This window comes from Ruegeria sp. BB10 (assembly GCF_056535725.1).
Genome location: NZ_JBQFIW010000002.1, coordinates 171272 through 228942, shown reverse-complemented (window position 1 = coordinate 228942; position 57671 = coordinate 171272). Strand labels below are relative to the sequence as shown.

Sequence of the window (57671 nt, the reverse complement as noted above, 5' to 3'; positions counted from 1 at the left end):
CCCACGTCTTTCCAGTTCTGAGCGATCAGTTCCACCAGTTGAGCAGAGGCTGACTGCGTCGAGAACTGCCAGTCCAGCACAAGCGGGTCACCATTTGGCAGATCACGGAAACCATCGCCGTTCTGGTCAACAAGGCCGACCTCATCCAGCAGAGCATTGGCGCGGTCCTGATCAAAACCAGCCTCGTACTCTGACCATTTGGCATCAATGAAGTCCGGGCGCGGTGAGAACCCGATATACTGTGTCGGCTCACCCAGTCCAAAAGCGGTAACTTCGTTCAGCTGATTGCGGTCCATCGCAACCGACATGGCCGTTCTGAAACGGATGTCGTTGAAGAGCGCGCGTTTGGCCTCATCCTCGGCGGTCACGTTGAACGTCAGAACCGGATAGCCGATCGCGGGTTTCACTTCCAACGTGTAGTTGCCGCTTTCCTGACCCTCCAAAAGAACCGGAGCAGATGTCAGGTTCACACCCTGAGATTTGTAATCCACCTCGCCGTTCAACAGCTTGAGGTTACGAACCTCTTCATCCGGTACATATGTTTCATCCATTTCCGAGATATAAGGCAGTTGGTTACCCTGTGTGTCGACCTGGAAGAAATAAGGGTTGGCGACATAGTGGCGCCCTTCGGTGCTTTCCTTCACAAGAATATGGCTTTCAAGGGTCGGCATAGCATCCTTGGGCAGACCCGCCAGCTTGTCACCTGCCGTCAGCATTGGCGACGGCGTATCCATCCAGTCCGAGTTACCGTAGTAGGCCTTGATCAGTTCATAACCGTTTTCATACCCAAGCGCTTGTGCGTTGGCGTCCGCATTTTCATCCAACGCCGGGTGGAACTTTTCGAAGAAATGTTTGGGCTGGTATGGCTGCACATAGGTGAACGAAAACGTCTCGGTCAGGCCCGGTTTGGGTGCGACCAGGGTGAACTGCACCGTGGTATCATCCAGCGCCTCGACCTTCATGGGTTCACCGCCTGCCAAAGCATAATCCTTGGCTTCCGCGATGACATTGGTGTCCATCATCAGGTTGTCATACCAGAACACGACATCCGCCGCGGTGAACGGCGCCCCATCCGACCACTTGTGACCTTCGCGCAGATGCACGGTCAGTTGAGTGAAATCATCGTTCCATTCCCAGGACTTGGCCACATTGGGCACCAAGGTCTGAAGATCGTCGGAATACCGGAACAGGTTCACGTGACGTACAGACAGGAAGTCTGACGTGCCGCTTTCGGTGGCGTTGGACAGCGCATCCAGAACCCCACCATACTGACCGATCGAGTCATATGGCACGATGACCAAAGGCTCGGTCGGCAGACGATCCGCCACCGCAGGCAGGTCGCCATTGCCGCGGATTTTACTATTTAGATCTGCAATCGCTGGGTTTTCTGCAAAGCTCAGCGTACAGCCCGCGGCCGACTGAAACTCTGCCAGATCAAATTGCTGCGGATAAGCACCATCAGATAGGCCCTGCATATCTGCAACTGTCGCTGCCGGACAGTTCGCCCAGGCAGTTCCCCCCAGAGTGACCAAGGCCACACCTGACATCAGAAGCTGTTTCATGTTTTCTCCCTACGGTAACGTCAGTTTCGTTTTTTATTTGCTTGTGAAACCGATTAGTTGACTGCAGCAACGTCGGTTCTCTTCTTCTTTTTCTTTTTTTTGCCACGCAGCGCAGCGACATGGACTGTAACCCCCGCATCCTTCAAAGCTGTGGCGAAAGTTTCAGACGGGGGTATGTCGGTCACCAAATCGGTCACCTGGTCAAATCGGCAGGATACATTGGTCGCTTTTTCCCCGAATTTCGTGTGATCGGTTGCGACAATCATGCGCCGCGTATTTTTAAGCAACGCGCGCGTCAACTCAGCCTCCAGCGGGTTCGAAGCCAACACGCCGCCGGAAAGCGATATGGCATCCGCACCGCAAATCACCGCATCATAACTGTATTGGCATGCCAGTTCCTCGGCCGCACGACCAAAACTGCCGCGTTCGGATCGAATAACCTCTCCACCGGCAAGGATTGCTCGCGTTCCGTTGTGATCAGCCAGTGAGGCGACAACCGATAGCGAGTTGCTGACCACGGTTAGGTTCTTCAGATCGCGCAGCTGCTCGGCAACATGGGTGGTCGTTGAGCCCACCGTAATGAACAGCACCATGCCGTCTTCGATCATTTGGCTGACCTTGTTGGCAATAAGCGTCTTTTCTTCGGCGTTTTGCTCCAACGCCCCGGAAAACATCGGCGTGTCCTGCGCCCGGGAAAGATAGGTACCCCCATGCACCCTCTCAACCATGTTTTTTTGCGCCAGCGCTTTGACCAGTCGACGAACAGTTTCCTCAGAAACGTCCATAACCTGCGCAATCTGGGTATTGCGCGCCGAGCCCCCCAACCTTGCCAGGACATCTAGAAGTTCACGGCCCCGATGAGGGATATTATCGCTATCGTGATCCATTTTTTAAGCCCAACATAGTTTCACTTAAAAATCCACAAAAATTGTGAATGTTTTGTGACAATATTTGAATTGCGGGGAATTATTTATATTTTCCAATAAATCCGGTCATCGGCTGAAAAGCGTCTGGTCTACCAATATATGTACACTTGACTGCTTTTGTCCGGTAAGACCTACCGGCTTCACCCTGTGGAACACCACTGGTGATTATAAATTCTGGCCCCGGCAGAGTGTCTGCCGAGGCCCTTGCTTTCATAACGCTGCTTCGAACAGTGTTTTTAGATTTCTTTCAGTCAGCTCAACGGGATTCCCACCGCATGATGGGTCGATGATTGCGCCTTGGACCAGTTCAGGAATTGCGGCCTCGGTCACACCCAGGTCAGACAGTTTGCGCGGAATACCCAAATCGTCGTTGAAGGTCTGCACAAAGGCGCGGAAGCCGTCAAAGCCGCCCTGGATGCCCAGATAATCGGCTGCCATCTGGAACCGGTCGGCAATGGCACGGGCGTTAAACTCCAGCACGCCGGGCATGCAGACCGCGTTGGTAGTGCCGTGATGGGTGTTGAACACCGCCCCGATGGGGTGGCTCATGGCGTGGATCGCGCCCAGACCTTTCTGGAAACCGGTGGCGCCCATCGAGGCTGCGCTCATCATATGTGCGCGGGCCTCGAGATCGGTGCCATCAGCATAGGCGCGCGGCAGATACTCTTTGACCAACCGCATGCCTTCCAGCGCGATGCCCTGGCTCATCGGATGGTAATGCGGGCTTGAGAATGCCTCGACACAGTGGGCAAAGGCATCCAGACCGGTGCCTGCGGTGAAAAATTTGGGCATGCCCACGGTCAGCTCCGGGTCGCAGATCACCACGCTCGGCAGAACCTTGGGGTGGAAGATGATCTTTTTGGCATGCGTCTCAGAGTTGGTGATGACGCTGGCGCGCCCAACCTCAGACCCTGTTCCGGCGGTGGTTGGCACCGCGATGATCGGGGCGATAACATCTGCATCGGCGCGGGTCCACCAGTCGCCGATGTCTTCAAAATCCCAGACCGGACGCGTCTGACCGGCCATGAAGGCCACCATCTTGCCCAGATCCAGCCCTGAGCCACCACCGAAGGCAATCACCCCGTCATGACCACCAGCGTTATAGGCGGCAGCCCCGGCTTCAAGGTTCTTTTCATTCGGGTTCGGGTCAACGTCGCTGAACAGACCCCGGCCTAGACCGCTGGCCTCCATGATGTCCAACGTCGCCGTGGTGATCGGCAGGTCGGCCAGCCCTTTGTCGGTGACCAGCAAGGGCTTTTTCATCCCCGCTGTGGCACAGGCCTCGGGCAATTCTTTGATGCGCCCAGCACCGAATTTGATCGCGGTCGGGTAAGACCAGTTTCCAACAAGGCTCATGATGTCACCTTCTTCAGATGGTAGGATTTGGGGCGCGTCAGGTTGTGATAGCCGATGACCGAAAGGCCGCCGCCGCGCCCGGTGTTCTTGCAGCCGGTCCAGCACAGGCCGGGGTCCAAATAATCGGCCCGGTTCATGAACACGGTGCCGGTCTCGATCTGGTCGCCAACACGGGCCGCGCGATCCACGTCGCGGGTCCACAGGCTGGCGGTCAGGCCAAATTCGCTGTCATTCATCAGCGCAATCGCTTCTTCGTCGGATGAGACCTTCATGATGCCCACCACCGGACCAAAGCTTTCATCCCGCATCACCCGCATGTCATGGGTCACATTGGTCAGAATCTGCGGGGTCAGATAAGCACCACCGTCATCCTCAGCGAAGGTGTCGATATGGGCCACCGCGCCATCGGCGACCGCCTCGGCGATCTGCGCGCGCACCTCATCAGCAAAGCGCACATTGGCCATCGGACCAATCGTCGTCTCGCTGTCCAGCGGATTGCCCAGCTTGTAACCCTTCACGATTTCCACCGCCTTGGCGACAAAGTCGTCATAGAGGGCTTCATGCACGTAAATCCGCTCGATCCCGCAGCAACACTGTCCGGCGTTGAACATCGCCCCGTCGATCAGCGTATCCACGGCGGCATCCAGATCGGCATCCTCCATCACATAGCCGGGGTCCTTGCCGCCCAGTTCGGTGCCCACACCGGTAAAGGTGCCCGCCGCCGCGCGCTCCATCGCCTGACCACCGCCGACCGAGCCGGTGAAGTTCACAAAGTCGAACGCATTGCCCGCGATCAGGTCATTTGTCACGTCATGGCTGAGGAACACGTTCTGGAACACATCTGTCGGCACGCCAGCTGCATGGAAGGCCTGTGCCATCCGCTCACCCACCAACAGGGTCTGGGTGGCGTGTTTCAGGATCACCGTGTTGCCCGCGATCAGCGCCGGGGCCACCGTATTGATTGCCGTCATGTAAGGGTAATTCCAGGGCGCCACCACAAACACCACCCCATGCGGGAGGCGCTTGATATAGCGTTTGAAGGTCTCATCCTCGCCCACCGCGATATCCGCCAGCGACGCCTCGGCGATCCCGGCCATATGGCTGGCGCGCTCGTTAAAGCCACCAAACTCACCGCCATAGCGCACCGGGCGGCCCATCATGTGAGCCAGCTCGGGCACGATCACATCATTCATCGCACCAACAGCCGCCACGCCCGCCATCACACGATCGATACGCTCTTGCAACGGCCGCGCCGCCCAGTTCGCCTGCGCGGCACGTGCGCGCTCAGCCGCCGCAAAGGCGGCGTCCCGCGACAGAACCTCGCGTTCCGCAAAAACCGATCCATCAATCGGTGAGACACATTTCAACATCTGTCCCATAACCACTCCATTTCGAAAGACGGCAGGATCCCCTGCTTCATCTGGCCAAAAAAACCTCGGGGGTCTGGGGGCAGAGCCCCCAGCCTGGCCCAAGCTCACGCCCGCTCGAACCCGCGGGCAACTTCCCAATCGGTTACCACGCGCTCGAATTCCTCGATCTCGACCTCTGCCGCGCGGGTATAGTGATCAACCACCTCATCCCCCATCGCCGCGCGCAACATCTCTGACCCATGCAGCGCATCCCGCGCCGCGCGCAGGTTGCCGGGGATCATGCCGGTGTCGCCCTGATAGACATCGCCTTGGGTGGGCGGCTGCAGCTCCAGCCCTTCCTCGATCCCTGCAATTCCGGCGGCCAGCATCCCGGCCATCGCCAGATACGGGTTCATGTCCGAGCCCGGAATGCGGCATTCGACCCGCACCGCCTTGGTGCGATCGCCACACAAACGGTATCCGGCCGTGCGATTGTCCACCGACCAAATGATCCGTGTGGGCGCAAAGGTGCCCTTCATGAAACGCTTGTAGCTGTTGATGTAGGGTGCCATGAAATAGGTGTAGTCCGGCGCGTATTTCAGCAGCCCCGCCATGTAGCTTTTCATCAGCGCCGACATGCCTAACACATCCGACTTATCGAAAAATGCCGGCTGACCGTCTGCCCACAGCGACTGATGCACGTGGGACGAACTGCCCACCTTGTCATGATGCCATTTCGGCAGGAAGGTCGCCGCATGACCATGCTGCCAGGCGATCTCTTTCACCGCGTTCTTGGCGATCGAGTGGTACTCCGCCGTCTCCATTGCCGCCGCGTATTTGATGTTCAGTTCTTCCTGACCGGTCTCGGCCTCACCCTTCGAGTTCTCGACCGGGATGCCCGCATTCCACAGATGGTTGCGGATCGGCCGCATCACATGCTCTTCCTTGGTGGTCTGCAGGATGTGGTAATCCTCGTTATAGCCCGATATCGGTTCCAGATCGCGGAAGCCCTCCTTACGGATTTGGTCAAAGCTTTTCTCGAACAGGAAAAACTCCAGCTCGGTGGCGCACATCGCGTCATAGCCCATGGCCTTCAAACGATTGACCTGTTTCTTAAGGCTCGAGCGTGGCGCATGTGGCACTTCTTCGTGGGTATGGTGATCCAGCACATCGCACATCACCATCACAGTGCCTTCCAGCCACGGAACAGGGCGCAGCGTGCTGAGGTCCGGCTTCATGACGTAGTCGCCATAGCCCCGCTCCCAACTTGTCGAGGCATAGCCATCCGGCGTACCCATCTCCAAATCTGTCGCCAGCAGATAGTTGCAGCAATGCGTTTCTTCCCATGCACCCGCAACAAAGTGACCCGCATGAAAGCGTTTGCCCATCAAACGTCCCTGCATGTCAACAAAACATACCAAAACCGTGTCAACTTCGCCCGCAGTCACACGTGCCTTCAGTTCGTCGAGGTTGAAAGTTCCGCTCACGATTTATCCTCCTTAATCGCGATGTCGTTCAGTGCCGGTAACAGCAGGGTCAATACCTCTTCTGCTGCGACAGCAATCTCTTCATCGGTACGCAGTAGGTCGTTGCGCACTTCCAGCATTACATTTGGCAAATTTCGGCTAAGCGCATGCAGGCGTAGCGAATGGGTGACCCCATCAGTTGGGCCATAAGGCTCATTTCGCTCGGTTCGGCGGTTCGGAATACGATCCACATAATTCAGCATCGCGTCCACAAGCCGACTGTCTTCATCATGCAACAAACCCAGCTCAACCGCACGCGGTTGGCCGAAATAGACCGGGGTAAATGAATGCACAGTCACGATCACCGTATCAGCCCGGCGCTTGTTCAAAACCTCGGAGACAGCGGCGCAGAACGGATCGTAAACCGCAGCCGTACGCGCATCGCGCTGCGCTTGCGTCAGGCCTGTATTCCCCGGGACCATGATCTGTTCAGATTTCTCAGGCATTGCGCTTGCGGCTTCCGGGGGGCGGTTGCAATCATAAACCAAGCGCGACACGGTCGAGGCCACGACCGGCGCATCCAAAGCCTGCGAAAGCTTTAACGCCAGGCTTCGCGCACCCGGGTCCCAGACTGCGTGGCTTAGCCGGTCAGCTTCGGACAGACCCAGATCACTGTAGTCTGATGGAATCCGATGGCTCGCGTGTTCGCACAATAAGACCACTTTGCCCTGGCCCTCTTCGTTCAGTACCTCTACGGGCGCAATCATCCTTTCACCTCTGTATCTGAATCTTTTTGCGTCCGGGGCATTTCTTCGATCAGGCGTGTTTCCAGCAACTGACCATTCCGATAGAGGATCGGATAAGCCACCGCTGCGATGTGACTGTTGAATTCACGCAGCGCGCGCAACGTCTCAAGATGGATATCGCTGGTCTCAAAACTTTCCGTACTGCCATGCTGAAGCCGTTTGAGATGACGCTTGCGGCTGTCACGCTCGGCCCGTTTGATTTCGGTCTTTTCAAGGCTCAGTAGGCGGGCACTTTCCAAATCATCCGAGATCAGCACGTTCGAGGCCAGTTTGAGATTGGCTAAAATACCCTCGTGCATTTCGACCAATTCTGCCCAACCTTCTTTCGAGAATGATGCACCTTTTTTGCGCATGCTGGTTGCCAACACAGTCAAACGTTTGGCGACAACGTCGCCTGCGGTTTCAAGGCGAATGGCGTACTCCATCAAGTCGCGCGCCACTTTCGCATTCTGCTTTCCAAAATCCGCTGCCGGAATGGCTGCCACGAATTTTCGGACGCCAGACAGGCACTCGTTCACCTCGACATCAATGTCCCTGACGGCACGGATCTGTTCCTTGTCTCCGCTGCGGTACAGTTCCAGCGATGGGCGGAACATCGATTCAACCAGATCGCTCATCCGCAGCAGTTCCCGCTTGAGGCTCGATAGGGCCTGGCTGGGGCTGCCGATATTGCGCATGTCCAACGCGCTAGCGGGACGACCCGGCTGCACCGCAGCCTCTGATGTTTTCGGGTCTGGCAACAGCCGCTCGAACGGGGCACTTAGGCGTCCACAGAATGGCAGCGCCAGAACCAGCAAAGAGGCATTAAAGGCCAGATGCGCGTTCACCAGCATTTGCCCGCCTTGCAGATCGCCCAGAACGCCCGCCCTCAGGGCTGTGGTGGCCGCGAAAAGGGTAACAACGGCCCAACTGCCACGTAGGGCCAGATTGGCAAAGGGGATGCGCCGGGCTGATAAATCCATCCCCCGCGTCAACCAAACCGGGATAAAGGCCGAGCCGAAGTTAGCCCCCAACACCAGCGACAACCCGGCGGCAAAAGGAATTGCGCCGATTTGCACAAGCGTCACGCACATCAAGATCGCCGCGACCGAGGAATGCATGACAAAGGCCAGCGCACCACCCACCAAAAACGCGGTGATATAGTCGCGGGCCAGATAGTCGGCGATGGCGGGCAGAAAAGCACTGTCGCGGATCGGGTCCATTGCCTCACGCAAAAAGCGCAATGAGATCAGGATGAATGCGATGCCCATCAGAATGCGGCCCAATTGCCGCGGTTTCTTGGACTCGGTTTTGACGAACAGATACCCGCCAATTGCCAACAGAAGCGGCACCAGCCAATCCAGCTTGAACGACAGAATCTGAATAATCAGCGCAGACCCCAGATCGCCACCCAGTACCATTGCAAGGCCCGCAGGAAATGCCAGCATCCCACCAGCGGCAAAGCCCGAGGTCAACAATGCCACCGCCGCCGAGCTTTGCAGCACAATAGCCATCGAAAGCCCCACCATCGACGCCTGCAAATAACTGCGCTGGCCCGTCATAACGCGCTGGAACGAGGCCCCATAGCTGCGCTCAATCCCTGTGCGCACCATGCGCACGGCAAAAAGCAACAACATTGTCGCTCCGGCCAAGTTGATGAGAAAGCTTACAATCGCCATGAGCCTAACCGTTCACCTTATCCAGCATTTCCGCATGCAGTTCAGGCGTTGCGGCCGAGATCACCCGACCATCCGATTTCAGGTCGAGGGGCTTGCCATTCCAGTCGGTCATCACTCCACCTGCGGCCTCAACAACGGCCAGAACAGGCAAGAAGTCATAAGGCTGCAAGTCATAATCAATCACTGCATCCACATGCCCAGCCGCCAGCAGGGCATGCGGGTAGCAGTCATAGGCGAACCGGCGGGTCTGCCCGGATTGCATCAGTTTTGCGAATAAAGCGGGATGATCGCGATAGATCTTGTCGCCTTCGTTCACAAACAGGATGGATTGATCCAACTGCGTCTTTTTTGACGTTGCGATGGCATTGCCATTCAGAGTCGCGCCCTGACCGGAAACGCCTACAAACACCTCATTCAAAGCAGGCATACCTATCACTCCGATATCCGGCTTGCCATTAACCAGATGCCCCAGCAAGAAGCCGAACAGCGGATGCCCCGAAAGGAACGATCTTGTGCCATCAATCGGGTCAATGATCCAAACTTCACGACAATTCTGCCCGTCAAACCCGTGCTCTTCGCCAAAGATACCATGATCCGGGAAATGCTGCTCTAGGTAAGTGCGCACCTGGGTTTCAACACCTCTATCGGCCTGTGTAACTGGGCTTTCATCCGACTTGAATTCAACACCCAACCTACCGCGAAAATACCCTCGTGCCGCAGTATTGGCTATGTCGGCAACCGCCATCGCATGCGTTACCAGATCAGCCATTTCGGAATTTTGTGAGCTTGTTGGATTCAACATCCATTTCCGTCCTGTCTAGTGATGGATTGCGGTGCTAGGGCAGCAATAATTGGGAAAGGTCATGCGGGCTCCAGCCGAATTACAATTAAGTTCGATCGCATTTCTTGAATTTGCATCAACGTCCAACATCTGCGCATAGCCGTGCCCCGTGGTGGCGCCCAGCTTCCTTTCGGGCGGTCGAGCTTCACCTTTAGAATCTCGGACATCTCCCGCTATTCCGACGCTCTGATAGCCCTCGGCACACTGCATCACGTTGTGCAAGTCAACAATCCAATCCTGAAGTTCCAGGCTGTCGTCTTCTTGTAACATCAGATTCTGGCTTTTTGACATCATTCTTCCCTATAATTCCACAAAAACATACAATTTCAACCCAATAGTCCTGAAATTATTTGTTTTGTGTGGGTTTTTAAGGGATATTGCACTCACCCTTTTGGCGATCCGGCAAGACTTCGCATGATTATCGGCGTCGCTCTCGTTGGCAATACCTCGAGATATTGATGGCGGTGGCAGACTGTCTGATGTCGCCAACGCGCCAGACGGCCGCCAATCTGCTCGACAATCCTTGGGTTACAGAGACAAAGCTGGCAGACACTTGAATGACCGCTCACACTCTGATCGCACCCCGCGCGCTTTGAAAAACTACAGGACAGACCCATGATCCAGAACAACCCAGCCCTCATCGATGCGATCCGCGACCGGTTTAACCATGTCGAAAGCTGCCCGTTTCAAGGCGAGCGTATTTTTTTCGAAAACGCAGGCGGTGCGTTGACATTGAAAACAGTCACCGAAACCTCGGCTTTTTATGCTGCGATCCCAGACAACCCCGGGCGCATCAACCCGGCGGGGCAGGGGACACAGAATGTGATCAACAAGGCCAAGGGTGACCTAGCGGTATTCATGAACGCCTCGTGCGGGCAGTTCTTTGCCGGTGAAAGCGGGACAGAGTTGCTGTTCCGGATGATCCGCACCGCCTGTCTGGCCGCCCCCAAGAGGTCCAAGGTGATCGGGTCGTCCATAGAACACCCTGCCACCCGCAGCGCTGCGCACCGCTGGGCTGAGATTGCGGGACTGGACTACGTAATTGTGCCGCATAATGACGAAACCGGGCTGGTCACACCCGAGGATTACACTGCGCTGATGACACCCGATGTGGCGGTGGCAACAATCCTGCATGCCTCACCGGTGACAGGCATGGGAATGGATGTGGCTGCGATTTCCTCCGCGATCCGCGCGGTCGCACCGGATTGCATGATCATCGTCGATGGCATTCAGCACGCTGCCCACGGGCAACTGGATCTGGATGCCTACAATGTTGATGGCTATGCGATCTCGCCTTACAAGGTGTTTTCGCGCCATGGCTATGGCATTGCCTGGATTTCTGAAAAGCTAACCAACACCCCGCATGACATGCTGATCGACGCGCCTGCGACGGGCTGGGAATTCGGCACTCGTGACACTGGATCTTATGCGACCGTCTCGGACGTGGTGTCCTATTTCGACTGGCTGGGCGGAGAGGTGTCGGACGAGACCGAGCCGCGCAAACGGATCGAGGCCGCTGGCCGTGCCATCCATGCCTATGAGACCCACCTGACCAACGCCGCCATTAATGGGACCGGAAATCTGCCTGGCCTGCGCGATATGGATCACGTCACCATTCTGGCCGGGGCTGACAATCCCGCGCGCGAAGGGTTGGTTTCAATCGTGGTCAAAGGGCATGCCTCAGAAGATGTGGTGGAGATATTGAATCGGCAGGGCATCCGCACCCACACCCGTAAGGATGACCACTATTCCGGCAACGTCCTAAAGCCACTGGGCCTGGCGGATTGCATCCGCATCTCGTTCTGCCACTACAACACCGAACAGGAAATCGCTCGTCTACTGGGTGCCATAAAGGTGCTGGGTCAGGACAACTAGCGGAGGGTTCAGTCAACCCTGATCAACAAGACTTCGGTCGCTCCACAGATATCAGAAGCCCTGCATCAGCATGTCTATGGCAACGGTGATCCGGTCGGCTTCCTCATTCAGGTTGGCGGTCTGAGATTTGAGAATTCCCACCGGAACCGCGGCCATGAATTGGGTGACCATGACAACCTGTTCGCCATGGATATCGAACACTGGATTAAGCCGGGTCGCGGGCTTTGGGGCCTTGGCCAATGGTATCAACGGGGCGACCACCCGCGTATTCAGGTCCCCAAGCAGATCGGTTTGCACATCCAGAAGATAGCCATCACCCGATGGATTCGGAAAAACATCGTATTTGGGCATCAGAATTGCCGGAAGCTGTCCAGCGGCAGGCCGTGTTGCTCAACAAACGCGTTTGAGCTTTTGAGGGCTTCCGCGTTTTCTGCTTTCCACTGCTCGGCTTTGGCCTCGGCAACCGCTACACGAACACCTTCTTCGGCTGCGCGGGAAAGGTTGACCTTCAAAGCTTTGGCTTCGGACAGCAATGCGCTGTCCAGCGAAAGGTTGGTTGGTCTGCGTGATTGGGCGTTCATCAGATATGCCTCCCTTCACCCTAAGATAGGTCCATTATATATGCGCGTCAATTATGCGCATGATTAATGCTGACAACCTTTGGCGTCCGCTGCTGCCAATCCTATACAAAGGTAGAGTATTGCTACGCGTTGCCTAGGTGGCGAAAGGGCACAGCAGAATACACCGCTTTCTGCGATATCTGTGGTGGTATCTTCCCTTGATCTCGCACTAAAAAGGCCCGAAATACCAAGTTTTTTACAAGGGCAACATTATGCAGAGCGTTCTCATCACCGGGTCAGCCGGTTTTATTGGCTTTCATCTGAGCAAGCTTCTGCTGGCCCAAGGGTACCACGTAGTGGGGTTGGACTCTCTGAACGATTATTATGATGTGTCGTTGAAAAAGGCCCGCCACGACATGCTGGCGCGCGAACCCAATGGTAAGAATTTTTCGCCCGTCATTGGCAAGGTCGAAACCCCCGGCCTGATGATGGAGCTGTTCGGGGAACATGGTTTTGACTATGTCATTCACCTCGCTGCCCAAGCTGGGGTGCGCTATTCGATCGAGAATCCGCGCTCGTATCTGGAAAGCAATGTGATAGGGACTTTCGAAATTCTGGAAGCGGCGCGGGCGCATCCGCCCAAACATATGCTGTTGGCTTCGACTTCTTCGGCCTTTGGCGCCAATACCGAGATGCCCTATAAGGAAACCCAACGCGCCGATCATCAGATGTCGTTCTACGCGGCCACCAAGAAATCGACCGAAAGCATGGCCCATTCCTATGCGCATCTGTTCGATTTGCCGATTACCATGTTCCGGTTTTTCACCGTCTATGGCCCTTGGGGTCGCCCGGACATGGCGCTGTTCAAATTCACCAAAGCGATCCTCGAGGGCAATGCGATCGACGTCTATAATCACGGTGATATGAAACGTGACTTTACCTATGTCGAAGATTTGGTTGAGGCGATCCGCCTGCTGATGGACGCCGTCCCTGTGCGCCCCGCAGACGGCAATATTCCAGAAGGGGACAGTTTGTCACCGGTCGCACCCCATCGAGTGGTGAATATCGGCAACAATGATGCGGTACAGCTGACCGCGTTTATTGAAGCCATCGAAACGGCCACGGGCATCAAGGCGGATAAAAACATGATGCCGATGCAGCCCGGTGACGTACCCGCAACTTGGGCCGATGCATCGCTGCTCAGGGAATTGACCGGTTATCAACCAAGGACTTCGGTCGAAGATGGTGTGGCTGAGTTTGTTAAGTGGTACCGCGACTTTTATCGTCCCAACGCGGCTGGGACCGAAAGGTAAGATGGTTAGCCTTCAGGCCTAAAAGATTGGTGGCCGTCCTCTCAGTTTTGAGGTTCGGCCTCTGAAATTCTCAAGGCTAAAAACGCAAACCGTTCCGGTACCCGGAACGTAGTTCAAAACCTTTCCTACGGTGATTGTTCCACAGGGCGATTATGTTGTGCATCTCTCAGTCCAACTGAACGGATGCCAATTTGAGCATCCAAAAAACACTTTAACCCGGTTGTCTTTTCGTCCGTTCCAACCTACTGACAACCTCACCTCGGGGTGCGTGGCCTGCCGCGCTGAGATGCCTTTGGCGAACCCGTAGAACCTGAACCGGCTAGAACCGGCGGAGGGAAAGGTAACGGTTTCATCCACCCTTGCCCTCTCGCCGCAATGGAGGATGACATGAAACATCTGATGATTGCTGCGGGACTTCTGAGCGCAACAGCGGCTGTCGCGGCCGACAAACCTCAGCTGACCGTTTACACCTATGACAGCTTTGTCTCGGACTGGGGTCCGGGCCCGAAAGTAGAAGAAGCTTTCGAAGCAGTATGCAACTGTGATCTGAACCTTGTGGGCGTCGAAGACGGCGCGGCGCTGTTGTCGCGTCTTCGGCTAGAGGGTGAAAACACGGACGCCGATGTGGTGCTTGGGCTGGACACCGGCCTGATCGCAGCGGCCAAGGAAACTGGCTTGTTTGCTCCCAATTCGGTCAGCGCCGATTATACCCTGCCGATTGAATGGTCAGATGACGTGTTCGCGCCTTATGACTGGGGCTATTTTGCTTTTGTCCATAACGCAGATGCGGCGGCACCTGCCAATTTCCGTGAACTGGCCGAGGGTGAAACAAAGATCATTATTCAAGACCCGCGCTCGTCCACTCCGGGTCTGGGGCTGCTGTTGTGGGTCAAAGCGTCTTATGGAGACGAAGCCCCCGAAATCTGGGCCGGGCTTGCCGACAATATCGTGACCGTGACCAAAGGTTGGTCCGAGGCGTATGGCCTGTTTCTTGAGGGTGAGGCGGACATGGTGCTCAGCTACACCACATCGCCTGCTTATCACTTGATCGCCGAGGATGACGCCAGCAAAGCAGCGGCCGCCTTTGACGAAGGGCACTACATGCAGGTTGAAGTTGCGGCGAAGCTGGCCGGTACCGATCAGCCCGAACTGGCGGATCAATTTCTGGAATTCATGGTCTCGGACACCTTCCAGCAGATCATCCCGACCACCAACTGGATGTATCCGGCAGTGACCCCTGCGGCTGGCCTGCCCGAAGGGTTTGACACGTTGATCACGCCTGAGAAATCCCTGCTGTATACCCCGGATGAAGCCGCCGCCGTGCGGGATCAGGCGCTTGCGGAATGGCTGGGCGCGCTCAGCCAGTAAGCCCTTGGCCGGGTGTTGGCGCAGCGGCACTGGTTGCTGCGCTGATATTGGGCACATTGGCCGCGGTAGCCCTACGCGCTGATACAGCGGGTGGGTTGGGTCCGGCCGATTGGGCGGCGCTGCGCTTTACGCTGGTTCAGGCTGTGTTGTCTGCGCTGTTCAGTGCCGGGCTGGCTATTCCGGTCGCCCGGGCACTGGCGCGGCGTCGGTTTCGTGGACGGTCTGCCCTGATCGCCCTATTGGGCGCCCCCTTTATCCTGCCGGTCATCGTCGCGATCCTTGGGTTGTTGCAGGTTTTCGGACGTGCAGGCTGGATTTCAGATTTTTTAGGTCTGTTTGGTTTGCCGCCGCTGCGCATCTATGGGTTGCACGGGGTGGTTCTAGCCCATGTATTTTTCAACCTACCACTTGCCACGCGGCTAATCCTGCAGGCGTGGCAGGAAATTCCGGCAGAAAGATTTCGGTTGGCCGCGCAATTGGAGTGCGACGGCTTTGCCATGTTCCGTCTGATCGAACTGCCAATGTTAAGGCGCATTCTGCCGGGTGTTCTGGCCGTGATCTTTGCGATTTGCCTGACTAGCTTTGCCGTCGCGTTGACTCTTGGCGGAGGGCCCCGCGCAACGACACTTGAACTCGCGATCTATCAATCCTTTACCTACGATTTCGACCTTGGCCGTGCAGCGTTGCTTTCTGCGGTGCAACTGGCCTTGACCGCTGCTGCCGCGCTAGCTGCTTTGAATTTTTCGCGTGGTGACGGGTTCGGCGCTGGGTTGGATCGCGCGATACAACGATGGGATGGCGGCGCGCCCGCAGTTGACGCGTGCTGGATCGGGCTCGCGGCAGCATTTCTGCTTCTTCCTTTGGCTGCCGTGGCGATCTCTGGCCTATCTGGGTTGCTCGAAATGCCTGCCTTGGTGTTTCGTGCGGCGGTGATATCGGTTCTGGTTGCCACTGCCAGTACGATTGTTTTGTTGATGCTTGCACTGCCGATGGCCATGGCCGTTGCAACCGGTCGTCACGGGATTGTCGAGCTTAGCGGTATTCTGGGGCTGGCGGCTTCACCGTTGGTGATTGGTACCGGGCTGTTCATTCTGATCCGCCCCATCGCTAATCCAGTAACACTGGCATTGCCGGTAACCGCGCTGGTGAATGCCGTCATGGCCTTGCCCTTCGCGCTACGCATTCTGGTGCCGGCGGCCCGCGACGTCGTGGCGCGACACGGACGGCTTGCCCTGTCGCTGGACATGGACAAGAAAACATTCTTTGCCCGCGTCCTGTTGCCGCGCATGCGCCCACAGATCCGCTTTGCCACGGGTTTGTCAGCCGCGCTATCGATTGGAGATCTGGGAGTTATTGCCCTGTTCGCCGATCCACAGATCGCGACCTTGCCCTTGCAGATCTATCGGTTGATGGGGGCGTATCAGATGCAAGCAGCGGCCGGGGCAGCTCTGTTGCTGTTGTTGCTGTCGATGGGGGCATTCTGGCTATTGGATCGCGGAGGGCGGCTGCATGCTGAAACTTGAAGGCTGTGTAATCGAGAACGGAAAATTTTCGTTGCGTGCTGATTTTGCCGTCGAGACCGGTGCCAGTGTAGCCATTATTGGGCCGTCTGGCGCGGGAAAGTCGACACTGCTTGAGGCGATTGCCGGGTTTCGTGACCTCAAACAGGGAAAGATATTCTGGGACGGAGGCCTAATATCCAACCGTGCCCCTGGCAAGCGCCCTTTGGCGATGCTGTTTCAGGATGGCAATCTATTCCCACATCTGACGGTCGAACAGAATATCGCTTTGGGCTTGCGCCCGAACGGGCGGTTGACGGTAGATGAGCAATCTCAGGTCCAAACCGCACTAGATCGGGTTGCCCTGCCGGGTCTGGGTGATCGCAAGCCAGCCGAACTGTCTGGAGGTCAGCAAAGCCGGGTCGCATTAGCCCGGGTTCTTGTGCAGCGCCGTCAGATGTTGCTGCTGGACGAACCGTTTGCGGCGCTGGGGCCGGCACTGAAGGCTGAAATGCTTGATCTTGTGGCTGGGTTGCTGGCGGAAACCGGAACGACCCTGCTTATGGTCAGCCACGACCCGCAGGACGCGCGCCGCATTGCCGGCCAGACGGTTCTTGTGTCTAACGAGCAGGCACATCCTCCTGCGCCGACCCGGGACCTTTTGGATAATCCACCGCCCAGCCTGCGCGACTATTTGGGGTAGGGACATTGGATGGAAACCTGCGAAAGGAAACTCGCAGCCCGGCGCGTAGTTGAAAGGTTTCTGCACGCCGGACTGACAGGGAGGGACCTTATTTCCGGTTGTGGAAAATGAACCCGAGGAAGTTCAGCAGCAATTGCGCCGCAAGAATCTGTGTACTTTCGGTCTGGTCATAGGCGGGGGCGACCTCAACCAGATCAATGCCAACCACATTACCGCGTTTACTGAGTCCCTGAACGATTTCCAGGACATCATAGTACTGGAACCCGCCATGGCTGGGTGTCCCTGTTCCGGGCGCAATCGACGGGCAGAACGCGTCGATATCTATGGTGACGTAATAACGCGCACCTTCGGGGATACGATCCAAAACGCCCTCTGTTCCCAGTTTACGCACCTGTCGTACGGATAGGATATCTGAACCCCGCGCCCGCGCGTCGTCGTAACCTTCTTTCGCGGTTGAGGACACGTTGCGGATGCCCAGTTGGGTCATGCCCGAGACATGTTCTTTTTCGATTGCCCGACGCATCGGGTTGCCGTGACCATCGGTGACGCCTTTGCGTTCGTCGACAAAGTCCAGATGCGCATCGATCTGGATCACATGGATTGGTCCGTTCTTTGCGCAATCTTCTTCAAAGGCGCGGATGCACGGAATGTTGATCGAGTGATCTCCACCGATAGTCACCGGCAGAGCGCCCGCATCGAGGATTTTCTTCACACCGTATTCGATGTTGGCGTGGCTTTCCTCGGTCTTGGTATGGATGATGTCGGCATCGCCTAGATCGACGATGCGCACATCGCTGGCTAGATAGGTTGCGTCATCCTCGTGGTCATAGGCACCGGCGTGGCCAAAGCTGAACAGGGTTGACGCTTCGCGAACAGCGCGCGGCCCAAACCGGGCACCGGATCGAAACTGACACCCGAAATCGAAAGGTGCACCAAGGACGGCGACATCAGCGTCGATCTTATCCCAATTCTCGACATAAGGTTTCTTGCCAAAGGTCGCGATGCCGACAAAAGGCAGGTTCAGACGACCAGATTCATAGCCATGACCCGACATGATTTCTCCGTTTCTTATGGGTTATCGGTACGCCAATTCCGGCAGGAACAGCGCGATTTGAGGGAAAGCCATCAGCAGCCCGGTGACAACCAAAAGGATGATTAGAAAGGGCGGCACGCCGCGGACCACCTCGACAAAGGGGCGGCGGAATACGGCGATGGCGGTGAACAGGTTGCAGCCAAAGGGTGGTGTGGCGGCTCCGATGGCAACTTGCAGTGTGATCAGAACGCCAACCAGTACCGGGTCCAACCCACTGGCCTTGATCATCGGCGCAAAGATCGGAACTAGGATCAGGATCACCACGATCGAGTCAACGAACATGCAGCCGAGGAAGAAGGCCACGTTGATCGCCAGCAACACCATAAGAGGGCTGGCTTGTTCCAGCCCCAGCGCTGCGATGATAGTCTGCGGCACTTGGGCAAAGCTAAGTGTCCAGCTAAAGGCGGCTCCGGCGGCAATCAGGATAAACACGACCGACGTGATGGCCCCTGTGGACAGGGCAATATCGAACAGGTCTCCAACCTTGATCGAGCGAAAGATCACAACCTCGAGGATCACAGCATAAAGCACGCAGATTGCCGCTGCTTCGGTGGGTGAGAACACGCCGCCATAGATGCCTCCGACGATGATCGCCGGAAATCCCATCGGCCACAGGGCTTTGCGCAACGCGGTAAAGCGCTGTCCCCACCCCTCGCGAGGCAGAACTGGGATATCGTGACGGTAAGCGTACACCATGCAATAGGCCGAGAATAACACTACGATCAGCAACCCGGGCAAGATGCCCGCGATGAAAAGCTGCGAAATCGACGTCCCCGAGACCACGCCATAGATGATCATGCCGATGGATGGCGGGATCAGATAGGCCAGATCAGCGGCATTTACGATCAACCCGATCGAAAAGCTGTCGCTATAGCCAGATTTCAGCATCCGCGGCCGCATCGCACCGCCAATGGCCACCACCGTCGCCTGGGTCGACCCACACACAGCTCCGAACAAGGCGCAGGCCGAGGTGACGGAAATTGCCAGGCCGCCTTTGATATGGCCCATGAAACTCATCACAAGATCGATAAGCCGATTGGCGGAATGTCCTCGCGTGATGATATCAGCGGCCAAAATGAACATCGGCACCGCGATCAGCGCAGCCGGCTTCACGCCCCCGATCATCTGCTGGATCAGGATTTGCATGTTCATTTCAGGGAAGTAGACGAGAAACCCCAGCACAGCCGCCGAAATCAAGGGCATTTTCATTGGAAAGCCTGCCAGCAGCAGGATGATCATTACAACCAGCATCAACTCGGTCATTTGTCTGCCTCCGCTGTGTCCTGGAATTTCTTGATGGCAGACGCGGTTTCCGGATCTTCATAGCTGTCAATTTCGAGGTACGAGACATAGACGTCCTCGTCAGCGAAGTTCAGGTTCCGGATCGCAGTCAGCAGGTATTGGAACGAGGCCAGTGCCAATCCGATCACCACCCAGACATAGGTCAGGTACAGCGGCAGCTGCAGCGCCGGGGTGATCCGCCCGCGCGAGGCGACTTTCTGCACATATTCAAACGCGTACCAGGCCAGCACACCCATCACGATGGCTGTGGTGGTGGCGATCACAACCATCAGGCCTTTGCGCAGTTTGACTGGCAGGGCGTCATAGATGGCTGACATTCGGATGTGGATGCCCTTGCGAGTGGCGTAGCCCAGTCCCATGAAGGTGACGATCACAATTAGAAACTCGTTCAGCTCTTCCGAAAAATAGATGGATTGGTTGAACACATATCGCCCAAAGACATTGGCGATGGTGTTCACGGCCATCAGAGTGATCCCCCAGCCCAGGATCCAGATTTCGATCCGTCCGATGACGGCGTCGATCTTTCCCAACAAGCCGAAGGGAGTGGCAGTATTGCTTTGCATGGTTTCCCCCCTTTGAAAGCCCCCACGCGCAAGGCGCGTGAGGTAGTTTTGAGTGAGTGAGTGGGTGGGGAGGGATCAGTTGCCCGACAGTTCCGCCTGCAGCGCGTCCAGCAGTTCCTGACCACGGTCGCCTACCGTGTTGACATAGGCGGCAGAGGTGCCCGTGCTACGCTCACGGAAGGCGTCACGCTCGTCCTCGGTCAGAACGACCAGGCCAATGTCAGGTTTGGCTTCTTTGATGATATCCAGACGTTTCTGGTTAAAATCAGTGACGACGCCATCAATGAACCCGGTCATGTCGGCCATGGTGTCGCGCACAAGTTGCTGGCGGTCGGGGTTGAGGGTTTCAAACCAGTCCGAACCGGCAACGACGGTGGTGACAAGCTCTTGCTCACCGGCCCAGATCAGGTGGCTGGTGACCTCGTAGAACTTCATCTCTTCGATGGTCGGGATCGGATTGACCTGACCGTCAACTGCGCCGAGTTGCAGCGCGCCGAACACTTCGCCAAACGGCAGCGGGGTCGGGCTGGCACCCATGTTTTTATAGGTCTCCAGCAGGATCGGCGACACCATCACCCGCATCTTGAAGTTGTCAAAGTCTTCGGGCGTGCGGATTTCGCGGTTGGTGGTCCAGACCTGCGGCCCTTCGGAATACATGGTCATAACTTCCAGACCACGCTGGCGGAAATCATCGTTCAGCGGACCGTAGATGGTTTCCGAGTTGCTGAGGATGTTCGAAATCGCGGCCGGATCGGATGGTAGCAAGTAGGGGAGAAGGAAAACCTGGCTTTCTGGCACCACGGTGCCAAGATTGCCAATCGATACGTTGGTGAACTGGATGACACCGTCGGCGGCCTGTTCAACCGTTTCGGTCGGTGTGCCCAGCGTGCCCATCGGATAGACGGTCACGGTCACTTCACCATCGGTGGCGGCTTCGATGCGCGATTTGAACTCCTGCGCGTAGGCATCCATGATCGAGCCCGGAATCTCTTCGATTGCGAACTTCCAATCCTCGGCCAAGGCGGCGAGAGGGGTCAGGCCCAGCAATGCTGCTGCGGCAGTTATCTTGAGGGGACGAGAGGTCAAGGTCATGTTGGTTTCTTCCCTGTTGCCTTATTGGGTTTGGTCTTCAGGGATCAGGACAGCATAGAAAATTACACAAAAAAATATCATCTTGTTTATGTTCACATGAGGTATTTTTATGTAAATAACACCACGACTCCCGAAAGGCGGATAAGCGTTGAAACTGCTCAGAAATACTCTGCTTGAAACCTTCGTGACCGTGGTCGAATGCGGTGGATTTACGGATGCGCAATACGCATTGGGCATTACGCAATCGGCGATCAGCATCCGAATCCGAGATCTGGAAACCGCGCTTGGTTATCGGATTTGCGAACGCGGCCGCGGCGGGTTTCGCCTGACCGAACGGGGCGAAATCGCCTATCGCAAAGCCGGAGACATTTTGCGCAGTGCCCGTGATTTCGACGCTGAATTGCTGGAATTGCGTGGGACCACTACTGGAGATCTGCGGATTGGCACCATTGATGCGGTCAATACACTGGCAGAGCTTAATCTGGCGCAGGTCCTTAAGCGGTTTCTCGACCGTCCCAACGAAGTGCAGCTAGAGGTGGTCGTCGCATCACCAACTGAGTTAACACAGAAGCTGATTACCGGTGATTTGCATGTTGCAATCGCCCCCTTCCGCAATCAGGTCCCAGAGCTGACATACACCGAACTGTGCCGGGAAGAGCATCGTTTGTACTGTGGGCAGGATCATCCCTTGTTTGACTTACCCGACGATCAGATTGATCTGGATGTAATCTCACAGCACCAAATTTGTCAGCGCTCCTACAACATTCTGGTGTCACCGGTGCTTCAGACTGCGCAGCCAAAAGCCACCGTGGCAAATATGGAAGCAATGGCGATGATGATTGAAACCGGTCACTTTTTGGGTCCGCTGCCGGTACACTTTATCAAAAACTGGGCCCACCGCGATCGACTCAGAGAGCTTGCGCCGGACAAGCTGAACTGGAACTCAACCTTTTACCTCGCAACACGGCCATCACTGGCCCATAGGAGGGCGGTTGAAATTCTGGTGCAAGACATCGTTAAATCCTGCAAGCGTGGTCAAGGGTCATAGCCGCTTAGGCATCGTCATCCACAAAGTAGATTTCGGCGAACGCTTTGGCGACGGCCTCAGTCGTCTCTTCTCGGCGGCGTTCGATGTGTTTTCGAATGGTATCGACTGCGATGCCTTCATCGCGGTCTGCAATATTTTGCATGATCATCAGGTGGCTGGGAATTTGGCTATTCGTCGTTTCAGCCCCACCATTCAAATACGCATTCTTTAGGTCGATCAGGCGAACGAACCGGATGCGCGCATTGAGGTTCTCAAGAATACGCACAAGTTCCTGATTTTTGGACCCCTTGGCAATGTCCACATGGAATTGCTCATCCAACTCCAACAACCGCCGGGGGTCTTCGCACTGGTCATATTCCCTCAAAACCCCACGCAATGTTTCCACCAATGCGGCCAGCTGACTATCCGAGGATTTGCGAATAGCCAGCCTCACAGCTTCCGTCTCAACCGCGATCCGGGCCTCATACAAGGAAAGAATCTGAGAGGGGCTAAGCGGACGGCAGAAAAATCCCCGCCTGGCCTGAAAGGTCAGGAACCCTTCGGCCACCAGCCGGTTCAGCGCTTCGCGTACAGGTGTCCGGCTGGTGCCAAAGCTTTTGGCCAGGGCAACCTCATTGATCTGGGATTCTGGTTTGAACTCAAAGTTCTCGGCCATCCTGCGCACAAGATCATAGACGCGACCAACACGATCTTCGGTTTTTGTCATCCGGTTTCCTCAAGTCAAAGATCAAGCTTGGGACTAACAGGTTTTTGCCGGGGTTTGAACTGAGTATTGACTGGTCGGCAATACTGTATAATCAATTGTCGACAATTAGAACAAGCGACTCACGAAACGGAGGTTCATGTGTTGAAACCGGCAGAATCCATGCGGATGAACGGCGCGCAGGTCATCATGAAGATGCTGGAGCTTCATGGTGTACGCCATGTGTTTGGCCTGCCCGGTGAAACGACAATCGGCTGGTACAAGGAATGGCGCGAACACAGCGATATCGAGTTTGTTCTGACACGGGACGAACGTACTGCTTCTTATGCGGCCGAAGCTTATGCCAAGATCACGGGTCGACCTTGTGTTCTTGAGGCCCCAAGCCCCGGCATCACTCACTGCACACCTGGTATCACCGAGGCGTTCCTCAGCTCGGTTCCAGTGATATTCTTCAGCTCGGACATCCCGATTAATCAGGACAAGAAACATGGGCTGACGGGTATTGATCAAACCAGGCTTTACGACAGTATCTGCAAGGAAAGCTTTGTTCTGACCAACGTCAAGGACATCCCTTTCCTGCTTCGCCGCGCCTTCCGTGTGGCAACGTCGGGGCGTCCTGCGCCCGTTCATATCCGGGTGCCGATCAACATTTACGGCGAAGAGGCTGAGATCAATGACCTTTACGCCGAGCCCGAGTACAGCCATTACCCGGCGCATCGCCCGGTCGCGGATCACAGCAAAATCCGCGCGGCCATTGATATTCTGATCAAAGCGAAAAATCCGGCCATTGTCTGCGGTCAGGGGGGGCTGATCTCCAAAGCGTCACACGTGATTCTAGAGCTGGCTGAGCTGCTGCAAATCCCGGTCGGCACCACCACACCGGGCAAGGGCACCATTCCCGAAGACCATCCGCTGGCCCTGCGTGTGATTGGTGGCCGGGGTGGTATGGAATATTCCAATCAATACGTCCACGACGCCGACACGATCTTTTTCATCGGCTCAAACACCGACAGCGCCGCCACCGATCATTGGAAACTGTATGGCGATCCAAACACAAAGACGTTCCTGCATTTGGACATAGCCGAAGCCCATATCGGGAACAATTTTCCGGTGCAGGTCGGCTTGGTAGGCGATGCGCGCGCCAGCCTTGAATATATGGTTGAACTCATCCGGTCCGAATACCCTGACCTGGATCGGCCCAAGGTCGATCTGAACCCGTTCAAGAAAACCGCGCTCGACAAGGTCTTCAACTCCAACATCCCCATGCCCGAAGGCACCTTGTCACCTGTTCGGCTATCGCAGGTGCTGGACAAGATCATGCCCGATGATGCCGTGGTCACCTCAGAGCCGGGCGTCAGCGCGATTTACCCTTCGGCGCTGCTGACCTTCCGCAAACCCGGGCGGCGGTACATTACCAATTATTCGATGGGGGCTTTGGGATACTCGGTGCCGGCCTGTATAGGGGCCGCCTATGCCAATGACGGACCAGTGATTTCATTCACCGGAGATGGGTCCTTTGGGTTTGTGATCGGAGATATGGAAACGCTCAAACGATCAGGCAGGAACGTGACTGTGATCCTGACACGCAACGATACATTTGGCTGGATTCGAGGTGAAGCGATCCTTCTTGAAGATGTCGACGAACCTTGGAGCACCGATTTCGGTGCAGTCGACTATGTCAAAGTGGCAGAAGGCTTCGGATTCAAAACGGCTCGCATCACCTCAGAGGCTGATATCGAGCCGATCCTGTCGGATGCCATAGCCAACCCAGGGGCAAATTTCATCGAGATCATGGTGCCATCGCAAGACAAAATCATTCCGTTTGTTCCTAACTGGGTTCGTGCTGCCCGTAAAAAGAACCTTCCGTATTTCTATTGAGGCTGGGCTATTGCATCTCTTTTGGCCGTTCCGTTCGGTGTGTTTTGGTTTTGTTAGTTGTGTTTTGTTTAAGGTGTTTCTGATTGAGATGACTGAGTGAGGTTGGGCTGATGAGCATGAACCCTTTTATCAATCGCGTTTCCAGCCTTTCGGGGCCTGCGCGTGATGTTTTGCCTGTTGCGCCGTCGGATGTGGCGGATTTGTCGGATGTGGCGATTGGTCTTTATGTTGAGGGGGGCGGGGCCGTGGTGATGACCACGGTGCGAGGGGAGACGCGCACCGTTCAGGTGACGGATTTTCGATCCTGCCGGTGGGGTTACGCGTGTGCATGCGACCGGCACGACGGCGTCGGGCATTCATGCGCTTGTGCTGACGTAAGGTATCCGCCGTTCACGGCGCACAGCCCTGCCACCGGACTTCCGGCGGCGGGGTTTTTGTATTCTCAAAACCCCTCTGTCGGGATCAGTCCGCGCCAAACAGATCGCGTGTGAAGACCTTGTCGCTGACATCGCGGATCTCGTCCGAGATGCGGTTGGCGAGGATCAGGTCGGCCTGCTGCTTGAAGGCGTCAAGATCGCGGATCACCGGTGAGTGGAAGAAATGATCCTCGCTCAAAACCGGTTCATAGACGATGACCTGGATGCCCTTGGCCTTGATCCGCTTCATGATGCCCTGAACCGAGCTTTGGCGGAAATTGTCGCTGCCTTCTTTCATCACCAGCCGGTAGATGCCGACGGTTTTGGGCCCTTTCATCAGAATCTGATCGCTGAGGAAATCCTTGCGGGTGCGGTTGGCATCGACGATGGCGCGGATCAGGTTCTGCGGCACATGGTTGTAATTGGCCAACAGCTGTTTGGTATCTTTGGGCAGGCAATAGCCGCCATATCCGAACGAGGGGTTGTTGTAATGCGCGCCGATGCGCGGGTCGAGGCTGACGCCTTCGATGATCTGGCGCGGGTCCATGCCGCCGGCCAGGGAATAGCTGTCGAGCTCGTTGAAAAAGGCCACGCGCATGGCAAGGTAGGTATTGGCGAACAGCTTGATCGCCTCGGCCTCGTCGGGGTCGGTGAACAACACCGGCGCATCTTTTGAGACTGCTCCTTCCAGCAGCAGCTCGGCAAAGGCCTTGGCCCGGTCCGAGCGTTCGCCGACGATGATCCGGCTGGGATGCAGGTTGTCGTGCAGCGCCTGCCCCTCGCGCAGAAACTCTGGCGAGAAGATCACATTGTCGGTGCCAAACCGCGCGCGGGCATCGGTGACAAAGCCCACGGGGATGGTGGATTTGATCACGATGACAGCATCGGGGTTCACTCTGGTGACCTGGTCGATCACCGTATCGACCGAGCTGGTGTCGAAATAGTTGCTGCGCGGATCATAATTGGTCGGGGTGGCCACAACGACAAAATCTGCCCCGCCAAACGCGGCTTCGGGATCGGTGGTGGCGGTCAGGTTCAGCGTTCGGTTGGTCAGGAAGTCGGTGATATCGGCATCCTGGATCGGGCTTTCGCGCTGGTTGAGCATGTCCACGCGCGCGGCGGACACATCCAGGGCAACAACGTCGTGGTTTTGCGCCAGCAGCACGGCGTTGGACAAGCCAACATAGCCAATCCCGGCAATCGCGATCTTCATATCTTGGTTCCTTGTGTACCCAGGGTCGGCACGCCCGGTGCGATCATAATCGTGTTTTTGGTGTGTGATAAGCTTTTGAAAGACGTGAAGGCAATGATCCGGCCCGGGCGGCCAGCGCGCGCTTGTGTTGATTGAGCGCGATGGCGGTGCCCGGGTGGGTGTCTTAATTTACCGCGGCATTGATTGGCGTCGTGACAAGGGATGGGGTGATCTGGCTGATGGTGCGGCCCCATTTTGTGACAGGGTTTTCCGCGATGAAAATGATGTCGTTTGAGCGCAGCTGGAATTGCGCGGCCAGGGTCAGCTGTGCGGCGTTGCGGATATCAAGGTGCCAGGCGGTGACGGCGCCGAACTCGCGGGCGTCGGTTGCGGCGCGCAGCACATAAACCTCCGATGCGTCGCCGGTTTCCTTGGCGATGCCGCCGCCGGTGTCGAACAGCGCATCGGCCAGGGTGGCCGCGTGGTTGAACGGCAGGGCATAGCGGCCCTGGGTGCGGACCTCGCCGGACAGGTAGACATAATCGCGATCGACCGCATCCAGTTCGATGGACTGAACAAAGTTGTTGCGGCGCTCATCCAGATCGGCACGGCGCAGATTGACGGCCACGTTCAGCTCTTGCAGGGCGGTCTGGCGGCCTTCCAGCACGGTCTCGCGCAGGGCGATCTGCTGGGCAAAGAAGCGCTCGGCCCGGTCCAGATCATAGTCGGTATCGACAAAGACCGAGTCATCGGCGATCAGGTTGAGGTTCTGCAAGGCGGTGCGCGCATACAGATCTTCCAGCGGGATCTGATACATCTGCCCGTCGCGGTAGATGCGCACCGAGGAATTGTCGATATCGCTGACCGAGACCGACCCGGCGGCCGACAGCGCCTCGCCCAGGGTCAGCTGGGTCAGGGTGATGGGCTGGATGCCGGGCTGGCCGACGGCGCCGCCGACCGAGACGCGGCGGGAATTGAACTCGGCAATTTCCAGGCTGAAGGTGGGGTCGATCTGGTTTTCCACCAGACGCTGGAACAGCAGCGCCTCGGCCTCATCCACGGTCAGGCCGACCAGCCGCACGCGGCCGACATCGGGGATGTTGATCGAGCCGTCATCCTGCACGGTATAGCCGTTGCGGCTGTTCTGCGCGGCCAGCAGGCCCGACAGCTCTCCGGCGGTGCCTTGGGTGGATGGCGTGGACAGCACCAGCACGTCGCCGATGCCAATGGTGTAGGGGCCGGGGTTCACTTGCGGTGGCGGGTCCAGCTGCAGCCCGGCGCGTGATCCGTCCTGGGTCGAGGGCGCCTCGGGCAGGGGGCCGGTGCCGCGCAAGCTGGTGGAGGAGCCGGAGCCTGCCGACAGACCAAACACCGAAGGCAGGGTTTTGGGCGCATAAGGCGAGCGGTTGGCCACCAGCACGGTCTCGGGCGTGACCGGCACGACACGGACCTTGCCGGCATCCGACACGCCTGCGGTCACCGAGGGGCTGCGGTAGATGGTTGAACATCCGGCGATCAGGCCGCTCAGGGCCAGCGCACTGAGAAGAAGGGGGAAATGGCGCACGCGCTGTCCTTTGCTGTTCAAAATCTCAACTCTCATCGGGCACCACCTTTATGACCATGTTGCCCAGGAAATCGCCGGTCCATTGCGAAGACTGGACGATGCGGCCGGTGCTGTCCTGCACCCAGTAAATGTTGCTGAAGGTCTCGGCCACCCCATAGCAATCCTCTTGCCGCTTTTGCGCGGCAACGGGCGTGCCCTGCAACACCACCGGGTCAGACCCCAACGGGGTGATCCGGCAGCGATAGGCGTGCAGCTCGATCTCGTCATTGCCGTTGAGAAAGCTGTGGAACCGCTCGGCCAGGCCCGAACCGCCGCTCAGGACCAGCGCCGCGCTCTGGCTGACATCCGATCCGGCCAGACCGCCGCCGAACCCCTTGGCCGAGGTCAGCAACCCCTGATCCAGCGTGATGGTGGCGCCATCCGCACTCAGCCAGGTCTGTACCCCGGCGCGCTCGGTCTCAAGCAGCATGACCCCGGCCAGATCGCGGGCGGGAAAGCCGACTTCAAGCCGCGGCGGGATCGGGCGGCGCGCGGCCAGCGCCTGCGCGCGCGGATGGAACCGGGGCGCATTGGGAAACAGCGCCCCCTTCAGCAGATCGACATCTTCCTGCGCGTCGCCGCAGGAGATCAGCATCAGGGCCAGCAGGGCCAGCAGGGCAGGGCGGCGCAGGGCTGTCATCGCCAGAACCTCCCCCAGCCGCGCGACAGGTCCTGCGCGCGGGCCTCGCGGGTGACGCCATAGAGCCGGTTGCGCACATGCAGTCGCGCGCCGCCATCGCGCAGAACGGGGCGGATGGTTTGGGCGATCTTGTTGCGCGACGGGCGCCCGGTCAGCCACTAGACCGGGATCTCCAGCCGGATGCCCTTGTCGAACGAGCCTTCGCCAAACTCCTCGGAACTGACATTGGTCAGGGTAAAGAAGGCCCCCACCTTGAAGCCGTTGTTAAACTCGCGATCCAGCGTGAAGGTGGCGCCATAATCGCCCGCCAGGTAACGCCCGACATCGACCTGCGCGTGATATTCGCCCGGCAGATCGTAATAGGCCGAGACATGCCCGGTGGCGACGGAATAATCCTGAAAGCCGAACAGCACGTCGAAATCGCGTTGCACCGCATAATTGGCCTCGGCCCCCAGCGCCAGGCGGCTGTTGCTGGGATACCACAGCAGTTCCGCCGACAGCCCGCCGAACATGGTCTCGAGATAGCCCAGCGTGGTGCGGGCATAAAGGTTCGTGCCCGGCCGCCACAGATACTCGCCGGTCATATGTTCGATCCGCAGGTTGGATTCACGGGCATAGATCGCCCAGTCTGAGCGCACATGCGGCAGCGGTGAATCCGAGACCCGGGTGCTGTCATCCAGCGTGCTGAGGATCGGCAACCGCAGCCCGGTTGACAGGGTGAAGCCCGGCGAAAGCGTGTAATCCAGCCCCAGCGCGGCGCCCACCTCGTATCGCAGCGGGTCGTCGGGGTCGAAGAAGGAAAAGTTCAGATACGGCCCGAACCGGTAGGAGAAATGCGGGTAAGCATCCGTAAGAATGCCGCCCTGTACCAGCGGCAGCGTGTCCGACACCTCGGCCCGGGCAAAGCTGCGCCAGGCACTGTCGGGGTCGTGTTCCAGCTCATACAGGTCGTCGCGATTGACCCGCACCGCGCTCAGCGGCACGCCGTTCGACATCAAAGCGATGTCGAAATGCTCGGTCTGGGCGGGTTCTTCATTGCCCAGCACGCGGGCGGCACGCCCCAACGCCTGGGCGGCCTGACCATAGGTGGTGTTCTCGACCCCGACCTGAACCGTATCGCCGGTCTCCGACAGATAGACCAGCCGCAACCCTTCCTGCGCCAGCGCGGCCTGCATCCGGGACCGGATGTCGCCGGTCGCGCGGTCCGCTGTTGTGGCAGCGGTCTGGGATCTGGGCTGCAACGGCGGTGGCGCGGCACCTTGTCCGCCCGGCGCCACCGATTTGCGCGGGTCGACGAAATAGCTCAGCGTCAGCCCCAGCGTGGAGCCATAAAGATAAGATGTGGTCAGCTGCGTGCCATTGTCGAACCGGTACTGGACCCCGACATTGATCGGGGATCTGACCCGGAAACTGTCGTTGACCGCTTCCTGGCTGTACAGATCGGGGGAATACTCGGCCAGAAAGGTCAGCCGGTCATTATATTGCCAGCTGGCGCCCCCAAACAGCGCCGCATCGCCACGGAACCAGTTGCCGAATTCCAGCTCACCGCCCTGACCGTTCGAATTTGGCGGCGGCCGGGTGTCGAACCGGCTGCCAAACACACCCAGCGGGTTCGAAAACGCGCCCCGCCCCGCCATGCGGCCCCAGCCGATGCCACCGGTCAGCTTGAGCCGGTCCTGAAAGGTCTTGGTGGCCACAAAATACTCGGCGGCATAGACGCCGGTACCGCCAAAATCGCGCAGCCCCATCACGATGGCCGGGCTGGCTTTCCTCGCGCAACCGGAAATGGATGTCAAAGCTGCGGTCATACCGGGTGGTGTCGGGCCCATCCAGCCTGTCGATCACCGCATAGCGGAAGCTGCCATGCACCCAGGGCAGCATCTGGAACGTCATCGTCCCCCGCCCGCTATTGCGCAACCCCGCAGCGGTGAACACCAGCGCCCCGTCATCGAACATCTCGGCGGTCGGAATCTCAAGCAGGCCGGGTGTGCCATAGGTCGAAACAGACTGCGCCTGACCCATGCCCGCCGCACCCGCACATACCAACGCCAACAGGCTTCTCAACCTCAAAGACACCGCTCGAATCTTCACGTCAATCTATCGCTTTTCGATCGGCGCCTCACTAACAACTTTCAAAACAAACGTCCCGAAACAAACCGCCAAAAAATATCCACAAAACACCATGTGGCAATTCTGCAAAAGACAGTTTGATACCCATTTTTTAATTTTTTAAAACATTCTAAAGTTGAGTAGCACTTAAGTCATCTCCCCTTCGAAAAAGGGTAGAAGGTCATAGTTTCCTGACTTTCTTCAAGCTTGATTAGCTTGCCTGGTCTGCGGCAGGCGTCTCAGATTTTGATCGCTGGAAAATCTGGATCTTCCGAAAGCCTCTACCGACGGAGTTTGCTCAAGTTCCACTTCGGCGTAGCATGATCGAAATGGTGCGCCACACGATCCAAGCTTCCATGATCAGCCCGGTATTTGCGATGTAGTACAGATCTGCCTGTACTTTTCGGCGTGTCGCATCTGTACCTTCGATATACCCAAGTTCAACCTGCGCCCAACCACTGATTCCGGGCGCACAAGGTGACGCGCTGGTATCCGGGTATAAGCGACATATATTCTCGGGCATGCTCGATGTAATCAGGCCGAGGGCCTATCAAGCTCATTTCACCTTTGAAAACATTGATAATTTGCGGTAGTTCATCAATGCGGGACTTGCGCAAGAAGAGACCAAGCTGGGTAATTCTGTCCTCTTCCAACGGGCAATTAGCACCCGTTCAATTTTCTTGGCCGGGCGCATGCTGCGAAACTTGTATGCTGTGAATGGTTTGCAGTTTTTCCCCATACGTACCTGAGAGAAAAATAGAGGCCCCTTGTTCCAAATTGGGTTCAAGACGAGCAGGACGATTCAAAAATCACCGCGAGGCAACAGAACAAATACGCTCAGGACAAGATCAAACGCACGTTTTGCCAAGGCAAAAGGACACCTGGCGCAGAGGCTGGAGTCCGCGCAAGGGCGGTGGATCCCCGAGATCGTGCTCGGGTAAGTTAAAATCAAACATAACTGCTCAAGAACCTTAAACTAATTATTGTTATACACGTTTAAAGAGAGCAACTCTCTTTGAACCGTTTATCAACCACTTCACGAGAGTGTCAATATATTTGAGTTAAATTTGCCTTAAGCCTTAAATGAATCGGATTCTACGGCGTCTGGTTCACCGTCTTACCGGACCACTTTAGATCTGTTTGAAGGGTCCTAGGGTCAGGACTCATAGCCAATAGATAACGAGTGCTGCGAGGGCGATTGCTGACAGGAAGACCTTCGGGCACCTGTCGTAGCGGGTTGCCACACGCCGCCAATCCTTCAACCTGCCGAACATGATCCCGATCCGGTTGCGCCGTTTGTAACGACGCTTGTCGTACTTAACCGGTTTCTTCCGCTTCTTCCGGCCAAGGATGCAGGCGCGCATCCCATTGTCTTTCAACGCTTCCCGGAACCAATCGGCATCATAGCCACGATCCCCGAGCAGCCAATCGACATCCGGCAGGCCGCTCAGCAGTGCCCGCGCACCAACGTAATCGCTGACCTGACCGGCGGTGATGAACAGGTTGAGCGGACGTCCCCGGCTGTCGCAGATGGCATGCAACTTGGTGTTCATGCCGCCTTTGGTGCGACCGATCAGGCGTCCACGCCCCATTTTTTGACGCCCAAACTGGTCGCGGTACGGTGGGCCTTCAGGTAGGTGGCATCGATCAATCACAGTCTTCTCCTCACCGTGTTTGGGAGCCAGACCGGCCATCATCCGGGCGAAGATGCCTTTGTCGCTCCACCGCTTCCAACGGTAATAGAGCGTCTTGTGTGGGCCATACGCCGAAGGGGCATCGCGCCATCTCAACCCATTGCGATTATTAATGAAGATAATGCCGCTCAACACACGTGGATCATCAACGCGTGGTTTGCCGTGGGACTTGGGGAAGAAAGGCTCAAGACGCGCCATCTGCGCATCCGTCAGCCAGAAAAGATCAGACATGGTCACCGCTCGATTTTCGAACCGTGAATCACGCAGCCAAGCGGAAATCAATGGGTCCTGACCCTAATTCGTGATCGCCCGGATAGGTCGGTAGCAGTAGGAGGCAGGCAAAATGTCTGCAGCGGCGAAGCTTGCCTGGACGCAACTTGAATGGAATGTACCGTAACCGCCACCTTTCATGTCTAGAACTGCAACCACTTTAACTAAGAGCGATCCCTCTTCAACCAGGACACGTCGTGCAGACACGTTCCGCCGCTGCTGCCGAATGGCGCGAACTCGGTGCCGGACACAGGACAGCTTTGCTAGCCTCACTGAGACTGAGTCGAATTCCTCTGCGCGTGCTACTGCAGTCCGGTCAGAGTAGATTGTGCCGGGAATTTCAGTTTGCTAACGTCGGACACGCGCTGGGGAGGGCGTGTACACCTATATGCTGGACTATTCGCACAACGCCTGGCTTGTCGCGGCCTCTTTGGCCGTTGCGCTGATGGCCGGATTTACCGGCCTTTATCTGACGCATGGCGCGTCCCGGCTGGATAGCCAGCGCCGCAAGCTTGTCGTTGCTCTGGCTGCGGTCATTCTGGGCGGCGGTATCTGGTCGATGCATTTCGTTGCCATGCTGGGCCTGCAACTGCCGATACTGTTTTACTACGACGCTCTGATCACTCTGATCTCTGCGCTTGTAGCGATCCTGATGGTTGGGCTGGCGCTGCTGTTGCTGCATTTCCGTCTGCGTACGCCTCAGACGATGATCGGATCGGGGGTGATTGTGGGGCTGGGCATCGTGGTGATGCACTACATTGGCATGGCGGGAATGCAGCTATGCCGCCCCGTATACAATGTTCTGGACGTAGCTCTGGCGACGTTGGCCTCGGTGATCTTGTCGGTCGCGGCTATTTGGGTTGCTTATGGCAACCGCACGCAACGCAATATTCTGCTGGGCACAGTTTGCTTTGGGTTGGCGGTTTTTACTATGCACTTTGTGGCGACCGGTCTGACCGACTTTGTGGCAAGTGACGCCGCCGGCGGTGCGGGGCCCGCGCTGGACAATCAGGTTCTGGCGATGGGCGTCACCGTTTCTGTTTTCCTGATCTGCGGAGCTTTTCTGCTGACCGGGATCTCGTTCATCGAACCGAAGGAAAAGCTGGCGCCCGAACGCACGCCGGAACCCGCAACCTTGCGCGCCGGTGTTCCGTTCGAGCGTGAAGGCCAGACATATTTCACGGAACCCGCCAGCGTTGCCGCCATCCGGGCCGAGGGGCATTATACTGTTCTCTATATGGGTGTTGAAAAACTATTCTGTCCTTGGTCGATCACCGAGGCCGAAAACCGCCTGAAACCAGACGGGTTTTTGCGCGCCCATCGCAGCTATTTGGTGAACCCCAAACACGTCTCTAGCTTTGAACGTCACAAGGACAACGGCACCTGTTATTTTGACGGGGTCGACGCGTTGACCAAAGTGCCGGTCAGCCGGTCCCGCCTGACGGATATTCGCGAGGCTCTAGGCCTCTGATCGCAGTTCATGCAGCCTATTCGCATTTCGTGAAACAAGCTGCGCGACCTGTTCCCGATCGCTGGAAGCCTTAAGTCACACGTTCTTTCCTACCTAGCAGGTTCCCCAAGGCACACCGCTTGGACCCAGGGAGGAAAAACATGATACCAGCCGGTTTTGAGTATCACCGGCCAGGCGACATCGCCACGGCCATCGGCGTTCTACAGGAACACGGAGACGAGGCGCGCGTCATTGCGGGCGGGCACAGCCTGATCCCGATGATGAAGCTGCGCATGGCCGAAATGAGCCACTTGGTCGATCTTCAGGCCATTGACGAATTGAAGGGCATCGAGATCGGAGCCGACTCCGTTTCGCTGGGCGCGATGGCGACCCAGCATGAACTGATCACGCATGACGGTCTGGCAGAGGCAATCCCGCTGATACGTGAGGCGGCGTTGCAGATCGCTGATCCACAGGTCCGCTACGTGGGCACTGTTGGAGGGAACGTTGCCAATGGTGATCCGGGCAACGACATGCCGGGGTTGATGCAGTGTCTGAATGCGACGTTCGAACTGTCCGGTCCTGACGGCGCCCGCAGTGTGGCGGCACGGGATTTCTATGAGGCCGCTTACTTTACTGCACGTGAGGATGAAGAAATCCTGACCCGGATTTCAATTCCGGTGCCGGGTGTGGGTGTAGGGCAGGCGTATGAAAAGCAGAAACGCAAGATCGGCGATTACGCGACAGCCGCGGCTGCGGTGATGGTTGGCAACGGACAGGCCTCGGTCGCGATGACCAACCTTGCGGACACGCCCATCTGGTCCGAAAGCGCAAGCAATGCGCTGGCCGACGGAGACGTCAACGGCTGCGTCGCCGCGATGCTCGACGCAATTGACCCGGTGGCTGACAACCGCGGTCCCATCGAATTCAAGAAACACGTGGCCGCCGTGATGCTGCGCCGCGCCATCGACCGTGCGCAAAGCCGTGCGAGTTGAGGGGAGGAACAACCATGTCAAAAATGCACGTAAAACTAACAGTGAACGGCAAACAGGTCGAAGGTCTGGCCGAGCCGCGCACGCTGTTGATCCACTTCCTGCGGGAAGATCTTAAAATCACCGGCCCTCATATCGGATGCGAAACCAGTCACTGTGGGGCCTGCACCGTGGATATTGATGGCAAGTCCGTCAAGTCCTGTACAACCTTTGTGGCGCAGGTGAACGGGGCCGATATCACAACCGTCGAAGGGCTGACCAATGACGATGGTAGCCTTGGCGTTTTGCAAGAGATGTTTCGCGAACATCACGGGTTGCAGTGCGGCTTCTGCACGCCGGGCATGATCACCCGCGCGCATCGTCTGCTGCAGGAAAACCCGAACCCAACCGAGGAAGAAATCCGCTTTGGTATGGCTGGCAACCTGTGCCGATGCACCGGATACCAGAACATCGTCAAGGCGATCTCGGCCTCAGCTGACATGCTGAACGCTCAGAAGGAGGCCGCGGAATGAACGATCAAACCATGACCCCCGAAGAACGCGCAGCCAATCTCAAAGGGATGGGAAGCTCGCGCAAACGCGTCGAGGATGTGCGCTTTACCCAAGGCAAGGGCAACTACGTCGATGACATCAAGCTGGACGGGATGCTGTTTGGCGCGTTTGTCCGCTCGCCCTATGCTCATGCCCGCGTTGTCAGTGTGAACAAAGAGGCCGCGTTGGCCGTGCCCGGCGTTGTTGCTGTGTTGACAGCCGAGGATCTGGCTCCGCTGGGTTTGCATTGGATGCCGACGCTGGCAGGTGACAAGCAAATGGTGCTGGCCGATGGCAAGGTTCTGTTCCAGGGCCAAGAAGTCGCCTATGTCGTTGCTGAAAATCGATACATCGCAGCGGATGCGGCAGAACTGGTCGAGGTTGACTACGAAGAACTGCCCGTTCTGACCGACCCGTTCGAGGCGCTGAAATCGGACGTTGTACTGCGTGAAGACCTTGCGGGTCAGACCGAGGGCGCCCATGGCCCGCGCAAGCATCACAACCACATTTTCACTTGGGAACAGGGCGACAAAGATGTGACGGAAGCCGTGCTGGGTGAGGCGGATGTCGTGGCCGAAGAGATGGTCTATTACCACCGGACCCACCCATGTCCGCTGGAGACCTGTGGCTGTGTGGCTTCGATGGATAAGGTGACCGGTAAGCTTACGCTTTATGGTACATTCCAGGCCCCGCACGCGATCCGAACCGTAGTGTCGCTGATCTCTGGTCTCGCCGAGCACAATATCCGGGTGATCAGCCCTGATATCGGCGGTGGCTTCGGTAACAAGGTTGGTGCCTATGCCGGCTATGTCTGCTCGGTCGTCGCCTCGATTGTCACCGGCCAACCGGTGAAATGGGTCGAGAATCGGATGGAAAACCTTATGTCTACCGCCTTTGCCCGCGACTACTGGATGCAGGGCAAGATCTCTGCGACCAAGGATGGCAAGATCACTGGTCTCTGGTGCCATACCACAGCAGATCATGGTGGATTTGACGCCTGTGCCGACCCAACGAAGTTCCCGGCCGGGTTCATGAACATCTGCACCGGGTCATATGACATCCCCACCGCTTATCTGGCTGTGGATGGGGTTTACACCAACAAGGCACCGGGCGGTGTCGCCTATCGTTGCTCGTTCAGGGTGACCGAGGCTGCGTATTTCATTGAGCGGATGATCGAGGTTCTGGCCATCAAGCTGAACATGGACGCGGCCGAGTTACGCCGGATCAACTTTATCCGCAAGGATCAGTTCCCATATCAGTCCGCGCTGGGATGGGAATATGACTCGGGTGACTATCACACCGCTTGGGACAAAGCGCTGAAGGCCGTGGACTATGATGGTCTGCGGGCGGAGCAGGCGCAACGGATCGAGGACTTCAAAGCCGGAAAGACCAGCAAACTGCTGGGCATCGGTCTGACGCATTTCACCGAAATCGTCGGGGCTGGACCAGTCAAGAACTGCGATATCCTTGGGTTGGGAATGTTCGACTCATGCGAAATCCGGATTCACCCAACCGGTTCCGCCATCGCACGGCTGGGGACGATCAGCCAAGGTCAGGGCCATGCTACGACTTTTGCGCAGATCATCGCTAGCGAGATCGGCCTGCCTGCCGATGACATCACGCTGGAAGAAGGTGACACTGATACCGCGCCTTATGGGCTTGGTACCTATGGGTCTCGGTCGACACCCGTGGCCGGCGCGGCAACGGCGATGGCCGCCCGCAAAATCCGCGCTAAGGCGCAGATGATCGCGGCTTACCTGCTTGAGGTCCATGACGACGACGTCGAATGGGACGTGGACCGGTTCTCAGTCAAAGGCGCGCCCGAACGGTTCAAGACCATGAAGGAAATCGCTTTCGCTGCCTACAATCAGGCGATCCCGGGGCTGGAACCCGGCCTTGAGGCTGTCAGCTACTATGATCCGCCCAATATGACCTACCCGTTTGGGGCCTATATCTGCGTCATGGAGATCGATGTGGATACCGGCGAATGGGAGGTCCGGCAGTTCTATGCGCTGGATGATTGCGGGACCCGGATCAATCCCATGATCATCGAAGGTCAGGTCCATGGCGGCGTGACCGAGGCGTTGGCCATCGCGATGGGTCAGGAAATCGCCTATGATGAGATGGGCAACGTCAAGACTGGTACGTTGATGGACTTCTTCTTGCCCACCGCGTGGGAGACGCCCAACTACACCACTGATCATACGGTGACGCCATCTCCGCATCACCCGATCGGTGCCAAGGGCGTGGGCGAGAGCCCGAATGTCGGCGGTGTGCCTGCGTTCTCGAACGCGGTGCATGATGCTTTCCGCCCATTTGGCCTTGTTCAAAGCCACATGCCGCATGATCACTGGCGCATCTGGAAGATCGCCAATGGTCTTGGAATGCACGGCTAACAGGAAAGGCCGTCGCGTCGAAACTCGGTGCGGCGGCAATCCGGGAGAATGGCATGAGCTTGCAGGATATACAGCAAGGCCTGGCCGAAGTGGGCTATGTTGCCGACGACCGATTGGCGATGGCGCTGCATCTGGCGCAGACCCTTGGGCGTCCGCTACTGTTGGAAGGGCCGGCTGGGGTTGGTAAAACCGAGGTCGCAAAGGCGTTGGCAGCACAGCGCGCCGCGCGGTTGATCCGGTTGCAATGCTATGAAGGGCTGGATGCCAGCCACGCGATTTATGAGTGGAACTACCAGCGCCAGTTGCTGGCTATTCGCGCAAGCGAGGCACAGGGTGGCACCAGCGAAGCGCAGCTGTTCAACGATGATTATCTGCTAAAGCGACCCTTGCTGGAAGCAATCAGCGAAGAAGAACCACCTGTTCTGCTGATTGATGAAATCGACAGGGCGGATGAGGAGTTTGAGGCCTATCTGCTCGAAATTTTGTCGGACTTTCAGATCACGATCCCTGAACTCGGCACCATCAAGGCGCGTTCGCGGCCCATCGTGATTCTGACGGCGAATGGCACTCGGGACCTGTCGGACGCGCTGCGGCGTCGGTGCCTGTATAGTTTCCTCGACTACCCATCCCGTGAAACGGAAATGGCGATCCTGAAAGCTCGCATGCCCGCAGTCGAAGGGCTGTTGGCGCGCCAGATTATTAGCGTTGTGCAGGCGCTGCGCAAAGAGGACTTGGAAAAGACCCCCGGCATCGCCGAGATGCTGGACTGGGCGGCCGCTCTTTCAGGGCTGGGCGTCAACGACATGGCGCAGTCCCGCAAAGACGTTCAGGCAACCCTTGTTTGTCTTTTGAAAACTGCAGCCGACTATGACGCAGCTCCGCCTGAAGTGATGGATCGCCTGATCGGAAAGGTGGCGTGATGCAGGTCACCCGCTTCCCCTCTCGCGCATCTGGTCTGTCGGATCGCATGTCCGGCTTCATCGAACATTTGCGTATGAACGGGATGCGAGTTGGTCCGGCTGAGACGGGGGACGCATTGGCTGCGCTGGCCGCGATTGAGGCAACGGATGTCAGGCAGGCCAAACAGGCGCTTTGCGTTTTGCTGGCAGGTGACGCTGACGATTGGCGGCGGTTCGATGACTTGTTCGAAGCTTATTGGTTCAATACCGGCAAGCAACGTACGGGAACCGCGCAATCAGCGCATGTGCGGGTTCAGTCCGCCAAACCGATGATCTGGCAGCAGGAAAGCCAGGTTACTCGGGAATCTGAGTCTGGCGCGGATCAGACCGCCGCACCTGATACCGGCGACGGTGAGGCCGAGGGGAGAGACGGGAAGCTGATTGCAACCCGTACGGCCAACCTGTCGCGCCGGGATTTGCGCGAGTTGATGGATGAAGACGCGCTGCGGCAGGCCGAGCAGGCTGCAACCGCCATCGCGCGCGCTATCCGCGACCGGCGCTCGCGCAGGCGCAAACAGACGCTGCGAGGACCTGCTTTGGATATGCGTCGCATACAGCGGGCCAGCCTTGCGCGGGGCGGAGAGCCAATGGACCTGTACCGTCGCGCCCGTCCGCCGCGCCCGATGCGTATTGTGGCGTTATGCGATGTTAGTGGATCGATGACGGTCTATTCGCGGGTTTTTCTGGCCTTCCTCAAGGGTCTGATCGGCAGTGGAACAGAGGCGGACGCCTATCTCTTCCACACCCGCCTGATGCGCGTCACGGATGCGCTGCGCGACCACGACACGCTGCGCGCAGCTGGCCGGTTATCACTCATGGCCGAAGGGTTCGGCGGCGGGACCGACATCTCGGGAAGCCTTGAGAGTTTTCTGAACGGATACGGTGCCCGCGCATTGAACGGGCGGACGATCGTATTGATACTCTCGGACGGTTATTGCAGCGCGTCGCCTGAGGCCCTGGGAGATGCTCTGGTTCGGATTCGGCGCAAGGCGCGGCGGATCGTCTGGCTGAATCCTCTTAAAGGATGGAAAAACTATCAGCCCATTGCTGCCGCTATGCAAGCTGCGGAGCCGTATCTGGATGCGCACTTACCGGCCAACACGCTCGACGCGCTGTCGGCGTTGGAACCCGAATTCCGAAAACTGTGAAAGGACACGGCTATGGCAGGTTTCGACATTTTCGACACGATTGAGGAGTTGCGTCAAAAGGGTGACGCCTTTTGCGTGGCAACTGTCCTTCGAACTGCCGACGCAACCTCGGCCAAGGCAGGTGGCAAGGCCGTGATCACGCGGGACGGGTGTATTTTTGGGCACCTGGGTGGAGCGTGCGTGCAGCGCGTCGTACGCGCATCGGCGCAGGAGGCACTTGCGGTTGGAATTCCGAAAATGATCCGCGTGAAACCTTCGGAAAAGGTAGTGGCGATGACAGATCCGGATGGTGTTGAGACCTTCAAAAGCGGTTGTCCTTCGGGCGGAACTGTCGACTTGTTGATCGAGCCGTATCAGCACGCTCCGCGCCTGATCATATTTGGAGACTCTCCGATTGCACACGCGCTTGCCGCGCACGCGGCGCTGACCGGATTGCGTGTTTGCTTGCCTGAAGGTTCAGAAAGCTCGGTGGAATTCATCGGTTTTGATCCCAATGACCTAAGCGCATTGGGGGTTGAACCACGCGATTTCGCGGTGGTAGCCTCACAGGGGAAGGGCGATGGTGCAGCGCTGAAATCTGCGCTTGAATCACCAGCACGACGCGTTTCGATGGTCGCGAGCCACCGAAAGGCCAAGGTGTTGTGCGAGAGGTTGGAAGTGCAGGGAATGACCGTCGAGCAGACCAGTCGGCTTAAGTCACCGGCCGGTCTGGATATCCATGCAATCGACCCGCACGAAATCGCCCTTTCGATCCTCGCCGAGATCATCCTCTGGCGGAATTCAGACAATTCCAAGGAGACATCGCATGATGAAAAAATGGCGTAAATGGTTGCAGTCCTTTCGGACTGTGAAGCCGGAACAGACCCCGGAAGAGGCGACCGAGACCGCACTTCGCGTTTTCCCAAGATGCTGTTGAGTAAAGGACTCTCAAATGGAACTAAATGACGAAATCCGAATCTCTGCTCCGCGTGACGTCGTGTACCGAGCGCTAAATGATCCGGATGTGTTGCGTGAGTGCATTCCCGGTTGTGAGGAATTGATCCAGCATTCTCCCGAGCATTTGGAGGCCAAAGTTGTGCTCAAAATCGGCCCCGTCAAGGCTCGGTTCAGCGGCGAAGTGACGTTGGACAACTCCAATGCTCCGGATGAGTTTTCCCTGACTGGTGAAGGAAAAGGTGGCGCTGCGGGCTTTGCCAAAGGGGGTGCGGATGTCAATCTTAGCACGGAGGGCGAGGAAACGGTTTTATCCTATACTGCCAAGGTCACAATTGGCGGAAAAATAGCGCAATTGGGCAGCCGGTTGATTGCGGGGACTGCAAAAAAACTTTCAGCCAAGTTTTTTGACAGGTTTGGGGAAATCGTCACCGAGCAAAACGTCGGTTAGGGTCAGGACTTCGGTAACGAGGCCTTCCCAATCAAGCGGTTTTGCGCAAAATTATTGATCCGCCGAAGCGGTGTTGTCAGGTCTTTACCTGTCCTACCTGCTATGGGAGTCGATCATGGATACTTTGAATCAAAGCAGAGCCGTACCTCACAAGCTGCAAATGATCGACAGCACCGTGATCCGCGCCCATCATCCACTTCCCGGCAGGGCATTGCGGCAACAATGTCTCGAGAGGGAGGCGGCGGGTGCCAAGCCATGGCCGCGATGATAAGTTACACCTTGGCATGCACATTTTGTTGATCAGGCGCTGGCTGCATTGTTCGCACTGCGTGAACGTGCACAATTACGAAAAATGCAGTTGCAGCGAATGTCAGCAATGCGGACAAAGGGTGAATTCGCTGCGTTTGCACCAAGGTCTGCAATCTCGAGTAACCGGCCGCACGTGTGCGGCCGATCTTTCGATTTTACCGATCTGTGAGGAGATTTTCAGGTTGGTTCCGCTTCACCGGGGGGTGGGACGTTCAGCCGGTTTCACCAAATCCTTTCGGTACTGGCAGATCAGGCAAGGTAGCCGCACGTTTCTGCAAGGCCCGTCCGATGACCACGCGGCTGATTTCCGTCGTCCCGTCCACGATCCGCAGCATTTGTGCAAGACGGGACAAACGATCCAGACCATAAGGCTGCAACAGCCCCATGCCGCCCAGCACTTGCGTGCAGGTATTTGCAGCCTTCACTGCGGCATCTGGCACAAACCGTTTGGCATGGGCGGCCATCAGTGGGCCCTCGGGCGCGCCAAGGGCCTTTGCCGCCTTGCGGTACAGCAGTTTCGAGGCTTCAAGATCGGTCGCAACTTCGCCCAGCATCCACTGGATCCCGTCCAGATCGAGGTTCTTGCCACCGAACATCTTGCGGTTCTTAGAATAGGACAGCGCCGTATCCAAGGCAGCTTGCATCAATCCACAGCATCCTGACGCAATCGACACACGGGCGATATCGATTGCCATGAGTGAGCCTTGCAGGCCCTGGCCAATGGGCAGGATGATGTTGTCTTCACTCACCACGACTTTGTCCATGTACATCTCGGCAAGAGGCAGGAAGTTGTAGGACGGGGTGTCGTAGAGCGGACCAAAGCTGAGGCCCGGAGCGTCGGCGGGAATGGCGATCATCGCCATATCCTTGTGGCCAGGTGCGTCACTGGTTTTGACCACGGTGAAATAGATATCAGCCTCGGTCGCCAGGCTGACCCATGCCTTCGCACCGCTGATCGCCCATGTGCCGTCGTCATTGATCACGGCTCGCGAATACATGTTTGTGGCATCCGATCCGGATTGCGGTTCGGTCAGTGCAAAGTTCGCCAGTTTGCGGCCAGAGGTCAGATCCCGCGCCCATTTTTCCTTGAACGCATCCGTGCCATAACCGCAGCCCGCGAAGGTGCAGATGTTATGCATCGACAGGGCAAAGGCATAGGCACCATCGCCCAACCCCAGTTGTTCATAGACCTGAATGCCCTCTGCCAGTGGTAAGCCCTGACCACCAAACTCCTCGGGGGCGTAGAGCCCCGTCAGGCCAGCGGCCCCGGCCTTGTCAGACGCATCACGGGGCCACTTCTTTGCGGCGTTCCAGGCGTCCACATTGGGCAGGATGACCTGCTCGGCGTGGTCGCGTGCGGCTTGGAGTATGGTGGCGAGTTTGTCTGACATTGGTCGGTCCTTTCAGGGGCGATCATTCTCATATGACGCCATAACCCCGCAGCCACGGATGGCCAGACTGATGAGCTATGAAGGCGAAACTTCAGCTGAAAATGCTTCTCTGCAGAAAGATTTAGCGAGCCAGCCCGTTAAGCTCTATCTCGTGCGCTGACAGATAATTGTCCAAAAGTGACAAAAACGGCGCCTTACGTTTTTTTCCTGCGGTAGGAGCTTGGCCTGCTGCCGGTCCAACGCTGAAAGGCCCGATGAAAGTTGGCAGCCGAGGAAAAGCCCACATCCTGCGCAATTGCCTCAACGCTTTTGCGCCCCGCCTGCAGGTCGCGGATCGCGGTGTCGCGGCGCAGGGCGTCTTTTATGGCCTGAAACGACGTGCCATCCGCCTGCAACCTGCGGATCAGGGTGCGCGGGGTCATGTGCATTGCGGATGCTGTCTGGGTCAGGGTGGCCGCGTCCCATCCCGCTTGACCCAGATAGGTGCGCACGCGCAGCGATTGGGTGTGTTCACGCGACGAGGTGAAAATCCAGTCCCGCGGCGCGTTTTGCAAAAACCGGTCAAGGTCAGCGGTGCTGCGCGTCTGCACGGGACCCAGTGCATTCGGATCGAACGAGATTGCGGTGGCGGGCTGGCCAAACCGCAGCGATGCAGGAAAGATGATCGCGTAATCCTGATCAAAGTCCGGGCGATCAAACGCGAAATCAACGGCTTTAACCGGAACCTCATGCCCTGCCAGCCAAGACATGAGCCCGTGGGCAAGTTTGAGGATCAGCATGTGGCCAAACCGTTGTACAGGCGCATCTGTTTGCGGGTTCAGGCTCAGTGTGAGGGCGCTGTCAGCGTCATCCAGATCAAACTGATAGTCATCCAGCAGCAAGTTCCAGAAGGTCGAAAACCGGTAAAGTGCAGATGGCAAGGATGTGGCTTCGCGCACTGTCGTCAGAAGGTGTTGCAGGGCACGCGGTCGCACGGGCCTGCTCCAAAGCCCCATCATCTCATCGCCGGTCTCAACTGCAGCAAGTTGATACAGGCAAACGATCTGATCCAGCGTGACGCGACCATTCGGCGAGCGCGTATCCGCGTTCAGACCGGACCGGCTCAGCAGCGAAGCCATCTGCGCCTCTGGGCACAGGGCACGCAGCGCCGCCAGCCAGTCATCGACAAACTGGCTGGAAACCGTGGAGAGTATCGTAGGGGTGACATTGGTCATAACGCCTCAGGAGGTATCACCAATTCCGGTCGACATGAAACGCAGGCTTGCAGATAGCGGCCTTCGCAGATGACAGAATGTCAGTGTCTCAACCAGATAACGCTCTGCGTGAACTCATTTCAGTGGGGTCAGGCGACTTCGAACAACGCTGCGGCCCCCATGCCTCCGCCAACACACATGGAGGTCACCACGTATTTTACGCCACGACGCCTCCCCTCAAGCAGAGCGTGCCCGACTTGTCTCGCACCTGTCATGCCGTAGGGGTGGCCAATCGATATCGCACCGCCGTTCACGTTGTAGATTTCGGGATCAATCCCAAGGTGGTCGCGGCAATAGAGAACCTGGCAGGCAAAGGCTTCGTTAAGCTCCCAAAGGCCGATGTCTTCGATGCGAAGACCTGCATTCTTAAGCAGCTTTGGAATGGCATAGATCGGGCCGACCCCCATCTCTTCCGGTGCGTTTCCTGCAACAGCCATGCCGCGATAGATACCTAGCGGTGTGAGACCCTTTTGCTCAGCCATTTTGCCTTCCATGAGCACACAAGCCGAGGCCCCGTCAGAAAGCTGGCTTGCGTTTCCGGCAGTAATCAGTCCTCCTTCGACAACCGGGTTCAATGCCCCGAGTGTTCCGACCGTCGTGCCCGGCCGGTTGCCTTCGTCTTTTGACAAGGTCATCTCTTCCAGGGTTTCCTCCCCGGTTTCGCGGTTCTTGACCCGCTTAATCGCAGTGATCGGGACGATCTCGTCATCAAAGGCGCCAGCGGCCTGAGCCCGGGCCGTCCGGTCTTGCGAAAGTGCAGCGTATTCATCCTGCACCTCGCGGCTGACCCCATAGGTCCGTGCCACATTTTCCGCCGTCATCAGCATCGGCATATAGGCATGTTCAGATTGGTCGATAACGTTTGGATCATTTGCGTTGCCGCTTCCAGCCTGGCAATCCGTGGCAGCCTTTGGGTGCCCCGGCGCCTAGCAGCAGCGCCAGCTTGATCTCGGGCAGCCCCATCAATGCATCCGGCGTGGCGACACGGTAATCACAGGCGAGTGCGATCTCCAGCGCGCCGCCCATCGCGGGACCTGCTATCGCGGCGATAATGGGTTTCTTGCTGGTTTTAATCGTTACACAAATGTCTGGCAGGTCCGGCTTGTCCCAACCAGCCATATGTACCCGTCAAAAACGCAAACAGGTAAAGGGCAGCGAATACGATGGTGGTTATTCTACAAACCAAGTCGAGCTTTACACAGAGCGAGTCAGTGCTGCGCAACCGTACTCAGCTACGCACCAAACTGGTTACAGAGCGCCTTCGTCGCCAAGGAACTCGATACCAGCTGTCGCGCCATCACTGTAAGCAATACAATTCCAAGGAGCACGGTCTTCGCCAACGCCGACGGTTACTTGTGTTCCCGCCTCGCTAAACGCAGACGACAGCACCACGACTTGCGAATTGTTCGTCGTATTGGCGACATCTCGCAGACATGCCTGCTGGGCAGGAGTCAGTTCTGAGGACGCAGTAGAGCTGCCAGTATCTTCACATGCTGCAACGGTTAGAGACCCAATTAGTACAGCTGTGGGGGTCATAAATCTCTTCATTTTTTTTTCCCTCGTTGGTTCTGCCTAACATTTGGTCAAAGATGCACTACAAAATCAACTATTCGATTGTGTCGACATTTCTGCGCGATAGCGGGCGCTAAACGGGAATGATCTCTTTCGATGGCAAGAGTCTTTCGGGCGGCAGGTCCATTCAAGCTTCCGTTTTGGGCACGATGCATGCCGTAGCTGAAGCACTCTAGAATGACGATAACGCGGGACTAAGCCGCCTTTTACACGGCCGTCAATTTAAGCCGGAAAACCTCGTCTCATGATCAGAGCTTTTTGCATTTACTAACTTTCTGAACGGTGTTGTGAATTTTGGCGTAAAATCACAAGCCGTTTTGCGGAATATCTTTATATCGGCTGTGTTCCTGCGCGGGCGTAAAGTCCCGAACAGACAAATAGACTGGTCTGTCCCATGACCAGACTATCCCCGCGTTGCCAATCATCCCAGATTAGGGTGACGCGGGGAACTTTAAATCCAAGCGGCGGTCCTTGCCGTATTGAGCTTAACCCAATCCAATAGTGATTTGTGAGGGGGTAACGAGTTACGGCCTCGCCATTGTGCGGGGCCTTTTTTGTTGAAGGTAAAAAAGGCCAGCTTCACAATGCGGATCCACTCACACACTTGCATTGCGAAGCTGGCAAACAACTCTCCTACAGGGGGATGGTTAGTAGGAGGTGGCAGCACAATTATGGGACTGTGCAAGGCGAAATAACTACAGAATGACAGGATGCGCTAGGCGTTCATCGGTATAGGTTGGGTATCCGAAAGTATAGTTACACTCGACCAAGCTTAATCTGCGGTGCCAGCTTCGAAACACCCTCTCCGCACGGTGCAAAAAAGCTATACACCAGAACTTTCGGAAGGAGATGCCCGCCGGAGACGGCGGCATAGATAGGATATCTGACGTATTTTATGAAAACTGGAAGCGCCCAAAGCAGCTGGATACCCATTTTTTTCGGTTTTTCCGAGAGTTTACTACTGATGGCTTGGCCTAACTCACAATTCTGGCTCTTTTGGTAGGCGCCAAACTTGACACAAAAGGAAGGTCTGTATTGGGCTCGAACCCGTTGTTCGCTAAATCGCGACGAGTGTATGTTTGCAGACTTTGCGGCCGAAGATGTTTTAACACAAGATATGTTTGGCCTGAAAAGTTAACGAATTAAACTGTTCCTCCAAGCCGATGTTTTTCCTATCGTTGGTGAGAAACAGCGTATCGGGAGGTCTTAATGAACAAGCTTGTCTCAGCAGTGGGCGCGGTTTGCTTTGCTTTCACTGGAGCTTGGGCCGACGAGCATACCCCGCCCAACATTCTTGTCATCATGGCAGATGACGTGGGTTGGGCGAGCGTCGGCGTTTACCACGGAGGTGTCAAAAGCATCGAGACGCCGAACTTGGATCGCCTCTCGTCTGAGGGCGCTCGTCTCACAGATTATTATGCCGAGCCAAGTTGTACTGCCGGTCGATCAGCTTTCATGACCGGACAGTTACCTATTCGGACTGGCATGCACACGGTAGGGTTGCCGGGGGATCCGATAGGGTTAAACCCAGATGATCCGACGCTTCCGATGTTCTTGAAAAAGTTGGGATACACGACGGGGCAGTTTGGTAAGAACCACTTGGGCGATCTCAACGAGTTCCTACCGACTACAAAAGGTTTCGACGAGTATTGGGGCTGGCTCTATCACTTGAATGCCATGGAATATACGTCTGATCCGGATTGGCCAGACGACCCAGAATTCAACGCGCAATTCGCGCCGCGCAACATCATTCATTCTTTTGCTACAGACGAGGAGGACGAAACAGTCGATCCGCGTTTTGGAAAAGTCGGGAAGCAGCGCATCATTGATGACGGACCTGCGCCGCCGGAACGCCAAAAGACTTTGGATGACGAAGTGACATCTTACACGAAGGACTTCATTTCTCGTGCAGTTGAGTCGGACACTCCGTTTTTTGTCTGGATGGCTCCAGCCCGTGCACACGTCTGGACCCACCTTAGCCCCGAATACGAAGCTATGTTGGGCAATGGGCGCGGACTTCAGGATGTTGTCATGAAGGAGTTGGATAACAACGTTGGTAACGTTCTCAGCCACCTTGAAGATCTGGGAGTCGCCGATAATACCATAGTGATGTTCACTGCCGACAATGGCCCGGAAACACTGACGTGGCCTGATGGTGGTACGACACCGTTTCATGGGGAAAAGGGTACTACCTGGGAAGGTGGCTTTAGAGTTCCTGCGATTATTCGCTGGCCGGGCAAAATTCCTGAAGGTCAAGTCTTGAACGGCATCTTCAGCGGAATGGACTGGATGCCAACATTTGTAGCTGCGGCTGGAGGTCCGACAGATCTAAGAGAAAAGCTCCTAGAGGGATATGAAGGCTATAAAGTGCATCTCGATGGCTACAACCAACTATCTTACCTGACAGGTGAGGATGAAGAGAGCAATCGCCGCGAGCTGATTTACTATCAGGGTACGGACCTCCAAGCAGTACGCTACAACGATTGGAAAGCGCATTTTGTCGTTCAAAACCACGGCTGGTCAGGCCCGAAGGAAGAGTTGGTCGCCCCGTTACTCTTCAACCTTCGCCGCGATCCTTACGAGAAAGCAGCGGAGGAAAGCGGAATGTACGTCCGCTGGATGGGTGAGAAAATGTGGGCATTCGGCCCGGCCGCCCGACTAGTGCAGGCACATCTCGCTACCTTCGAGGAGTTCCCTCCGCGCGGGAAGCCGGTCGCCAATCAAGACCATGTTGAAGAACAGACATCAACCGAAGGTGGCATCTCTCAGTAGAGGAAGCGAGGCAACCAATACGCCTTTCTCACTGCGGCGTGGGCATCCGGCTCGGATCATCGGATGCCCCAGAAAACCGATTAGGAATTTTGCAAAAAAGCGAAACCTCTACGAGAAGGAGTCCTCCATGAGTGTTAGATTAGTCCTAATGCTTGCGGCCGTTGGCCTCGTGCCAATCGCGTTATCATACGGTCTGATACCCGGCAGTTCGATCCCAGCTTTGCTGGGATTTCCGGTGGAAGGGACCAACCAAACCCACGTGTTCCGCGCGATTATGGGTCTTTACCTGGCAAACGCGTTGTTTTGGTTGGCGGCCGCTTCGAAACCAGAATTACAACACCCCGCGCTGTGGGTTCTTTTTTTGTTTATGTCGGGACTGGCCGTTGGACGCATGCTAAGCATTCTTATCGATGGAGTTCCAAACGGGTTACTTCTATTTTATCTTGCGGCCGAGATAGCTTTTGCAGCTCTGGCGGCGGTTTCCCTGAGAAAAGTACAATGAAACAGGAAGTGTCAAAGTGCTGAGGTTTTTCTTTGTTCTCTCGATGATTACAACTGCGTCGGTTTCGACATCCGGTCTGGCACAATCGTCATCTGTCCAGACTGCGGTGGACAAAAATTTTTTAGAGCTTGAGACTGCCGTTGACGAGGCGGGGCCTACTCCAATTGCATCGATAGACCACTCGCGTCTGGCTAAAGCCGAAGGCGTAGAAATGCCCGCGTCTCGTGTGCTCATTTTCTCTGATCCTGAGATAAACACACCCATTCTGAAAGAGACCGTGCGAGCAGGTTTGGACCTTCCTTTTCGCGTTCTTTCCTACGATCAGGATGATCGCCCGCAGATTACCTACACGGACTCCCAGTTTCTCAAAATCCGGCATGGGCTCACGGACGCGTCTTCGGTGCGTGTATTTCAGAGCAAGATGCTCGAAGTTCTAAACGACTTGGATGCAACACCAGCGCCGACCAACGGGTTGTTTGCCGACTATGGGGTCATCGAACTGCGATCTCAGCTCAGCGTACCAGAGGCAGTCGAACGTCTCAGAACAGCTGTGATGGGACAGGACGATACTGTCTGGTTTGGGGAAATCGATTTTGCGACCGAAGCATCCCAACTAGGGGTGGAACTGCCGGATGCAGTTCTCTTACTGTTCGGCGGACCAGCGCCCGGTGGCGTAGCTATGGCGGGCTTTCCGGCAATTGGTTTGGATGCCTTTTGCCAAAAACTTTTGGTTTACGCGAATGAAGAAGGCGGCTCCGTAGTCATTTTCAATGACATCGCTGCCCTCGCGGAGTTGCACTACGGTTTTTCAGCCGAACCTCATCACGGATTGAACAAACGGCTTACCGCAACATTTCGCACGGCAATTGAGTAGCCGCTGTTTGGAAAACGCACTAGAAACCCGTTACCGATTGGCCATCTTTTCGTCGTCCGCTTTGGGGCTCAGTGCAGTCGTTCTCCGCGCGTTAAATGAAGGACTGCTTTTTTTTTGTTTGGTTAGAAAATCTCGGATTCTGGAGCCTCAAAAATTGAAAACTCTAAGTAGCTGATTTTGTTGGAGCCGCAGTCTCACCATTAAGGTGATCCGACAAGAATTGTCGGAGTACGTAAATAATGGGACTGAATTATTGAGACTCGCCTGCCATTGAATTCAACACCTTGAGATTTTTGCGCTTTGAGAGTGTTTCGACGGTTCAAGCGCTTCAATTCGACGTAAAATAGTAAGCCAATGAGCCTCTTCGCAACCTGGAAACCGGCGCAGTGTGTGTTACTTGGGCGTGATTGATCAGCAGAATATCCTGCCTCAGCGTTCGGCCCAGAGCCGACCTCCAGCCGCCAACCGAGATGCTGCGGTCGCAGCTCGCTTTACCGCCATTCGCTGCACTAGCGAAAAAGGAGGCCTGTCGAACTCTCGAACTGCAGGCACTGCTGCAACTGGTATTATCTGATGAACATTCATTTAGGTAAGGATGGGCCGCGCAGCGATTTGTCGATAGCTATAACTGTTACTCGGCAAGAAGATACAACTTCAATTGCAGGCGCCCCCAGGACGTCACAAAATCACTAAGGACCTTAGGCATCTCATCGGGAAGATTGTTAGCCTCCCCAGGTTCGGTTTCGATCTCAAATAAAGGTCGTATTTGAATGAAATGTTAAGTTACGCTCCTTCGCGCCTAATTCTCTGTTTTTGTCGCTCTGAAAGGTTTGTTCTCACACAAAAAAGTGCATCCATCGAAATGAGAAAGTAGCAAGTAAGGGCGACTTGCAACAATAGGTTTGCCATGAAGCTCTAGAACCATCACCTTAATCAGCCAATTATGCCTGGTACCAACTTGACAGCTATCCGACATGTCGCTCTGATGAAGAGGGAAAGTATTGGGGTAGAGCTCAACATGCGTGAATTTTATAGCGGTTTTCCGCGCGAATGCGGGATGTTAGTTCTTAGTCGCTCGGAGAAGTTTTCGCTCTACGCCGGCTCACATGACAAATCACATTATGTAAAGGCGGCTTCGTGACAGGTGTGATGAAGGCCTATGTCAGATTTGTGGACCGTGCCAACAGGACGATTGGGCGGGTCATCATGTATGGCATTTTTCTAATGATGGCGATCCTGCTGTATTCCTCTGTTTCCAAGACCTTCTTTGTCCCCTCGCTCTGGACCCTTGAAATGGCACAGTTTGCCATGGTCGCTTACTACATCCTTGGCGGTCCTTATGCGATGCAGATGGGTGCGAATGTCCGGATGGACCTGCTGTATGGAGAATGGACAGACCGCCGAAAAAGCCAGGTTGACGTGCTGACGGTGCTTTTTCTGATCGTGTATCTGGCGTTTTTATTTTGGGGAGGCTGGGACAGTTTGATGTACTCGTTCCAATATGGCGGCGAGAGGTCCTCGTCCGCGTGGCGCCCCTATATCTGGCCCATCAAAACGATCATGGTGGTTGGCATTCTGCTGATGCTGTTGCAGTCAATCTCGGAACTGTTCAAAGACATCTTGCGGTTGCGAGGACATGATATGGGTCCGAAAGATGATGAACCGGTGCATATGGCCCCCGAAGACCTTGAAGGGGGACACCGCGGGTGAGCTATGAATTGATAGCCGCGCTCATGTTCTCGACCATGATGCTGATGCTGTTAACCGGGCAGCGTGTATTCGGGGCTATCGGGTTCGTAGCAGTGATTGCCGCCTTTTTCCTGTGGGGCGACAGGGGGGGCTATGATCTGGGGTTTGCGGCAGCGATCAAGGTCATGCGCTGGTACCCCCTGCTTACGCTGCCGATGTTCATTTTCATGGGATACGTTTTGTCGGAATCCCGGATCGCGGATGACCTGTATCGTATGTTCCATGTCTGGATGGGCGGTCTTTCCGGCGGGCTGGCTATAGGCACAATCGGTCTGATGGTTCTGATCTCAGCCATGAACGGATTGTCCGTTGCAGGTATGGCGATTGGAGCGACAATTGCTCTGCCCGAATTGCTGCGCCGGAACTATGACAAGCGTATGGTGACGGGGGTCATACAGGCCGGTTCATCCTTGGGAATTCTCGTGCCGCCTTCCGTTGTGTTGGTCCTTTACGCCATGATTGCCCGTCAACCGGTCGGGCAGCTTTGGCTGGCAGGTGTTATTCCCGGTTTGATGATGGCCACGCTGTTCATCATCTACATCGCCATCCGCTGTCGCCTGAACCCATCGCTCGGCCCTGTGATGAGCGCCGAAGAACGCGCGCAGGTCACCTGGAGCGAAAAACTCCGCCTGCTGGGGGCTGGTCTGCTGCCCATAGGCATCTTTGCGGTGATGATGGTGCCCTTCGTGAATGGCTGGACCTCACTGGTCGAAAGCTCGGCCTTGGGGGCAATCGCGGCCTTGATGGCGGCGGTTCTGAAACGCCGCATGACGTGGCAGGTCTTTGAGACCTCGATCAAACAGACGCTTGGAATTACCTGCATGTTCATGTGGATCATCCTTGCTGCCCTTGCCTTCGGCGCAGTTTTTGACGGGCTGGGCGCGGTCAAGGCGATCGAAAACCTGTTTACGGTGCAGCTGGGCCTGAACCCGTGGATTATCCTGATCCTGATGCAGCTCAGCTTTCTGGTTATGGGTACGTTTCTGGATGACACCGCCATGCTGGTCATCGTCGCTCCGTTATACGTGCCGCTGGTCGGTGCGCTGGGGTTTGATCTGATATGGTACGGTGTCCTCTACACGATCACATGTCAGATCGCCTATATGACTCCGCCTTTTGGGTACAACCTGTTTTTGATGCGGGCCATGGCCCCACCAGAGGTGACGATTGGAGATATTTACAGGTCCATCATACCGTTTGTGGCAGTGATGGCATTGGCTTTGGGATTGGTGATGGCCTTCCCAGACATCGCATTGTGGCTTCCGGGCATCGTCTACGGAAACTGAGCACGTAAAGAACGAGAAACCGGGTTAATCGGATCAAGTTCAATGAAAAGCACAGGAGAGGAAGACCATGACTACAAGACGTAGATTTTTGCGGACCGCCGCTTTGGCCGCGCCCGCGACGCTTGCTGCACCGGCTATTGTAAAGGCGCAGGCCCCCATCAAATGGCGGTTCCAGACCTATGCCGGAGGCGCGTTGGGCGAGCATGTGACCAAGCCTGCAATTGACTACATCAACGCCAATGCCAACGGCGAGCTGGAAATCGAGCTGTTCTTCGCAGATCAGATTGTGCCCACGGGCGAGCTGTTCCAAGCGCTTCAGCGCGGAACAATCGACGGGGTTCATTCGGACGATGACTCAATGGCGTCACCGACACCGCTTCGCGTCTTTGGCGGGTACTTCCCCTTCGCGACAAAGCACATTCTCGACGTGCCGGTTTTGTTCAATCAATACGGGTTGGCGGACATTTGGCGCGACGAGTATGCCAAAGTTGGCGTTCAGTGGTTGTCTGCTGCCGGGCAGGACCCGTGCAACTTCAACACAAAGAAGGAAATTACATCGGTTGCTGATCTGGATGGGCTAAAACTATATACCTTCCCAACCGCTGGTCGGTTCCTCGCCAAGTTTGGCGTCGTGCCGGTGAACATTCCCTACGAAGACGCAGAAGTCGCCGTACAGACCGGAGAATTGGACGGCATGGCGTGGTCTGGCATTACCGAGGATTACACGGTTGGTTGGGCCGATGTGACGGACTATTTCCTGACCAACAACATCTCGGGTGCGTGGATCGGCTCTTGGTTTGCAAACCAGGAGCGTTGGGCTGAGCTACCGGATCACCTGAAATCCGTCGTGATGGCAGGTATCGAAGCAGGTCACACCTATCGCAATCAATGGTATTGGGGCGGAGAAGCGGCACTGCGCGCAAATGGTGATAAGCTGGAATTGCGATCAGTGCCTGCGTCCGAATGGGCCGAGGTCGAGAATGCAGCCAAAGAGTTCTGGGAAGAAATTGCCCAGGAAGGCGAAGTGCATGAGAGAATCGTTGGAATTTTCCGAGAATACAACAGTGTGATCAACCAAGCCGGTGCGCCGTACAACTTTGAGTGATACGCTTAGAAGTGGCCTCTGACAGGGGCCACTTCAAATTCCTTTTTTAGTATTGTGGCAGCCAGATTAAGTCTCGGAGCATTTTCTAAGTGAAGGCGTTGCCAGGCAAGTTGCAATCAGTGTCAGTCAGGCCAGTAGAATTGTCTAAAATGCCGCGCCGAGTTTTCACCACTCGGCGAGAGAGCGGTAGTGAGTGCCTGACCATCGGTCAATGGTGATGCGACTGTGAAGCACCCGTTTCCCAAAAGACCTGTTCAGAAAACCTTAGTATAGCGAGCCGTTTTCCAAGTACGGTGATCTGATTGGTCGCCCCGTTGGCATTTCGGCGAGACAAAACCGCGCCGTTGTTTGCAATTGGTTATTTGGGAGGAGTTCAGCATGACGGACATTTCAGTAATAGGTCTTGGGTCCATGGGTAAGGCGCTTGCCCGAGCTCAAATGAAAGCAGGCCGATCTGTAACTGTTTGGAATAGGACACCCGAGAAAGCGACCGCTCTTGGTTCCGAAGGAGCAACTGTGGCGGCCACTGTTTCTGAGGCGATATCTGCCAGTCCTGTAACAATTACCTGCGTAAAATCGCACCCGCAGACAATAGAACTCTTGTCCAATGCGGCAAATTCGCTGCCCAACAAGACCATAATCGAACTCTCAACTGGAGGCGCAAAGGATGCTGAAGACTTAGCGCAACTCGTGGATAACGCTGGCGCCTCGTGGATGGTTGGCATCATCAATGCTTATCCGCATATGATCGGAGATAAGGATACCGTCCTGTCGGTCGTTGGAACCGAAGAACAGTGGAAGATCCACGGTCCAATCATTAGAAATTTGGGCGGAAGCTCTGTCCATGTGGGTGACCAAGCCGGAATGCTGGCTGCACTCTTTGCGGGACTTTTTACAGTTCGCCAAGGTTTCATGTGGGGAATGATTTACGGAGCGCTGGCAGCGAAGAAAGCAGGTATCCCGATGCAAACCTTCTCTGATCTTGTGCCCATATCTATGGGAATGATGAAACCCTATTACGACTACTTTGCCGCGACAGCGCCTCAAGCCACCTATGACAACCCACCAGCTTCGATGAGTACTTACGCCGCAGCTTTGGAAGATGTTCTCGCTAGTTTTGAGGCTCTTGGCGCCCGGGATGAATTGCCCCGACTGTTTGTTGAGATGGCGCAATTGGGTATGGATCAAGGGCTTGAAGACAAGGCTCTCACTGCGATAATAGACGTCCTTGCGCAAAAGCATTAAATTATCACAACTATAGAGCAAACCGCGATTTCTGCTTTGGGCTCTTCTTCCTCTTGGGACACATCGCAGAGAAAGGCCGGTGCGAGCCCAAACCTACGAAATGCTGCACCACGCTCGAATGGTGCCCTGGGAACTTCTAGTAGAGCAGCGAAACGACTTGATCGGTTTCGGGTCTTCGCCTCGAATCTTCGGGCAGTCGAGCGCACAAATGACGCCCCGTATGGCAGGTACGCTCGCTGGTACGTTTCAGCGAACCGTTCGCGAGCGCTTCTTCGATCAGGCACAGATGCCCGATCAAGACGCCGGCACCGGCTTTGGCCTCTTCCACGGCAAGGCTGTAGAGGGAAAACTTCGGACCGTGTATCGGATCGTTTGTGGGCGTGGATGTCGCCTTTGACCAAACGGCCCAGTCATCTGCCCATGTCTGGTCGTGCAGAAGCGTCGTTGTCTCGAAGTCTACGACCCGTTCAAGAAGCGCGGGTGCGCACACCGGTACAATCTCATCGGCACAAATTGGGACCTGATCGGGGGATTCATCGGGCACATCGAAGAAAATCGCCAAATCGAACAGTTCTCTCGACAGGCTCGGCGGGGTTTCCATGGCGGTGACCGAGAAGTTGATCATGGGCAATTGCGCTCTGACCTTGCTCAGTCTTTTCGGCAACCAAAGCTGAGCGACGGAAGGAAGGGCTGCGATGTGAAAATCCACGTCCGGACCAAGGTTGCGCAAGGCGCGCGTTGCATCCGCCAACGCGTCAAAGGCAGATGTGAACCTTGAGACCAGCGATGCTCCGGCCTTCGTCAACTCCACCCCTTGGGCGTTACGGCGAAAGAGTGACATGCCTGCCCAATCTTCCAACGTCTTGATATGCTGAGAGATCGCACCGGGAGTGACGCAAAGCTCATCCGCAGCCGCAACAAAACTCACATGTCGCGCAGCAGCTTCAAATGCCCGCATGGCGTTCAGCGGTGGGCCCTTCGGGCGTTTGGGGGCGACGCTCATTTCTTAGCCTTAGTTTTTCTACGCCCAGAAATAGCAAATCTGCTTTGCGCTGTCACGCTCAAGGCGCCAGATTGGTGCAAACAGGAGGATGGCGTATGACACTTGCACAACGAAACTGGGTTCCCATAACGAGTGAAACTCTGGTTCAGGACATTGCCAACATGGCTGCGTCCACGTCCTCGGCCGATCTTCTGGCCCGGGTTAGGACACTCGCTGAGCGGAACCGTGTGATCCACGAGGAAGATTGCTTCAACCTCAATCCGGCGACCAATGTTATGAACCCCAAGGCAGAGGCGCTCTTGTCGTCAGGTATCGGATCGCGTCCGTCCTTGGGCTATCCCGGTGACAAGTATGAAATGGGATTGGAGGCGATCGAAGAAATCGAGGTTATCACCGCCCAGCTTTGCGCAGAGGTGTTCGATGCCAGTTTCGCAGAGGTCCGCGTGCCCTCTGGCGCGATTGCCAACCTGTATGGCTTCATGGCGACCTGCAAACCGGGTGACACGATTATCGCTCCGCCCGCGTCGATTGGCGGGCATGTGACGCACCATATCGCGGGCTGTGCGGGGCTTTATGGCCTGCGCACGGTCGAGGCTCCCGTAAACAAGGATGGCTACACGGTCGATCTGGATCAGCTTCGCGCATTGGCCCTGGCCGAACGACCCAAGCTGATCACCATCGGCGGCAGTCTGAACCTGTTTGAACATCCTGTGGCCGACATTCGTACCATCGCGGACGAAGTCGGCGCTAAGGTCATGTTCGACGCTGCCCACCAATGCGGGATCATAGCCGGGCGGGCGTGGTCGAACCCGCTGAAGGAAGGCGCGCATTTCATGACGATGAGCACCTACAAAAGCCTTGGGGGA

General features: G+C 56.4%; 50 protein-coding genes, 3 pseudogenes and 1 riboswitch (2 of these 54 running past the window's edge). Of the genes and pseudogenes, 25 read left to right on the top strand and 28 right to left on the bottom strand.

The genetic code is table 11. The annotated features are described in order from the left end of the window. From ACR3EP_RS20050 to ACR3EP_RS20015, 8 genes are all read right to left on the bottom strand, one after another. A protein-coding gene (locus ACR3EP_RS20050) for an ABC transporter substrate-binding protein (protein WP_480639182.1) crosses the window boundary here: on the bottom strand, window positions 1-1562 show its 5' portion. Its footprint begins 478 nt before the window's first position; the window shows 1562 of its 2040 coding nt (coding positions 1-1562); it begins with the start codon at window positions 1560-1562; its stop codon lies beyond the left edge, outside the window. A 53-nt stretch (window positions 1563-1615) separates the two neighbouring features. Continuing rightward, on the bottom strand, window positions 1616-2449 hold the full coding sequence (locus tag ACR3EP_RS20045; protein WP_170351160.1) for a DeoR/GlpR family DNA-binding transcription regulator: 834 nt from the start codon (window positions 2447-2449) through the stop codon (window positions 1616-1618). 249 nt (window positions 2450-2698) lie between these two features. Continuing rightward, window positions 2699-3844 carry an iron-containing alcohol dehydrogenase gene (locus ACR3EP_RS20040; RefSeq protein ID WP_480639181.1) on the bottom strand — a complete coding sequence of 382 codons (1146 nt, stop codon included), beginning with the start codon at window positions 3842-3844 and terminating at the stop codon, window positions 2699-2701. Continuing rightward, window positions 3841-5223, bottom strand: a complete 1383-nt coding sequence (locus ACR3EP_RS20035) for an aldehyde dehydrogenase family protein (protein WP_480639180.1) — start codon at window positions 5221-5223, stop codon at window positions 3841-3843. The genes ACR3EP_RS20040 and ACR3EP_RS20035 overlap by 4 nt, the downstream gene beginning before the upstream one ends. A gap of 95 nt (window positions 5224-5318) precedes the next feature. After that, on the bottom strand, window positions 5319-6596 hold the full coding sequence (locus ACR3EP_RS20030; RefSeq protein ID WP_480639223.1) for a glutamine synthetase family protein: 1278 nt from the start codon (window positions 6594-6596) through the stop codon (window positions 5319-5321). A gap of 80 nt (window positions 6597-6676) precedes the next feature. Next, entirely contained in the window at window positions 6677-7426 is a 750-nt protein-coding gene (locus ACR3EP_RS20025) for an N-formylglutamate amidohydrolase (RefSeq protein ID WP_170518277.1), read from the bottom strand. Then, window positions 7423-9123 (bottom strand): Na/Pi cotransporter family protein, encoded by a 1701-nt coding sequence (locus ACR3EP_RS20020; RefSeq protein ID WP_480639179.1) that lies wholly within the window; start codon window positions 9121-9123, stop codon window positions 7423-7425. The genes ACR3EP_RS20025 and ACR3EP_RS20020 overlap by 4 nt, the downstream gene beginning before the upstream one ends. A gap of 4 nt (window positions 9124-9127) precedes the next feature. Further along, window positions 9128-9892 (bottom strand): inositol monophosphatase family protein, encoded by a 765-nt coding sequence (locus ACR3EP_RS20015; RefSeq protein ID WP_480639178.1) that lies wholly within the window; start codon window positions 9890-9892, stop codon window positions 9128-9130. 687 nt (window positions 9893-10579) lie between these two features. Here ACR3EP_RS20015 and ACR3EP_RS20010 point away from each other — a divergent pair. Next, window positions 10580-11839, top strand: coding sequence for an aminotransferase class V-fold PLP-dependent enzyme (locus ACR3EP_RS20010; protein ID WP_480639177.1), 1260 nt, complete (start codon window positions 10580-10582; stop codon window positions 11837-11839). 51 nt (window positions 11840-11890) lie between these two features. On the opposite strand, the gene ACR3EP_RS20005 is transcribed toward ACR3EP_RS20010, so the two are convergent. Continuing rightward, window positions 11891-12190 carry a CcdB family protein gene (locus tag ACR3EP_RS20005; RefSeq protein ID WP_170351152.1) on the bottom strand — a complete coding sequence of 100 codons (300 nt, stop codon included), beginning with the start codon at window positions 12188-12190 and terminating at the stop codon, window positions 11891-11893. Further along, a complete protein-coding gene (locus ACR3EP_RS20000; protein WP_480639176.1) occupies window positions 12190-12420 on the bottom strand; it encodes a type II toxin-antitoxin system CcdA family antitoxin in 231 nt (76 codons plus the stop codon). Before ACR3EP_RS20000 ends, ACR3EP_RS20005 begins: the two co-directional genes overlap by 1 nt. Window positions 12421-12671: 251 nt before the next feature. On the opposite strand from ACR3EP_RS20000, the gene ACR3EP_RS19995 reads away from it, so the two are divergent. From ACR3EP_RS19995 to ACR3EP_RS19980, 4 genes are all read left to right on the top strand, one after another. Continuing rightward, the gene (locus ACR3EP_RS19995) at window positions 12672-13712 is read left to right on the top strand and encodes a GDP-mannose 4,6-dehydratase (protein ID WP_480639175.1); all 1041 of its coding nucleotides are present in this window, start codon (window positions 12672-12674) and stop codon (window positions 13710-13712) included. A gap of 250 nt (window positions 13713-13962) precedes the next feature. Next, window positions 13963-14067: riboswitch (TPP riboswitch) on the top strand. Between the two features lie 32 nt (window positions 14068-14099). Next, complete coding sequence (gene thiB, locus ACR3EP_RS19990) at window positions 14100-15080, top strand: thiamine ABC transporter substrate binding subunit (RefSeq protein ID WP_170362649.1); 981 nt, start codon at window positions 14100-14102, stop codon at window positions 15078-15080. Then, window positions 15056-16603 carry an ABC transporter permease family protein gene (locus ACR3EP_RS19985; RefSeq protein WP_480639174.1) on the top strand — a complete coding sequence of 516 codons (1548 nt, stop codon included), beginning with the start codon at window positions 15056-15058 and terminating at the stop codon, window positions 16601-16603. The genes thiB and ACR3EP_RS19985 overlap by 25 nt, the downstream gene beginning before the upstream one ends. Further along, window positions 16590-17282 (top strand): thiamine ABC transporter ATP-binding protein, encoded by a 693-nt coding sequence (locus ACR3EP_RS19980; RefSeq protein WP_480639173.1) that lies wholly within the window; start codon window positions 16590-16592, stop codon window positions 17280-17282. The genes ACR3EP_RS19985 and ACR3EP_RS19980 overlap by 14 nt, the downstream gene beginning before the upstream one ends. 88 nt (window positions 17283-17370) lie before the next feature. Here the strand turns inward: ACR3EP_RS19980 and speB are convergent, their stop codons facing one another. From speB to ACR3EP_RS19960, 4 genes are all read right to left on the bottom strand, one after another. Next, entirely contained in the window at window positions 17371-18336 is a 966-nt protein-coding gene (speB, locus tag ACR3EP_RS19975) for an agmatinase (RefSeq protein ID WP_480639172.1), read from the bottom strand. 21 nt (window positions 18337-18357) lie between these two features. Further along, window positions 18358-19638 carry a TRAP transporter large permease gene (locus ACR3EP_RS19970; RefSeq protein WP_480639171.1) on the bottom strand — a complete coding sequence of 427 codons (1281 nt, stop codon included), beginning with the start codon at window positions 19636-19638 and terminating at the stop codon, window positions 18358-18360. Then, window positions 19635-20240, bottom strand: coding sequence for a TRAP transporter small permease (locus ACR3EP_RS19965; RefSeq protein WP_170351144.1), 606 nt, complete (start codon window positions 20238-20240; stop codon window positions 19635-19637). The genes ACR3EP_RS19970 and ACR3EP_RS19965 overlap by 4 nt, the downstream gene beginning before the upstream one ends. A 75-nt stretch (window positions 20241-20315) precedes the next feature. Next, window positions 20316-21332 (bottom strand): TRAP transporter substrate-binding protein, encoded by a 1017-nt coding sequence (locus ACR3EP_RS19960; protein ID WP_226689500.1) that lies wholly within the window; start codon window positions 21330-21332, stop codon window positions 20316-20318. Window positions 21333-21480: 148 nt separating this feature from the next. Between ACR3EP_RS19960 and ACR3EP_RS19955 the strand changes: the two genes are divergently transcribed. Then, window positions 21481-22380 (top strand): LysR family transcriptional regulator, encoded by a 900-nt coding sequence (locus tag ACR3EP_RS19955; protein WP_480639170.1) that lies wholly within the window; start codon window positions 21481-21483, stop codon window positions 22378-22380. A gap of 4 nt (window positions 22381-22384) precedes the next feature. Here ACR3EP_RS19955 and ACR3EP_RS19950 read toward each other — a convergent pair whose 3' ends face one another. Further along, window positions 22385-23086 (bottom strand): GntR family transcriptional regulator, encoded by a 702-nt coding sequence (locus tag ACR3EP_RS19950; RefSeq protein WP_170351141.1) that lies wholly within the window; start codon window positions 23084-23086, stop codon window positions 22385-22387. 138 nt (window positions 23087-23224) lie between these two features. On the opposite strand from ACR3EP_RS19950, the gene ACR3EP_RS19945 reads away from it, so the two are divergent. Both ACR3EP_RS19945 and ACR3EP_RS19940 read left to right on the top strand, forming a co-directional pair. After that, a complete protein-coding gene (locus tag ACR3EP_RS19945; protein ID WP_480639169.1) occupies window positions 23225-24961 on the top strand; it encodes a thiamine pyrophosphate-binding protein in 1737 nt (578 codons plus the stop codon). 110 nt (window positions 24962-25071) lie between these two features. After that, window positions 25072-25452 carry a spike base protein, RCAP_Rcc01079 family gene (locus ACR3EP_RS19940; RefSeq protein WP_480639168.1) on the top strand — a complete coding sequence of 127 codons (381 nt, stop codon included), beginning with the start codon at window positions 25072-25074 and terminating at the stop codon, window positions 25450-25452. Here ACR3EP_RS19940 and ACR3EP_RS19935 read toward each other — a convergent pair. The 8 genes and pseudogenes from ACR3EP_RS19935 to ACR3EP_RS19900 form a co-directional block, all read right to left on the bottom strand. Beyond that, a complete protein-coding gene (locus ACR3EP_RS19935; protein ID WP_170379929.1) occupies window positions 25424-26590 on the bottom strand; it encodes a nucleotide sugar dehydrogenase in 1167 nt (388 codons plus the stop codon). The genes ACR3EP_RS19940 and ACR3EP_RS19935 overlap by 29 nt on opposite strands. Before the next feature lie 163 nt (window positions 26591-26753). Beyond that, window positions 26754-28169, bottom strand: a complete 1416-nt coding sequence (locus ACR3EP_RS19930) for a polysaccharide biosynthesis/export family protein (protein WP_170551231.1) — start codon at window positions 28167-28169, stop codon at window positions 26754-26756. After that, window positions 28159-28812, bottom strand: a complete 654-nt coding sequence (locus ACR3EP_RS19925; protein WP_480639167.1) for a YjbF family lipoprotein — start codon at window positions 28810-28812, stop codon at window positions 28159-28161. The genes ACR3EP_RS19930 and ACR3EP_RS19925 overlap by 11 nt, the downstream gene beginning before the upstream one ends. After that, window positions 28809-30768 (bottom strand): annotated as a pseudogene (locus tag ACR3EP_RS19920) (YjbH domain-containing protein). The gene ACR3EP_RS19925 and the pseudogene ACR3EP_RS19920 overlap by 4 nt, the downstream one beginning before the upstream one ends. 451 nt (window positions 30769-31219) lie before the next feature. Further along, a complete protein-coding gene (locus ACR3EP_RS19915; protein WP_480639166.1) occupies window positions 31220-31444 on the bottom strand; it encodes a sugar transferase in 225 nt (74 codons plus the stop codon). After that, complete coding sequence (locus tag ACR3EP_RS19910; RefSeq protein WP_480639165.1) at window positions 31362-31538, bottom strand: sugar transferase; 177 nt, start codon at window positions 31536-31538, stop codon at window positions 31362-31364. The genes ACR3EP_RS19915 and ACR3EP_RS19910 overlap by 83 nt, the downstream gene beginning before the upstream one ends. Next, complete coding sequence (locus tag ACR3EP_RS19905; protein WP_480639164.1) at window positions 31478-31708, bottom strand: sugar transferase; 231 nt, start codon at window positions 31706-31708, stop codon at window positions 31478-31480. Before ACR3EP_RS19905 ends, ACR3EP_RS19910 begins: the two co-directional genes overlap by 61 nt. A 376-nt stretch (window positions 31709-32084) precedes the next feature. Beyond that, entirely contained in the window at window positions 32085-32846 is a 762-nt protein-coding gene (locus tag ACR3EP_RS19900; protein ID WP_480639163.1) for an IS5 family transposase, read from the bottom strand. A gap of 427 nt (window positions 32847-33273) precedes the next feature. Between ACR3EP_RS19900 and ACR3EP_RS19895 the strand changes: the two genes are divergently transcribed. The 9 genes and pseudogenes from ACR3EP_RS19895 to ACR3EP_RS19855 all read left to right on the top strand — a co-directional run. After that, window positions 33274-34356 carry an MHYT domain-containing protein gene (locus ACR3EP_RS19895; protein ID WP_480639222.1) on the top strand — a complete coding sequence of 361 codons (1083 nt, stop codon included), beginning with the start codon at window positions 33274-33276 and terminating at the stop codon, window positions 34354-34356. Between the two features lie 140 nt (window positions 34357-34496). After that, window positions 34497-35330, top strand: a complete 834-nt coding sequence (locus tag ACR3EP_RS19890; protein WP_480639162.1) for an FAD binding domain-containing protein — start codon at window positions 34497-34499, stop codon at window positions 35328-35330. A 14-nt stretch (window positions 35331-35344) separates the two neighbouring features. Further along, window positions 35345-35839: a (2Fe-2S)-binding protein gene (locus ACR3EP_RS19885; protein WP_093963851.1), complete on the top strand. Its 495-nt coding sequence runs from the start codon at window positions 35345-35347 to the stop codon at window positions 35837-35839. After that, window positions 35836-38253: an aerobic carbon-monoxide dehydrogenase large subunit gene (locus ACR3EP_RS19880; RefSeq protein ID WP_480639161.1), complete on the top strand. Its 2418-nt coding sequence runs from the start codon at window positions 35836-35838 to the stop codon at window positions 38251-38253. Before ACR3EP_RS19885 ends, ACR3EP_RS19880 begins: the two co-directional genes overlap by 4 nt. Before the next feature lie 53 nt (window positions 38254-38306). Next, entirely contained in the window at window positions 38307-39173 is an 867-nt protein-coding gene (locus ACR3EP_RS19875) for an AAA family ATPase (RefSeq protein WP_170551244.1), read from the top strand. After that, window positions 39173-40360 carry a vWA domain-containing protein gene (locus ACR3EP_RS19870; protein WP_480639160.1) on the top strand — a complete coding sequence of 396 codons (1188 nt, stop codon included), beginning with the start codon at window positions 39173-39175 and terminating at the stop codon, window positions 40358-40360. The genes ACR3EP_RS19875 and ACR3EP_RS19870 overlap by 1 nt, the downstream gene beginning before the upstream one ends. Window positions 40361-40372: 12 nt before the next feature. Next, complete coding sequence (locus tag ACR3EP_RS19865; protein ID WP_480639159.1) at window positions 40373-41185, top strand: XdhC family protein; 813 nt, start codon at window positions 40373-40375, stop codon at window positions 41183-41185. 106 nt (window positions 41186-41291) lie between these two features. Continuing rightward, window positions 41292-41744, top strand: a complete 453-nt coding sequence (locus ACR3EP_RS19860) for an SRPBCC family protein (RefSeq protein WP_170352094.1) — start codon at window positions 41292-41294, stop codon at window positions 41742-41744. Window positions 41745-41844: 100 nt separating this feature from the next. Further along, a pseudogene (locus tag ACR3EP_RS19855) lies at window positions 41845-41949 on the top strand (IS5/IS1182 family transposase); the annotation flags it as partial. A 316-nt stretch (window positions 41950-42265) separates the two neighbouring features. Here the strand turns inward: ACR3EP_RS19855 and ACR3EP_RS19850 are convergent. From ACR3EP_RS19850 to ACR3EP_RS19835, 4 genes and pseudogenes are all read right to left on the bottom strand, one after another. Beyond that, window positions 42266-43444: an acyl-CoA dehydrogenase family protein gene (locus ACR3EP_RS19850; protein ID WP_480639158.1), complete on the bottom strand. Its 1179-nt coding sequence runs from the start codon at window positions 43442-43444 to the stop codon at window positions 42266-42268. Window positions 43445-43638: 194 nt separating this feature from the next. Further along, on the bottom strand, window positions 43639-44658 hold the full coding sequence (locus ACR3EP_RS19845; RefSeq protein ID WP_480639157.1) for an AraC family transcriptional regulator: 1020 nt from the start codon (window positions 44656-44658) through the stop codon (window positions 43639-43641). A 128-nt stretch (window positions 44659-44786) separates the two neighbouring features. Next, a pseudogene (locus ACR3EP_RS19840) lies at window positions 44787-45572 on the bottom strand (acetyl-CoA C-acyltransferase); the annotation flags it as partial. After that, window positions 45565-45723 carry a hypothetical protein gene (locus ACR3EP_RS19835; protein ID WP_480639221.1) on the bottom strand — a complete coding sequence of 53 codons (159 nt, stop codon included), beginning with the start codon at window positions 45721-45723 and terminating at the stop codon, window positions 45565-45567. The pseudogene ACR3EP_RS19840 and the gene ACR3EP_RS19835, both read right to left, overlap by 8 nt. A gap of 1755 nt (window positions 45724-47478) precedes the next feature. Between ACR3EP_RS19835 and ACR3EP_RS19830 the strand changes: the two genes are divergently transcribed. The 7 genes from ACR3EP_RS19830 (at window position 47479) to ACR3EP_RS19800 (ending at window position 55802) form a co-directional block, all read left to right on the top strand. Then, window positions 47479-49041 (top strand): arylsulfatase, encoded by a 1563-nt coding sequence (locus tag ACR3EP_RS19830; RefSeq protein ID WP_170379773.1) that lies wholly within the window; start codon window positions 47479-47481, stop codon window positions 49039-49041. Between the two features lie 127 nt (window positions 49042-49168). Beyond that, on the top strand, window positions 49169-49543 hold the full coding sequence (locus ACR3EP_RS19825) for a DUF4345 domain-containing protein (protein ID WP_480639156.1): 375 nt from the start codon (window positions 49169-49171) through the stop codon (window positions 49541-49543). Between the two features lie 16 nt (window positions 49544-49559). Further along, on the top strand, window positions 49560-50417 hold the full coding sequence (locus ACR3EP_RS19820; RefSeq protein ID WP_480639155.1) for a DUF302 domain-containing protein: 858 nt from the start codon (window positions 49560-49562) through the stop codon (window positions 50415-50417). A gap of 1137 nt (window positions 50418-51554) precedes the next feature. Then, window positions 51555-52127, top strand: a complete 573-nt coding sequence (locus ACR3EP_RS19815; RefSeq protein WP_480639154.1) for a TRAP transporter small permease subunit — start codon at window positions 51555-51557, stop codon at window positions 52125-52127. Further along, window positions 52124-53452 (top strand): TRAP transporter large permease, encoded by a 1329-nt coding sequence (locus ACR3EP_RS19810; protein WP_170350254.1) that lies wholly within the window; start codon window positions 52124-52126, stop codon window positions 53450-53452. The genes ACR3EP_RS19815 and ACR3EP_RS19810 overlap by 4 nt, the downstream gene beginning before the upstream one ends. Before the next feature lie 67 nt (window positions 53453-53519). Beyond that, entirely contained in the window at window positions 53520-54557 is a 1038-nt protein-coding gene (locus tag ACR3EP_RS19805) for a TRAP transporter substrate-binding protein (RefSeq protein WP_480639153.1), read from the top strand. A gap of 348 nt (window positions 54558-54905) precedes the next feature. Next, window positions 54906-55802, top strand: a complete 897-nt coding sequence (locus ACR3EP_RS19800; RefSeq protein ID WP_480639152.1) for an NAD(P)-dependent oxidoreductase — start codon at window positions 54906-54908, stop codon at window positions 55800-55802. A gap of 136 nt (window positions 55803-55938) precedes the next feature. Here ACR3EP_RS19800 and ACR3EP_RS19795 read toward each other — a convergent pair whose 3' ends face one another. Beyond that, window positions 55939-56805, bottom strand: a complete 867-nt coding sequence (locus tag ACR3EP_RS19795) for a LysR family transcriptional regulator (RefSeq protein ID WP_170520250.1) — start codon at window positions 56803-56805, stop codon at window positions 55939-55941. Window positions 56806-56900: 95 nt separating this feature from the next. Between ACR3EP_RS19795 and ACR3EP_RS19790 the strand changes: the two genes are divergently transcribed. Continuing rightward, a protein-coding gene (locus ACR3EP_RS19790; protein ID WP_480639151.1) for an aminotransferase class I/II-fold pyridoxal phosphate-dependent enzyme crosses the window boundary here: on the top strand, window positions 56901-57671 show its 5' portion. 537 nt of this gene lie beyond the right edge of the window; the window shows 771 of its 1308 coding nt (coding positions 1-771); the start codon lies at window positions 56901-56903; its stop codon lies off the right edge, out of view.

What these genes read in the sequence shown, in the direction of transcription:
- ACR3EP_RS20045 (WP_170351160.1), bottom strand. Translation starts at nt 2,449, where the DNA reads ATGGATCACGATAGCGATAATATCCCTCATCGGGGCCGTGAACTTCTA.
- ACR3EP_RS20040 (WP_480639181.1), bottom strand. Translation starts at nt 3,844, where the DNA reads ATGAGCCTTGTTGGAAACTGGTCTTACCCGACCGCGATCAAATTCGGT.
- ACR3EP_RS20035 (WP_480639180.1), bottom strand. Translation starts at nt 5,223, where the DNA reads ATGGGACAGATGTTGAAATGTGTCTCACCGATTGATGGATCGGTTTTT.
- ACR3EP_RS20030 (WP_480639223.1), bottom strand. Translation starts at nt 6,596, where the DNA reads ATGCAGGGACGTTTGATGGGCAAACGCTTTCATGCGGGTCACTTTGTT.
- ACR3EP_RS20025 (WP_170518277.1), bottom strand. Translation starts at nt 7,426, where the DNA reads ATGATTGCGCCCGTAGAGGTACTGAACGAAGAGGGCCAGGGCAAAGTG.
- ACR3EP_RS20020 (WP_480639179.1), bottom strand. Translation starts at nt 9,123, where the DNA reads ATGGCGATTGTAAGCTTTCTCATCAACTTGGCCGGAGCGACAATGTTG.
- ACR3EP_RS20015 (WP_480639178.1), bottom strand. Translation starts at nt 9,892, where the DNA reads ATGGCTGATCTGGTAACGCATGCGATGGCGGTTGCCGACATAGCCAAT.
- ACR3EP_RS20010 (WP_480639177.1), top strand. Translation starts at nt 10,580, where the DNA reads ATGATCCAGAACAACCCAGCCCTCATCGATGCGATCCGCGACCGGTTT.
- ACR3EP_RS20005 (WP_170351152.1), bottom strand. Translation starts at nt 12,190, where the DNA reads ATGCCCAAATACGATGTTTTTCCGAATCCATCGGGTGATGGCTATCTT.
- ACR3EP_RS20000 (WP_480639176.1), bottom strand. Translation starts at nt 12,420, where the DNA reads ATGAACGCCCAATCACGCAGACCAACCAACCTTTCGCTGGACAGCGCA.
- ACR3EP_RS19995 (WP_480639175.1), top strand. Translation starts at nt 12,672, where the DNA reads ATGCAGAGCGTTCTCATCACCGGGTCAGCCGGTTTTATTGGCTTTCAT.
- thiB (WP_170362649.1), top strand. Translation starts at nt 14,100, where the DNA reads ATGAAACATCTGATGATTGCTGCGGGACTTCTGAGCGCAACAGCGGCT.
- ACR3EP_RS19985 (WP_480639174.1), top strand. Translation starts at nt 15,056, where the DNA reads ATGGCTGGGCGCGCTCAGCCAGTAAGCCCTTGGCCGGGTGTTGGCGCA.
- ACR3EP_RS19980 (WP_480639173.1), top strand. Translation starts at nt 16,590, where the DNA reads ATGCTGAAACTTGAAGGCTGTGTAATCGAGAACGGAAAATTTTCGTTG.
- speB (WP_480639172.1), bottom strand. Translation starts at nt 18,336, where the DNA reads ATGTCGGGTCATGGCTATGAATCTGGTCGTCTGAACCTGCCTTTTGTC.
- ACR3EP_RS19970 (WP_480639171.1), bottom strand. Translation starts at nt 19,638, where the DNA reads ATGACCGAGTTGATGCTGGTTGTAATGATCATCCTGCTGCTGGCAGGC.
- ACR3EP_RS19965 (WP_170351144.1), bottom strand. Translation starts at nt 20,240, where the DNA reads ATGCAAAGCAATACTGCCACTCCCTTCGGCTTGTTGGGAAAGATCGAC.
- ACR3EP_RS19960 (WP_226689500.1), bottom strand. Translation starts at nt 21,332, where the DNA reads ATGACCTTGACCTCTCGTCCCCTCAAGATAACTGCCGCAGCAGCATTG.
- ACR3EP_RS19950 (WP_170351141.1), bottom strand. Translation starts at nt 23,086, where the DNA reads ATGACAAAAACCGAAGATCGTGTTGGTCGCGTCTATGATCTTGTGCGC.
- ACR3EP_RS19940 (WP_480639168.1), top strand. Translation starts at nt 25,072, where the DNA reads ATGAGCATGAACCCTTTTATCAATCGCGTTTCCAGCCTTTCGGGGCCT.
- ACR3EP_RS19935 (WP_170379929.1), bottom strand. Translation starts at nt 26,590, where the DNA reads ATGAAGATCGCGATTGCCGGGATTGGCTATGTTGGCTTGTCCAACGCC.
- ACR3EP_RS19930 (WP_170551231.1), bottom strand. Translation starts at nt 28,169, where the DNA reads ATGAGAGTTGAGATTTTGAACAGCAAAGGACAGCGCGTGCGCCATTTC.
- ACR3EP_RS19925 (WP_480639167.1), bottom strand. Translation starts at nt 28,812, where the DNA reads ATGACAGCCCTGCGCCGCCCTGCCCTGCTGGCCCTGCTGGCCCTGATG.
- ACR3EP_RS19915 (WP_480639166.1), bottom strand. Translation starts at nt 31,444, where the DNA reads ATGCCCGAGAATATATGTCGCTTATACCCGGATACCAGCGCGTCACCT.
- ACR3EP_RS19900 (WP_480639163.1), bottom strand. Translation starts at nt 32,846, where the DNA reads ATGTCTGATCTTTTCTGGCTGACGGATGCGCAGATGGCGCGTCTTGAG.
- ACR3EP_RS19895 (WP_480639222.1), top strand. Translation starts at nt 33,274, where the DNA reads ATGCTGGACTATTCGCACAACGCCTGGCTTGTCGCGGCCTCTTTGGCC.
- ACR3EP_RS19890 (WP_480639162.1), top strand. Translation starts at nt 34,497, where the DNA reads ATGATACCAGCCGGTTTTGAGTATCACCGGCCAGGCGACATCGCCACG.
- ACR3EP_RS19885 (WP_093963851.1), top strand. Translation starts at nt 35,345, where the DNA reads ATGTCAAAAATGCACGTAAAACTAACAGTGAACGGCAAACAGGTCGAA.
- ACR3EP_RS19880 (WP_480639161.1), top strand. Translation starts at nt 35,836, where the DNA reads ATGAACGATCAAACCATGACCCCCGAAGAACGCGCAGCCAATCTCAAA.
- ACR3EP_RS19875 (WP_170551244.1), top strand. Translation starts at nt 38,307, where the DNA reads ATGAGCTTGCAGGATATACAGCAAGGCCTGGCCGAAGTGGGCTATGTT.
- ACR3EP_RS19870 (WP_480639160.1), top strand. Translation starts at nt 39,173, where the DNA reads ATGCAGGTCACCCGCTTCCCCTCTCGCGCATCTGGTCTGTCGGATCGC.
- ACR3EP_RS19865 (WP_480639159.1), top strand. Translation starts at nt 40,373, where the DNA reads ATGGCAGGTTTCGACATTTTCGACACGATTGAGGAGTTGCGTCAAAAG.
- ACR3EP_RS19860 (WP_170352094.1), top strand. Translation starts at nt 41,292, where the DNA reads ATGGAACTAAATGACGAAATCCGAATCTCTGCTCCGCGTGACGTCGTG.
- ACR3EP_RS19850 (WP_480639158.1), bottom strand. Translation starts at nt 43,444, where the DNA reads ATGTCAGACAAACTCGCCACCATACTCCAAGCCGCACGCGACCACGCC.
- ACR3EP_RS19845 (WP_480639157.1), bottom strand. Translation starts at nt 44,658, where the DNA reads ATGACCAATGTCACCCCTACGATACTCTCCACGGTTTCCAGCCAGTTT.
- ACR3EP_RS19835 (WP_480639221.1), bottom strand. Translation starts at nt 45,723, where the DNA reads ATGGGCGGCGCGCTGGAGATCGCACTCGCCTGTGATTACCGTGTCGCC.
- ACR3EP_RS19830 (WP_170379773.1), top strand. Translation starts at nt 47,479, where the DNA reads ATGAACAAGCTTGTCTCAGCAGTGGGCGCGGTTTGCTTTGCTTTCACT.
- ACR3EP_RS19825 (WP_480639156.1), top strand. Translation starts at nt 49,169, where the DNA reads ATGAGTGTTAGATTAGTCCTAATGCTTGCGGCCGTTGGCCTCGTGCCA.
- ACR3EP_RS19805 (WP_480639153.1), top strand. Translation starts at nt 53,520, where the DNA reads ATGACTACAAGACGTAGATTTTTGCGGACCGCCGCTTTGGCCGCGCCC.
- ACR3EP_RS19795 (WP_170520250.1), bottom strand. Translation starts at nt 56,805, where the DNA reads ATGAGCGTCGCCCCCAAACGCCCGAAGGGCCCACCGCTGAACGCCATG.